A 55,062-nucleotide genomic window follows, 5' to 3' on the forward strand; every position below is an offset into this window, starting at 1 on the left:
GCCCCTCGCCGTCGGGCCCGCGCGTCGACGCCCGCCGGGCGCTGCGGGACAGCCTCGCGACCGGCGGGGCGCCGGTGGAGCTGCCGGCGACGGCGCCGACCGAGAGCGAACTCCGGTGTTGCCTGCTCGTCGACGTGAGCGGGTCGGTGCTCGACACCGTCGACCGCGCGACGCTGCTGTCGGTCGCCGACGCGCTCTCGGGGGCGGCCCGGGACTCCCGCGTGTTCCTCTTCGACACGGAACTGGCCGACGTGACCGACGCGTTCGACCGGGCCGACGGCGACCCGGCGGCGGCGCTCCGGGCCGCGTCCGTCGAGTGGGGCGGCGGCACCCTCATCGGCGACGCCCTCGCGACGCTGCGGCGCGAGCACCCGCACGCGGTCGACCGCCGGACCGTCGTGGTGGTCGTCAGCGACGGGCTGGACGTGGGCGACCCGGACCTGCTCGACGACGGGATCACGTGGCTCGCGGACCGCGCGAGCGCCGTCGTCTGGCTCAACCCCCTCGCGGTGTCGCCGTCGTTCGAGCCCCGTTCTCGGGGGATGGCCGCCTGCGAGCCGTACGTCGACGCGCTGTTCGGGTTCGCCGGGCCAGCGGACCTCTCGGCGGCGGCCCGACAGCTCGAACGGCGGGGGCTCGACGGCGCCGTCGGCTACCGACACGACCCGCGACGACGGCCCGGCGACGCCGACCCCCCCCACTCGGGCGAGATGACGGGCGGGAGCACGGACACGGGCGGAGGTGGTTCAGCGTGAGCGACGCCGTGCTTCGCGCGGTCCGGGACGGCCTCCGCGAGCGCGACGCGTTCGCCGGCGTCTCCGTCGAGCGGATCACCCTCGGGGACGCGGCGGTTCTCGTCGAGCTGTCCGGGCCCGACGAGCGAACGGCCGATCGGACCGATGGCGACGGTGAAGGCGCCGACGCCGACGGGAGCGGACCGGTCCGTGCCGGACTGGCTCACCGCCCACCCGGCCCCGACCCGGACCTCGACGGGGTCGACGTGGAGGCGCTCGCGGCGTGGGCGCTCGGCGAGGGAGCCGCCGGCGGCGGCGACGATGCGGCCGCCGTCGCCCGCGCGGTCGGCGTGGCGACGCTCAACGCGCTGTCGGTGCCGCACGTCGACTGGCGCGCGGGCGACCCGATGGCGCTCCTCTCGCCGGACGTCGAGCGGGTGGCGACGGTCGGGCTGTTCCGGCCGGCGTTCCGGAAGTTCGACGACGTGGAGGTCCGAGTCGTCGAGCGCGACCCGGTCGACCCGGCCGCGGTGTCGACCCCGCCGGGCGTGACCGTCTCGACGTTCGGACCCGACGAGGCGGCGACGGCGATGGCCGACACGGACGTGGTGTTCGTCACGGGCTCGACGCTGGCGTACGGCGGGCTCGACGACTCGCTGGCGGCGGCGCCCCCGGCGGCGACGGTCGTCGTCATCGGGGCGTCGGCGTCGACGGTCCCCGGGCCGCTGTTCGAGGCGGGAGCCGACGTCGTCGCGGGCGCAGCCGTCGACGACGTCGACGCGGTCCGCGCGGCAGTGCGCGACGGCGCCTGCGGGACCGACCTCCACGACGCCGGGGTGATGAAGGGCTACGTTGCGGCCGCGGCGCCGACGGGGATCGACCTCGACGGCGAACGGGACACCGACGGACCGGGATCGACGCGAGCGGACAGCGCGACGCGCGACGACTCGACCGGAAGCGACGCGACGGAGACATCGAAGCCATGACACGGAGCAACTGGAGCGTGCCGGAGACGGAGGTCGTACAGTCGATCAGGGAGCGGCTCGACGAGCGCGCGGCCGGGGCCGACGGGCCGCCCGACGTCCTCGCGACGGTCGTCGGCGTCGAGGGGAACGCCTACCGCCGCCCCGGCGCGAAGATGGTGCTCTCTGCCGACGGCGAGGGGATCGGCGCGATCACGGCGGGCTGTCTGGAGGAGGACCTCGTGAGCGTCGCAGACCGCATCCGCGAGACCGGCCGGCCCGAGGTCGTCACCTACGACCTGATGGACGACGAGGAGGAGGACGTGTGGGGGCTGGGCGTCGGCTGCAACGGCGTCATCGACGTGCTGGTCGAGCCGCTGACGGAGACGTACCGCCCCGCGGTCGAGGCGTTCGGGGCGGGTCGCGACGTGGCGGTGTTGACCGTCCTCGACGGCGGGGACGGGGCGCTCGCGGACGGCGACCGGGCGTACTACCGCCCCGACGACGGGACGCTCCGGACGCCCGAGGGCGACCCCGCGACCGACTGGCCGGACTCGCTTTCCGACCCCGCGGGCGCGCTCGCCGACCGGGGTCGGGGGGACACGCTCGTCGTCGACGACCGGGCCGGCGGGACCGTCGAGGTGTTCGTCGACGGCATCGCGGCGCCGACGGAACTGGTCGTCTTCGGCACCGGCCACGACGTGGGCCCGGTGACCGAGCTCGCCGCGCGCAACGACTTCCGGGTGACCGTCGTCGGCTTCCGCGGGGCCGTCGACCTCGACGATCGCTTCCCGGAGGCCGACAGGACCGTGACCACGTCGCCGGCGAACGTCGACGAGGCGCTCGCGCCCGACGAGCGCACCCACGCGGTCGTGATGACGCACAACTTCGTCGACGACCGGCTCGTCGTGGAGTCCCTCCTCGACGCCGGCGTCGCCTACGTCGGCCTGATGGGGCCGCGCGAGCGCTTCGAGGAGATGCTCGAGGAGTTCGCCGCCGAGGGGCGGACCTTCGACGAGTCGGAGCTCGAGCCGCTGTACACGCCGGTCGGGCTCGACCTCGGCGGCGGGTCGCCGTACCAGATCGCTCACAGCATCGTCGCGGAGGTCCTCGCGGTCGCCAACGACAGGCGACCGGGCCACCTGAAGGCCCGCGAGGGACCGATCCACGAGCGGGTGGACGTGGGAGACGGCGACGACGAGGGCGACGGAGAGAGCGACGGGACGGCCGACGACGAGGGGAACAACGGGACCGCCGACGGGGCCGACGAGCCCGACGCTCGCGCTCGCTGACTCGGCGTCAGTCCAGCGGGGGACCGTCGGCGACGCTACGGAGCGATGTGTGCGGTGTCGCGTAAAATCGAAGTGACCGTTCGCCGTCGCCCGGAGGCGACGAGGAAACCGGCTTAGTTGCGGACGACGTTCGTCGCGCGCGGGCCCTTCGGGGCCTGTTCGATGTCGAACTCTATCTCCTCACCCTCCGTCAGATCCGGACCGCCAACGTCCTCCATGTGGAAGAACACGTCGTCGTCCTCGTCCTCGGTAGAAATGAAACCGTAGCCGCCAGTGTCGTTGAAGAAATCAACCTTTCCGTTTGCCATTGCAAACATACGTATGGGGGTTCGGGGGATAACCCTTCCGAGGGTCGTGGTACCACGGGGGTTCGACTCGTCTGGCGGCCTCACTTCGGCCGTTTGGCCCGAACCTCCGGGAAGTAGCGCCCGTGGAAGTCGAAGGGAACGGCGTGCGGGAGGCGCACCTTGGCCCGCTCCGTGAACGACTCGCCGTCGAGCACAACCAGCGACGACGCGTCGGCGCCCGCCTCCAGCGTCACCGCGAGCACGACGCCGTCGTCCTCGCGGTCGCCGTCGGGGTTCGGCACGAAGATCGGCTCGCCGAAGTAGCCGCCGTCGTCGAACTCCGTCGCCTCGCCGGTCTCGGTGTCCAGTTTCAGGATCCCTCTCGCCCACTCGTTGACGGGCCGGTCGGTGCGCATCGCGTAGACGTACCGGTGGCGCCGGCACCACCGCGCGGGCGACACCGTCGGCAGCGCCGTGCCGCCGTCGTACAGCGTCTCGCGCGTCACGCTCGCGTCGTCGACGCGGTAGCGCCCCGTCCCCGTCGCGTCCGCGAGGTCGACGACGAAGCGGTCCACCTGCGCGCCGAGGGCGCCGAAACTCCCCCCGCGGAGCCGGTCGAGGTACAGCGAGTCGATGGTCGTCGCGTCCGGGACCGTCTCGAGGTCGAACACGACCTCCCGGCCGCCGTCGCGCTCGAAGGCGTTCACGTGATGGAAGCCGAAGACGGCGTCCGTCACCGGGTCGGCGACCACCTCGCCGGTCGTGCGCTCCAGCACGATCACGCGCGTCCCGCGCTCGGGCTCCCACTCGAACTGCTCGATGAACGGCGCCTGCCTGCCGGGCTTGAACAGCCGGAGGGGATCGAGCCGGAGCGGAAACTCCGCGATCACGACGTACCACGGCGTGAGCGCGAAGCTGTGCAGGTACGCCGGCTTCTCCGTCTCGACGCTGCCGACGTGGCGACGCTCGCCGTCGGGCGTCAGTGCGTGGACGTGGTACCGGCTCGTACGCCCGAACGCCGTCTCGACGTTGAGGAGGGTTCCGGTGGCGGGGTCGCGCTTGAGGTGCGCGCAGGCCAGTTGGCCGGTCGGCGCGTCCCCCCCGTACTCGTCGTGTCCGAGGACGTCGAGCGTGTTCGGGTCGAACCGGACCCGCCGGGGCGACTCGGTGAGCGCGAGGTAGTCGTCGCCGACGCGCTCGGCCACGATGTTCGTGTTGTCGTACGGCTCCCGGAGGAAGGTGAGCAGGCGCGAGCGCAGGGTGGTCTCGCCGGTCGCGAAGCCGCCGTCGAACTCGCCCGCGCGGGCGGCCTCGTAGGCGTCGGTGCGGAGGAAGCGGTTGCGGTAGTGGACCGCGTCGCCGTCGACGCGCCCGGGTCCCGCGCCGCTCCCGCCGGCGTCCCCGTCGGCGACGCCTCCGGCCCGGTTGCCGGGATCGAACGTGAAGCGGTACAGCATCGCCAGCCCGTCGAACCAGTGGTCCACCGCGCTGCCGTCGGGGAACGAGAACGCGCCCGGGCCGTTCCGGATCAGGCTGCCCGCGAGCCAGTCGGGGAGCGAGCCCTCGACCGGGAGCGTCTCGGCGGTCTCCTCGTGGAGCGAGTGGAAACCGGGGTGAGCGGTCACGGTTCAGAGAGGCGCGCGAGCGGCTAATCGGTGTCGGCGATCGGGACCGACCGGGAGGGTCGACGGTCCGCGACCGACCGTTTCGCGGACGACTCTCGGCGGGTGACCCTCAGCGGACGACTCTCAACGGACGACGGTCACCGGAACCGGCGACCGGCGCGTCACCTTCTCGGCGACGCTGCCCATGAGCATGCGGGAGAGTCCTCTCCGGCCGTGGCTCCCCATCACCACCTGGTCGATATCGTCGCCATCCTCCTCGAGATACTCGAGGACGGACTGGGCGGGTCCGCCGATGAGTCGAACCGTCTCCACGTCGACGCCGCGGTCGCGGACGCGCTCGGCGGCCGACTCCAGCAGCTCGTCGCTCGCCTCCTTCGCCGACTTCTCCAGTTCCTTCGAGTAGTACGGGTCCATCCCGTCACCGTCGCCGGCGGACACCCACCGGTTGGGGTCGACGACGTTGAGGAGGACGAGCGTCGCCTCCCCGTGAACGTCCAGCGCGTGATCGAGCGCCTTCGTGGAGTGATCCGAACGATCGAGCGGAACGAGTACGCGTCGTGACACGGTCGCGACCACGCGGGGCGGGGACTCGGGCGTTTCGGTCAGCGGGGCTCGGCCGCCTCCGGACTCCTCGCACGGACCCGTCACGCGCCGCCGACGAGGGTGACGACGACGGCGGCGAGTCCGACGGCGCCGCCCGTGAGCAGGGTGTTGCCGGCGACGAACAGCGCGGCCCGGGTGCGGTCACCCCGCTCCCACAGCCGCACCGTCGACACCGAGAACGACGAGAAGGTGGTGAACGCGCCGCAGGCTCCGGTTCCAGCCAGCAACAGCGCGTCGCCGCCGACCGGCCAGAACACGAGCAGCCCGAGCAGGAAGCTCCCGAGAACGTTCACCGTCAGCGTTCCCAGCGGGAACTCCCCACGGCCGACCGCCGTCCCGAGCAGGTGGCGCGCGACGGCGCCGCCGGCGCCGCCGACAACGACGAGCGCGGGGTCCGGGACCGCGGCGAGCGTCGCGGCGGACACGAGCGCGACGGCGGCGGTCGCGGCGCTCACGCGCTCACCTCTCGGTCGTCTCGCGGATCGACGCGGGCGGCGAGGTCGCGCCCGAGGAGCGCGGCCGCGAAACCGAGCGCGTAACTGCCGAGGAGATACGAGACGCCGACCAACGGCTCCGCCCGAACCGTCTCGACGACGAAGGTGCTGTAGGTGGTGTACGACGAGAGCACCCCCGTCGCCAGCAACGTCCGCGTACGGTCGCCCAGCCGGTCGGCGCGAAGCGCCTCGTACAGCAGGAACCCGAGCAGCAGGCTCCCCGAGACGTTCGCCGCGAGCGTCCCCCACAGCCCGGGAAGCGCCGTCCCGAGCAGGTGACGCGCCGACGCGCCGACGGCGCCGCCGACCGCGACGAGCGCGACCGTCACGGCGAGCGCTCGGGGGTCCCGCGACATACACGGGGTCTCTCACGTGGGTCGTATCCGACTGTCGATCGCCGCGCGGCGTCCGTGTCAACTAATACCAAATAAGGGCTTCTCAGGGGGTAAAACCCGTTATAGAATATTATCATTATAGTTCGTTACATTTATTGTGTCTTCCCGGCTGGACACGGGTGAGGCGACACAGCATGGGTGTACATCACCGGAAATCCGCCGCAGGACACGCACAGACCACGCCGACCGACCGCGACCCGCCGACGCCACCCACACCGCCCGAACGACCCACACCATGACCTTCAACCCGAACCCCGAGACCGACCTCGACGAGATCGACGACCGCGAACTGAGCCTGTTCTCCGCGGAGGGCGACGACCGATGAGCCGTCGCGCCACCCGCCCCACCGACGACAGCCGACAGTCCACTGAGACGGACGCGCCGCTGGTTCCGGATCTGGGGACGCGAACGGGCCGCACTGACACGACGACCGACACCGCCGCCGCAGCCACCCGCCGCGACCGCGCCGAGCGCCGCCGTCGCCGCGACCCGTTCGAGATCGCGCTCATGGAGGACTCCGAATAATGCACCCCTCAGAACTCGATCAGGACGTCTTCACGAAGGACATCGACAACCCGCAGGGCGCGAAGCTGCGCCGGATGCTCGACGAGCAGGACTACGTGTTCGCTCCCGGGATGTACCACGCGCTCGACGCCCGCCTCGCGGAGATGGCCGGGATCGACGCCGCGTACATGTCCGGCTACTCCACCGTGCTCGGGCAGTTCGGCTTCCCGGACCTGGAGATGGTGACCATGACCGAGATGGTCGAGAACGCCAAGCGCATGGTCGAGGCGACGAACCTCCCGGTCATCGCCGACTGTGACACCGGCTACGGCGGCACACACAACGTCCGCCGCGCCGTCCGCGAGTACGAGAAGGCCGGCGTCGCCGCCGTCCACATCGAGGACCAGACGACGCCCAAGCGCTGCGGCCACATCGCGGGCAAGCAGATCGTCTCCCGCGAGCAGGCCCGCTCGCGCTTCGAGGCGGCCGTCGACGCGAAGCAGAGCGAGGACACGGTCGTCATCGCCCGCACCGACGCCTACGGCTCGGCCAACGGCGACTGGGAGGAGCACCTCGAGCGCGGCCGGATCTACGCCGACGCCGGCGTCGACCTCGTCTGGCCGGAGATGCCCGACCCGAGCCGCGAGGACGCCGTCGAGTACGCCGAGACGATCCACGAGACGCACCCCGACCTGGATCTGGCGTTCAACTACTCGTCCTCCTTCGAGTGGGGCGCCGAGGAGGACCCGCTCACGTTCGAGGAGCTGGGCGACCTGGGCTACAAGTACCAGTTCATCACGCTCTACGCGCTGCACTCCGGCGCACACGCGGTCTACGAGGACATGGAGAACATCGCCGAGAACGACGAGGAGGCCCAGTTCGACCTCGAGGAGCGCTACATCGGTCACGAGACCGAGAGCCACCACGCGCTCTCGTTCGTCGACCGCTATCAGGACATCGAGACGCAGTTCGACCCCGAGGCGAAGGAGCGCATCGAGCGCTCGGCCGGCTTCTCCGAGGACCAGGAGGACCCGATCTCGACGGCCGACCGGAGCGAGGACGAGGTCGAGACCACCAGCGACGACGACTGACGGCCGGACGCGACGCGCCCCGCCCCGTTCGAGGCACGTCGCCCGCCGTGCGCCGCGGCCACGCCGCCGGTTCTCTTTCCTTCGTTCCGTCTCGATCTGCCCCGGGTTCGCCGCCCGCGAGCGCACCGTCGGAACTACGTCCCGCCGCGTGCAGATGCGAGCGATGAGCGACAGCGACGACGGCGAACCGACCGTCGAGGACCTGATCGAGGAACTGGAGACGCTGGAGGAGGTCGTCGACGACACGGACGAGCGCCGGAAGGTGCGCGGGGCGATGCGGACCGCCCGCGAACTGGCGGCCCCGAAGCCGTCGGTGTTCGGGAAGGTCGTCCGCGGCTTCGACCGCGGCGACATCGCGGAGGCGTTCCTCGGCAGCGTGCTCTTCGGGATCCCGATGCTCGTCGAGGGCGGCACGACCGAGGTCGGTGCGTACCTGTCGAGTCACCCGGCCTACCTCGCCGGGACGGCCGTCGCCACGATCCTGCTGGTCGTCGGGATCGTCTACGTCGCGGACTTCCAGGACGTGCGGGTCCACCGACCGTTCCTCGGGGTCGTCCCCCGACGCCTCGTCGGCGTCCTCGGCGTCGCCGTGCTCACGGCCGTCGTCGGCCTGACCGCGTGGGGACGGATCGACTGGGCGGACCCGGCGGTCGCGCTCGGGAGCGCGCTCGTCGCGGCGGTCCCGATGGCGGTCGGAGCGGCGCTGGGGGACCTGCTTCCGGGATGATCATGGGGGAACCGGCCGCGCGGTCGCGACGAACAGCGGCGCCCACGGGACGCCACAGAAACGCCGGAGGACTCGGCTCCGTCAGGCCTCGATCGCGGCGCCGCTGTCGCCGTTGATCCGAGTGAGGCCGTAGTCGCACTCGTTGCACCGCCACTTCGTCTTCTCGCCGAGGTGCAGCGTCATCGCGGCGACGCGCCAGAAGTCACGCTCCTCGCCACACCGCGGACAGTAGAACTCCATCTCGAGGCTCATGACCGTCGTTGGGTGGCCGGAGGCTTTCAAAACACCGGTCCCCGTCGACCCGACGGGGCGCCCGGGGAACGATAGCCCGAAATCCCCGGCGGTCGACGAGCACGTATGACCTTCGAGACGACGGTTCCGGTCCGCTACCGCGACCTCGATCCGATGGGCCACGTGAACAACGCCGTCTACGCCACCTACCTCGAGGAGGTCCGCACCGCGTTCTTCCGCGAGGAGGTGGGCATCGATCTGGCGGACTCGCGGGCGGCGCTGGCGTCGATCGAGATCGAGTTCCGCGCGCCCGTCGAGGGGACCGGCGCGATCCGGGCGGTGCTCGACGTGGTCGACGTGGGGACCACCAGCCTCACCTTCGGCTACGAACTGTACCACGAGGGCCTGCTCGTCGCCGAGGGCGAGACCGTTCAGGTCGCGATCGGCGAGGACGGCCCCGAGCCGCTGCCGGACGCGGTCCGTACGGCCGCCGAACGACACGCGACCGAATGAGCGGCGGGCGCCGTCGACTCGCGCTCGCGGCGGTGAGCGCGGGGAACTTCAGCCAACTGGGCGCGCGGGTGCTGCTCGGCGCGGTCGTCCCGTTCGTCCTCGTCGACCTCGCGACGACCGAGGCCACCGTCGGGCTGGCGCTCACCGGGATGTGGGCGACGTACGCGCTGTTGCAGTTCCCCAGCGGCGTGCTCGCCGACCGCCTCGGCGAACGGCCGGTCGTCCTCGCCGGGATCGTCGGGGCCGGCGTCGGGACCGCGCTGGTGGCGCTGTCCTCGTCGATGCTCGCGTTCGGCGCGGCGACGCTGGTGTTGGGCGCCGGCGCCGGGCTGTTCTTCTCGCCCGGGACCTCGCTGCTGTCGCGACTGTACGACGAGCGCGGCGGCGCCCTGAGCGTGCTCACCGGCGCGGGCGCGGTCGCCGGCGCGGCGTTCCCCGCGGCCGGCGGGGCGCTCGCCGACCGCTACGGCTGGGAGGTCGCCGTCGGCGCGGGCGCCGCCGTCGCGGTCCCCGCGGCCGTCGCGACCCTGCTGTTCGTGCCGTCGCTCGCGCCGGCCAACCCCGAACGCGACCTGCGTGCGGCCGTCGACCCGGGACGCATCGTCGACGTGCTCTCCCGGCCGCCGCTGGCGTACACGACGGCGATCGCCGTGCTGTGCGGGTTCACGTTCCAGGCGGTGTCGTCGTTCCTGGCGACGTTTCTCGTCGCCCACCGCGGCCTCGCGCCGTCGACTGCGGCGACGGCGTTCGGTGTCGTGTTCGCGATCAGCGCGGTCGCCCAGCCGGTGAACGGCCGGGTGTCGGACGTGCTCTCCCGCGACGCCGCCGTCGCGATCAGCGTCACGCTCGCGGGCGCCGGCATCGCGACGCTGGTGCTCGCGCCCGGGACCGTCGGCACCGTCGCCGGCGTCGCGACGCTGGGCGCGGGGATCTCCTGGCCCGGCCCGATCCAGGCGCGGTTCATGGACCGGCTGACGGACGCCGAACGCGGTTACGGCTTCGGGCTGGTGCGAACGGTGTACATGTTCCTCGCGGCGTCCGGGTCGGTCGTCACCGGCGCCGTCGCGAGCGCCGCCGGCTGGCCCGCCGCCTACGGGCTCGTCATCGCGCTGCTGGCCGCGTGTCTCGCGCTGCTCGGGGCGAACCGGGCGCTCGGACTCGGCCTGTAGCTTCCGAACCCGCCGCCGGTGCGAGTCGACCCGTCGTCGGGCCGCAGAACTCCCCGATGCACGGCGAGTCCGCGGCCGTCGGGGATCACTTCGGGCCCGACGGGAGGAAGAACACCGTTGTGAGGACCGGCCGCTCGCTCCTGTCAGTCATCGCCGACCGCCTCCGGCTCGGCCGCGGTCGGCTCGCGGCCGGCCGCGTCCTCCTCCGGCGTCCGCGCCGCAAGTCGCACGGCACACTGTTTCAGGTTCGGCTCGTCGGACTTCGGGTCCGTCTCCGGCAGCGTCACCTCGTTCGTGCGCGGGTGGTGGATCGGCAGCCACACGAGCCCGCGCGGCACCGCCGGATCCGCCTCCGGACGGACGGGGATCGTCCCGCGGCGGGAGGCGAGCGTCGCGGTCGCGTCCTCCGGCTCCGCCCCCTCGGAGTCCGCTTCTCCCGAACCGGGGTCCAGCCCTGCGTCCGCGAGCGTCTCCGGATGGGCCCGGGCGAGCGGCGCGGGATCGGTCACGTCGCCGCGCGAGCGAACGCCGGTGTTGTAGCCGTCGGCCTCGCGGGCGGTGGTCAGCGTGAGCGGGTAGTCCGCGTCTGTCGGCTCCGCGAGCGCGCCGTCGACGGCCGACGAGAAGCGCGCCCGGCCGGAGGGCGTCTCGAACGACCAGCCGCCGAGGTCGGTCAGATAGCGGTAGCCGCCCTCGGAAACGGCGTCGGGCGCGGGCCACCGCACGGCCCCGGCCTCGTCGAGGCGGCCGTAGGAGATGCCCGAGCAGTCCGCGGGCGTGCCAGCCGTGAGCGCGGCGAACTCCTCGAAGACGGTCTCCGGCTCGCTCGCGGGGAACAGCCCAGGCGCGAGCCGCTCGCCGATCGTCGTGATCGCGTCGAGGTCGGTGCGTACGTCCGGCGGGAGGTCGGTCGCCGGCCGCACCCGGGACACCCGCCGCTCCATGTTCGTCGTCGTCCCGGACGACTCGCCCCACGTCGCCGCCGGCAACACCACGTCCGCGACCTCGGCCGTCTCGGTGCGGAAGGCGTCCTGCACGACGAGGAACGCCTCTGAGAGGCGCTCGCGAACCGCGCCGGCGTCGGGCATCCCCGCGACGGGGTTCGTCGCGACCGCGTACACTGCATCGACCGGGCCGTCGGCGATCGCCTCGACGGTACCGACCGGGCCGGGACCGGGGTCGTCCGGCAGGCGTTCGACGGGCACGTCCCACGCCTCGGCTATCAACCGGCGCTCCACGGGATCGTCGAACGGGCGCTGTCCGGGCCACGATCCCTTCGAGGAGCAGATCCGCGTCCCCATCGAGTTCGCCTGTCCCGTCAGCGAGAACGGCCCCGTTCCGGGGCCCATGTTCCCCGTCGCGAGACAGAGGTCGATCAGGGCGGCCGCGGTGTCGGTGCCCTGCACGCTCTGGTTCACGCCCATCCCCCAGTAGATGAGGGTCGGATCCCTCAGGGCGTCAGCGAGGTCGTCGACGACCGCCGGATCGACGCCGGCGGTCGCCGCCGCCGACTCGACCGACGGGAGCGACGCGACGAGGTCGTCGAAGCCCTCCGTCGCCTCCGCGACGAACGCCTCGTCCACCGCCTCGCGCTCGACGACGCGCGCGAGCACGGCCCGGGCGAGCGCGAGATCGGTCCCGGGCTCGGGGGCGACGTGATCGTCGGCGACGCCGGCGGTCCTCGTCTCCACCGGGTCGACGACGATCAGGCGACCGTCGTCGGCGCGGGCGCGCTCCTCGATCCACCGGAACATGACGGGGTGCGCGACCGCCGGGTTCGCCCCCCAGACGACGTGCGTCTCGGCCTCCTCGATGTCGTCGTAGGTGCACGGCGGCGCGTCGCTGCCGAAGGCGTCGTAGTAGGCGGTCACCGCGCTCGCCATGCACAGCGTCGTGTTCGCGTCGTAGTAGCGCGTGCCGAGGCCGCCCCGGGCGAGCTTCCCGAGGGCGTAGGCCGCCTCGTTGGTCTGCTGGCCGCTGCCGAGCACGGCGACCCCGTCGGGGTCGTCCGCGGCGGCGGAGCGAAGCCCCTCGACGACGCGGTCGAGCGCCACGTCCCACGTCGTCGGGTGGAGGTCGCCGTCCTCCCGCACGAGCGGCCGAGTGAGCCACTCGCCGGCGGGGTCGGCCGACTCGCTGATCCCCCGCTGACACGCCAGCCCGCGGTTCGCCGGGTGCGACACGTCGCCGCGGACGGAGTCGACGCCGTAGCCCGTGTCCACGCCGATCTGGAGGTGGCCACAGCCGACCGCACACCGCATGCACGTCGTCGGGACGGGGTCCGTCACCGCTCCCCCTCGGCAGTCACGTCGATCCTCCCGGCGTCGCCGCCGAACAGCTCCGGCGCCGCGTCCGCGGGCGCGTTCGTCGGCGCTCCGGCGTCGCTGCCGGTCGTCGGGTCGTCGTCCCCGGGCGCGTCCCTCTCAGTCATCGCTCGGAAGGGGTTCGCCGCTGGCGTCCGTGGGGGCCGGGCTCTCGCCGTCCGCGAAGGGATACCACGACTGCTTCGCGTCGGTGAGGCAGGGGTCCTCGTAGTCGGTCTCCTCCGGCTCGGCGAGCTCGACGAGCGTCTCGTGGCCGGTCGCCTCGACCCACTCGCGGAACGACTGGCCGTCCGAGCGGAGCGCGGCGAACGCCTCCACGAGGTTGCGGATCAGTCCCGGGACCTCGTCGGCGGGCACGCGCTGGCGGACCCACTCGATGAACGACGGCTCGGTCCCGATGCCGCCGCCGACGCCCACGTCCATCGCCTCGACCATCTCGCCGTCCTTGCGGGCGCGCATCCCCTGGAGCCCGATGTCCGCGGTCATCGCCTGTCCGCAGTCGGCGGTACAGCCGGAGAAGTGGACCTTCAGCTGAGTCACGTCGTCGGGAACGTCGACGTTGCGCCGGAGCCACCGGAGCATCACCGCCATCCGGGCCTTCGTCTCCGTGAGCGCCAGCGAGCAGAACTCCGTGCCCGTGCACGCGATGGCGCCGCGGTCGAACAGCGTCGGCTCGGGGGTGTGCGTCTCCAGCAGCGGCTCCCCGAGGAGATCGTCGAGCGCGTCGTCCGGAACGTCCAGTATCAGGGGGTTCTGTCGCCGGGTGAGCCGCACCTCGCCGGAGCCGTACTCGTCGGCGAGATCCGCCAGCTCGATCGCCTCCTCGGCACCCATCCGCCCCACGGGGACGCTGAGGCCGACGTAGTTGCGGCCGTCGGCCTGCCCGTGCACGCCCACATGGTCGTGTTTCCCGTGGGCGGCGCTCCGCCCGGCGTTGTAGGTGTACTCGTCGCGGAGGTTGGTGCCCGCGTGGGCCGGCTCGAAGTCGACGCGCTCGACGAGCGCCTCGCGGATCGCGTCGGTGCCGAGGTCGTCGACGAAGAACCGGCCGCGATTCCTGTTGCGGTTGTCGCGGTCGCCCTCCTCGTGGTAGAACTCGACGAACGCCCGGACGACCTCGTAGGCGTTCTCGGGGCGCACGAACAGGTCGAGCGAGCGCGCCCGCCGCGGCTCGCGCCCGCCGAGGCCGCCGCCGGCGCGGACGTTGAAGCCGCGCACCTCCTCTCCATCCACTAGCTTCCGCGCCGGCTCCAGCGCCACGTCGTTGATCGAGTCCTGCGCGCAGCCCTCACGACAGCCCGTCACCGAGATGTTGAACTTCCGGGGCATGTTCGCGAGCGCGTCGTCGCCGCGCAGGTCCGACTGGATGCGGTCGAGCAGGGGCCGCGTCTCGACGTACTCGCGGGCGTCCGTTCCGGCGACCGGACACCCCGAGATGTTGCGCATGGTGTCGCCGCCGGCCGACCGCGAGGAGACGCCGACCGCCTCCAGCTTCTCCCAGATCTCCGGGACGTCCTCCAGCTTCAGCCAGTGGAGCTGGATCGACTGCCGGGTGGTGAAGTCGATCCACGCGTCGCCGAACTCGGGGTTCTCCACGGGGCCGGACGCGTACTCGCGGGCGACCTCGCCGATGGCGCGGAGCTGCCCCGGTTCCAGCACCCCGCCGCAGTTGGTCAGCCGCATCATGAAGTAGCTCTCCTGGCCGCTCCGGTGGTGGAACACCCCCCAGAACTTGAACCGGGAGAACCACTCCTCGCGCTCGTCCTCGGGGATGGACTCCCATCCCTCCGCCGCAAACTCCTCGATCTTCTCGCGCACCGCGTCGCCGTACAACTCGCCCTTCCACTGTTCTTTTTCGTTTACCATTATTGAGTACCAGTATTGTCTTGGAATCGGGCGCGAACACGCCCGAACGTATTCCTCGTCCTGTTGATTCGGGCACGATCGTCGGTAAAAAGCGATCTCCTGTACCGTCCTTAATGTCTCCAGAAGACTTGTGTTACGGCGCCGAACGGACGATCAGCGGGACGTATTACCATGACTAGTCGATGATGAACAAGGATCGTACAGTTCTGTCGGAACACGGAACCCGCTCGTGACCGAGCGTTGGATCCGGTCGCCGCCGACGACGTGGACGATATCGTGTGAGGCCGAGCCACGTCGCTCCGTGACGTACGGAACCGCGTGACGGAAGGGTTATGAGTGCTCCTCGCCTCGAACGGGTATGGCGAAAGGGAAGGTCGACTTCTTCAACGACACTGGCGGCTACGGTTTCATCGAGACTGAGGACGCGGACGACGACGTGTTCTTCCACATGGAGGACGTCGGCGGTCCCGACCTCGAGGAGGGGCAGGAGGTCGAGTTCGACATCGAGGAGGCCGAGAAGGGCCCCCGCGCGACGAACCTGCAGCGCCTGTAAGGCACTCTCAGCGAACCACCGCACCCATCGGGTGCGATTTTCCGTTCTTTCACACCGGCGAGCCGCAGGGTTGTGCGCCGCTCCCGTGACCAGTTGCTCCGCTCGTTCACTCGGTGCGTTCGCGTCGGCAATCCCCTTCGTGGGCGGGGCGGCACGAGGACCGCCCCGCCGTGGTCCGTTGCCTCAGTCGCTCACTTCGTTCGCTCCTTCGGCAACGCGCGGTTCGTGGGCGGGGCGGCACGAGGACCGCCCCGCCGTGGTCCGTTGCCTCAGTCGCTCACTTCGTTCGCTCCTTCGGCAACGCGCGGTTCGTGGGCGGGGCGGCACGAGGACCGCCCCGCCGTGGTCCGTTGCCTCAGTCGCTCNCTNCGNTCGCTCCTTCGGCAACGCGCGGTTCGTGGGCGGGGCGGCACGAGGACCGCCCCGCCGTGGTCCGTTGCCTCAGTCGCTCGCTCCGCTCGCTCCTTCGGCAACGCCCGGATCGTGCGTCTCGAACCACTCCGTCAACTCCTCGATCCGATGCGTCGCCCGCTCGGGGGTCCCGATGTTGTGGTGCTCGTCCGGGTAGATCACGAGCTTCGCGTCGATCCCCTGCTTGCGGACGCTGACGTACAACTGCTCGGCCTGGGTCGGCGGACACCGCCAGTCCTCCTCGCCCGCGGTGATGAGCAGCGGGGTGTCGATGTCACCGACGCGGGTGATCGAGGAGATATCGCGGTACAGCGCCTCGTTCTCCCACGGCATCCCGAACTCCCATTGGTGCCAGTTGTGGTTGTCGTCGGTCCCGAAGTTGCTGTAGAAGTCGTAGACGCCGTGCTCGGGCGCCGCGGCCGCGAACATGTCCGTCCGCGTGACGACGTGCGCGGTCGTGATCCCGCCGTAGCTGAACCCGGTGCAGAACAGGCGGTCGGGATCGGCGACCCCCTCGTCGACGAGGTGCTCCATCGCCGAGATCACGTCGTCGGACTCCAGCTCCCCGCGTGTCCCCTTCAGCGACTCCGAGAACGCGCGGCCGTAGGAGGTCGACCCGCGGTAGTTCGGCTTCGCGACGACGTACCCCCTGCTCGTCCAGTAGGCCACGTCGAACCGGAACCCGGGCGCGTCGTAGCTCATCGGCCCGCCGTGGATCGAACAGATCGTCGGCGCCGGTTCGTCGGCGTCGACGTCGAAGTCGCTCGGGTAGTAGACGACCGCCTCGATCTCCTCGCCGTCGCCGTTCTCGTAGGCGACGACCCCGCAGTCGGGCAGCCCCTCGGCGCGCTCGTCGAGCCACTCGTCGTTGAGCGTCGAGAGGCGCCGCGTCGGGCCGCCGGCGTCGTCCTCGCGAAGCTCGGCGCCGGGGACGGCGTACACGTCCGGCGGCTGGTCGGCGCCCGTGAGGCCGAGCGCGACCGTGTCGCCCGCGAGATCGAACGCCGCGATGGTTCGGTCGCGACCCTGTCGGGTGAACGCCCGCCGCGGCTCGCCGTCGACCGGACACACCGCGAGGCGCGTCCATGCCTCGTCGGCGATCGGGACGACGACCGTCTCGCCGTCCAGCCAGCGCGGCGCCCCCGAGCGAGCGAGCGTGCGGTCCAGTTCGGCGGAGACCGACTCGAACGCCGCGCCGGCCTCGTCGGGCGCGACGTACGCCTCGTTGGGTTCGTACCAGTTGTCGTAGTTGCTGCCGTCGAACGCGAGGCGGTCGCCGTCGGGCGACCACGTCGGCGACCCGCACCGGAGGCTCCCGTCGGTGACGACCCGACGGTCCGAACCGTCGGGCGCGATCGTGCACACGTCGTAGGCGCCGCTGTCGTCGGGGTCGTCGTCGACGCAGGTCGTGAACGCGATCCGGCCGGTCGGCCCCCACGCGGGCTGGAGCCCCGCGAGCGGCTCGGACGAGCCCGCGCCGTAGGCGTCGTCGAGCCGGTCGAACGACTCGGCGTCGGCGTCCTCCGCGTCCAGCCCGCCGACGAACAGGTACGTCGTCACGTCGTCGAGCCAGCCGGCGCCGTCGCGCTTGTGCTGGAGTCGCGTCACCTCGATGGGGCCCCCGTCCTCGCGCTGTTCGAGGTACCCCTCCTCCTCCTCGGTCGGGTCGCGGGCGGCGACGACGAGGCGGTCTCCGTCGGGCGCGAGGTCGAACTCCTTGATCCCGTGCTCGAAGGCGGTGAGCTGACGCGCGTCGCCGCCGCGGGCGAGGTCGAACGCCCACACCTGCGGCTTCCCGTCGCTGTTCTCGCCGTTGCTGCCGTTCCCACCGTTCCCGTCTCGCTCGGCGTCCTCGTCCGCGTCCGTCTCGTCCGGTTCCCCGTCGGCCTCGTCGGCGCGCCCGCGCCTGCGATCGAGGTCGGTGTCGCGAGCGGCCAGAAACGCGAGCGTGACGCCGTCGGGGCCCCACGTCGGCGACGACGCCGTGGACGCGCGGGTGAGGCGGTGCGGATCGCGGCTCCCGTCCGTCGGCGCCACGTACAGTCCCGTCCGGTGTTCGTCGGCCGCGGGATCGGACTCCTCCGCGGTGAACGCGACGCGCTCGCCGTCGGGCGACACCGACACCTCCGCGAGCAGTCGCAGGTCGTAGTAGGACTCGATATCGACTCCGTGCTGCATACCCGCCGGTGTGGTGACGGGCACTTGACCGTTCGGGAACCAGCGGGCTCGGGGGCGGTCCTTCGGTTCGACGACCGTGCCGGGAAGCGCGGCCGCCGTCGTGGCAAGCTACTTGCCGCAGGCGACCCTCGGTTCGAGCATGTCCGTAACGCTGTACGCGCTGGACGGCTGTCCCTGGTGTGAGAAGGTTCACGACGCGCTCGAGGAGGCGGGCGTCGAGTACGAGACCGTCTGGACGGAGGCCCTCCACTCGAAGCGCGACGAGGTCGCCCGCGTCAGCGGGCAGCGGGGCGTTCCCGTGCTCGTCGACGAGGAGCACGGCGTGACGATGAACGAGTCGGCGAACATCCTCGAGTACGTCGAGCGAACGCTCGCCTGAGCCTCGATCCGATGCCAATCTACACCGGCCGCGGCGACGAGGGGAAGACCGACCTCCGCGACATGTCGCGGGTCTCGAAGACCTCCCGTCGCATCGAGGCGTACGGCACCGTCGACGAGGCGAACGCGCTGATCGGCACGATCCGGCCGACGGGGTACGACGACGTGGACGAGATGCTCCGCGCCGTGCAGGACCACCTCCACGTCCTGCAGGCGGACTTCGCCAACCCCGACCCCGAGGAGGGCGATCCCGTCGTCCGCGAGGACCACACCGAGCAGCTGGAGGACTGGATCGACGAACTGGACGAGGAGCTGGAGCCGCTCACGAGCTTCGTGCTCCCCTCGGGAAGCGAGGCGGGCGCGAAGCTCCATCACGCGCGGACGGTCGTCCGCCGCGCCGAGCGTCGCGCGGTCGAGCTCGCGGACGACGAGCCCGTCAACGCCGAGGCGGTGGCGTATCTCAACCGCCTGTCGGACGCCCTGTTCACCTTCGCGCGCGCCGTCAACGCTCGCGACGGCGTCCCCGAGGACGCCCCGGACTACGAGTAGCCGGCATCCGGGCGAGGCGACTCAGTCCTCCCCCGGCACGTCGTCCGGCCGTCCACGCTTCCCGGTGACCGCCGTGATCCTGTCCTCGTCGAACACGACGTGGATGAAGTTCTGCTCGCCGTACTCGGTCGAGACCGGATCGAAGGTCGGGCTGCCGTCGTCGTCGAGCTTCACGGGCGGCAAGAACAGGTCGGTCTGGTGGTCGCGTCCCAGGTACGCGTCGGCTTCCGACAGTGGGAGGTCGGGCGTGATCGCGAGTTCGTAGTCCTCGTTGCGCACGATCTGACTGGTCTTGATTCGGACCAGCCGGTCCTCGTCCTCTACGTCGCCGTCGATCAGTAGGTCACAGACTCCCCACACCGCGCCGAGGGCGAGCTGGCGCGGTTCGAGGGGCGTCCCCGTTCCGGTTATCCCGTTGATGTAGTTGCCGAGCAGGACGCCGCCTCCGGTCTCGTAGTTGGGGTACGGTGGCTCATAGACCGAGTCGAAGTCGATCTCGTACTCGGTGTCGTTCGGGTCCTCGAACTCGACGGCGATATCGGACTCGTCGTCCGAATCGCCCGGATCCTGCTCCAGATCGTACGGCTGGCGGTCCTGATACACGACCCGTAGTCGGCCGTCGACCTCCTCGGCGTCGTCGCTGAACGGCGTCTCGAAGTCCGTCTCGACGAACTCGCCTCCGTCTTCGTCACGGCTCTCCAGGGGGACACCCGCGACGGGGAGCTCCTCCTGGTTGTCCTCGAGCAGGTCCGCGATATCTCCGTCGGCGATATCGATCCAGTGATCGGGCACCATGTAGGGGTCGTCCGGCGTCCCGAACGTGTACTCGCTGAGCCGACGCTTCCCCGGTCGGATCCAGTGGACGCTCCGGTTCGGCGTCTGCTGGACCCGCAGGGTGAGATCCGGGAAGTAGAACGAGTCTCTCCGTCCACTACCCTCGCCGCTCTCGTGGGGCGTCGCGGCGGCCGTTTCGGAGAGTCCGGCCACGCCGCCTCCCGCGGCCAGTGCGCCGGCGCTCTTCCGCATGAACGACCGTCGAGTGTCCTCATCAACGAATGACAATATCTTGTCCAACCCGGTTGTCATACCTGGTAACACGCGCCGGTGGCGGTAGAGTTGATCCTTGAATACGAAAGCCGTATATTCGGATCGGCCGGCGACATCGCCCGCTTGGTCGTCTATACCGGGTATGTGCCCGCGGGCGACGAACGGTTCGTCCCCCGGAACAACTGGGCCGGCGACGAACGAACGACGGATCCTCCCGATCACTTCGAAGGTTCGCCGGTCTCGTCCGCCTGCGCCGCTCCGTCCGTTCTCCTTGTCGGTGAGAACGCCCGTGACACGACGATCTCCGACAACGGACCGGAGTTGAGCAGTCGCCTGGGGTCCCACTCACGTGGGCTACACCGAGCGCGAGGACCTCGGTTCCCCGGGATCCCTCGTTCCCTTCGACGTCGATCTCCCCACAAACGGTTTATTCGTCCTTCGACAAGGGACAGGTATGTCCAAGCACTTCGAGGACGCGCGATACTACCTCGGTCGCGCGGCGGACCACGCGAAGGCCGGGGTCAAGGAGGAGCTCGAGCCGGTCGAGGAGCGGGTTCGCGAGATCGTCGGACTCGAGACGGAGCCGGAGCCCTCGCGGCTCGACCGCCTCGAGGCCGACCTGACGGAGCTGTCGAAGCGCGCGGAGGGGGAAGCGAAGGAGGCCGTCCAGCAGGCCCGCGAGAAGGTCGACGAGTATCGGGCGGGGCGGAGCGAGGAGTAGCGTCGGTCGTCGACGGTCGGACGCGGACGGAGGGCGGCCGGACCGGGCGTGGGCCGGTCGTCGACTCACGGCGACCGCCTCGTGAGAATCGTCCGGATCAGAACGTGGGCTCGTCGCCCATGTCGTCGTCGAGCGCGGCGGGATCCTGTTGCTCGTCGATAGCGTCGGTGAAGAGGTCGCCGTCGGCCTCCCCCTCGGTCGTCGTGTCGCTCTCCACGTCGTACGCCTGCAGGCCGCGCGTGAGGAAGTCCTCGACGGCCTCGTTGCGGTTGAGGAACTCCCCCTGCTCGGCGAGGCGAGAGATCTCGCTGTCGATTCGGTCGGGCAGGTCGACTTCGATCTTCGTCACGCTCGCTCGTCGGTCGTCGGACGGGATTAATCCTCGGGTCGACCTCGGAGGGACCGTCACGGACGGTAAGCCTTAAGCGTGCGACCGGGGTACGGTCTGGTGCGGGTTGGTGGTCTAGTCCGGTTATGACGGCTCCTTCACACGGAGCAGGCCGGCGGTTCGAATCCGCCCCAACCCATTCCGTCGACACACCGACCACGAGCGACAGCGAGGAGTTCGGCTCGGCGGAACCGTCCTCGGGCGCGATTCGAAGCAGGGAACGAAGCGAGTGTCAGCGAGCGAAGCGACCGAGGTTCGAGTCCCCTTCAACCCACGCCTCCGCGACCCAGCGCCGGCGAGCGGCGTGTGGAGCGAACGCAACGGGCGTCTCGATGTGAACGGGCCGGTTCCCGGGGTCAGGACGCGAGCGCGCTCTCGACTTCCGACCGCAGGGTGTCCTCCTCGACCGGCTTGGTGACGTAGCCGTCGGCGCCGGCCTTCACCGCCTTCCGCATCTGGTCGCGCTGTTCGACGCTGGTGCACATCACGACCCGCGTCCCGGGGTCGCGCTCCTTGATGTCGTTGGTCGCCTCGATACCGTTCACCTCCGGCATCATGATGTCCATCGTGACCAGGTCCGGCCGCGTCTCCTCGAACAGGTCGACCGCCTCCGAGCCGTTCTCGGCCTCGCCGACGACCTCGAAGTCGTCCTCGAGGATCCCGCGAATGAGCGTGCGCTGGAACCCTGAGTCGTCCACGATGAGGATCCGTCTCGTCATGGCTGAGACTCCGTCGTCCCGCAAATAAGCGTTCACCCGCCGGATCCGGACGTGATAATCACGGCACGAGGAGCCCCGCCGCCTCGCGGACTGCTCGGCGACCGCTCGCAGCCGTCGCGACCGAGCCACCTCCGTCGAGCGTGTCCGCTTCGACCGCCTCAGCGAGTCCGTCGATCGACTCGCCGACGAGTTCGCCAGCTGATACGGAAGGCTTAGTAATTTCTGCCGTCTGTGTTAATACATGGGCGTCGTCAGCGTCTCCATGCCGGACAGCCTCGTCGAGCGGATCGACGAGTTCACCGAGGAACACGGCTACACCGGCCGCAGCGAGTTCCTCCGGGAGGCCGCCCGGGACCTCCTCGGGGAGTTCGAGGACCGCAAGCTGGAGGACCGCGAGCTGATGGGCATCGTCACCGTCGTGTTCGACTACGAGGGGACCACGGTCGAGGAGCGCATGATGCAACTGCGCCACGAGCACGAGGACATCGTCGCCTCGAACTTCCACAGCCACGTCGGCGACCACAACTGCATGGAGCTGTTCATCCTCGAGGGGAACCTGGAGCAGATCTCGACGTTCGTCGGGAAGATCCGCGCGACGACCGACACCAAGACGGTCGACTACTCGGTCACCCCGATCGGCGACGGCGAGGGCATCGTCTGAGCGCCGACCGCGCCGTCGATACCGGAGCGGAACTCTCGGCGGATCGACACCTCTGAACCCCCCGAAACGGCGTTCGGATCGAATCGATCGCCGCGCCGTCCTGCGATAATTTCGTGTGGATTGCTGACAATCGTCATGGACTCAGTGCGTGGGATCCGAACCAAGCTTCAATACACGGGGGATCGTACCCCCGTATTGGAGTTATGGACATCTCAGATATCGCCGTGCCGGAGTTCGTAGAGGTGGACGCGGGCGAACGACTCGGAAAGATCCGCTCCATCTTCGATCGCGAGAACCCGAAGGGCATCATCGTGATGGAGGACGGCGAGTACGCGGGCGTCATCGGCGAGCGCGAGCTGATCAACTCGCGCGTCGACGACGACACCCGCGCGGCAGCGCTGATGACGGCCGCCCCGGAGGTCGACCGGACGGAGGACGTGCGGGAGGTGGCGCGCCTGCTGGTCGAGGGCAACGTGAAGGTGGCGCCCGTCTACCAGGGCGAGAAGCTGTACGGGATCGTCACCGTCGACGACATCCTCGCCGCGGTCCTCGACAACCTCGACGCGCTGACGGTCGAGGACATCTACACCGAGGACGTGGTCACCGTCGTCGAGGACGCCCACGTCGGAAAGGCGATCAACCGCCTGCGCGAGAACGGCATCTCGCGGCTCCCGGTCGTCAACGAGAACGGTCGCCTGGGGGGTATCCTCACGACCCACGACATCGTGGACTTCGTCGTCCGGGACGACGACCGGCAGACGCGCGGCGACCGCAGCGGCGATATCGATCGCATGCTCGACCTGCCGGTGTACGACATGATGTCGTCGCCGGTGCTCACCGTCACCGCCGGAGAGTCGGTCCACGATGCGGTCGAGCTGATGATGGACAACGACATCAGCGGGCTCGTGGTCACCCCCGAGGAGCGCGACGACCTCGTCGCGGGCGTGCTCACCAAGACCGACGTGCTCCGCGCGCTCACCTTCACCGAGGAGGACGCGATGGACGTCCAGGTGACGAACGTCGCCCTGCTCGACACGCTCTCGCGCGAGGACATCCGCGAGGCGATCGGACAGGTGTCGGACAAGTACCAGGAGATGCGCGTGCTCCACGCGCACGTCCGGTTCCACGAGCACAAGGAGAAGCTCCGCGGCACGCCGCTCATCCAGGCGCAGATCCGCCTGCGCACCACCCACGGACAGGTCGGGGGCTCGGGCGAAGGGTACGGCGCCGAGCACGCCTTCCACGTCGCGCTCGACAAGCTGGAGCGCAACGTCCTCGAAGTGAAGGGCGTCACCGCCGACGAGCGCTACCGCGGCCAGCTCCTCCGGAAGCTCGGCGAGCTGTGAGCCGGTAGCGCTCCCGTCACGCCGAAACCAGCACGGCGAACCCACGGCGCCGCGGTCTCTCGTTTTCGACGGATTTCGTTCCCGTCGTCTCCCCGTCATCCACGGCTCGCGTCCATGGCGGCCTCGAGTGTTCCCGCTCTACCGACCGAGCAGCCGCCGCAGCGTCCCGCTCGCGGGTTCGTCGTCGACGCCGACCTCCGTGCGGAACCGGTCCACCGCGTCGTCGTCGACGCCGCCGGCGGAGAGCCGGAGCGTGTCGGCCTCGCCCTCGGTCTCGACGACGATCTCGCGGCCGCGAGTGGCCGCGTAGACGCCCAAAAGCGCCGCTCCAAGCAGCAGCGAGAGCGCGCCGGCGACCCGGAGGACGTCGTCGACGAGCGAGAGCACCGAGAGCACGCCGCCGATCATCGAGAGGAGCCCGCCGAGGCCCGTCGCCCCGGCCGAGTCGGGCATCGACGCGCTCATCGAGTCGAACGACACGACCGAGCCGCCGAGGACCATCGCCAAGCCGCCGATGACCGTGTACGCGATGGGCCGAACGAGCCAGTCGGTCGCGGTCGACGACGAGGACACGTCCGTCACGTTGACGCGGTGGACCGAGCGCATCGTCGCCCGCTCGTCGGCCGTCGGGGTGTGCGCGAGCACGCGGTGGCTCGTCGCGACGAGGCGACCGTCCGCGACGGGGAGGCTCGCGCGGACCTCCTCGCCGGCGTACAGCAGCGACTCGATCCCGGCGGTGTCCGTGACCGCGTCGGCGTCCGCCGTGGTTCCGGCGACCGCGCTGTCGTCCGCCGCGGTGGCTGTGACGGCGTCCGTGTCCGCCGCTGTGTCGGCAACCGAGCCGTCGTCCGCTACGCCGTCCGTGACCGCGCCGTCCCCGGGACGGTCACCGGGGGCGGTGCGGCCGCTCGCGGTATCGTCGGTCGAACCGAGAGAACCGGGGTCCTCGAGCGGCGACGGCTCGGCGGGCGAGACGACCGTGTCGGCGTCGTCGACGCCGTCGGCGCCGAAGGAGACGCCGTCGTCCGCCGGCGAGTCGCGGTCGTCGTCCGCGTCGCCCTCGAAGTCGAAGCCGCCCATCGGCCCCTTACTGACCCGCGAGCTTCTCGGCGATGCGCCGAGCGCCCTCGGCGGCCGCGAGATCGGGCTCGTCGGGCACGACCACGTTCACGTCGCGGTCGAGTTCCTCGCACAGTCGGCGCTCGAACTCCTCGGCGAGGCCGGGGATGCACGCCATGCCGCCGGTGACGGCGATGTCGTTGTTCAGCGAGAGCTGGTACACCTTCATGTAGTCGTTGGCGAGCTCCGGCAGGAACTCGTTGGCGACCTCGTTCACGGCGGCGTCGAGGTACCAGTCGAGCGCGTCGACGACGCTGTCCTCGATGGTGTACTCGTGGGAGCCGCCGCCGGGCTGCTGGATCACGTCCGAGAACGGCTCGAAGTTCCCGACGTTTCCGTGCTCCTCCTTGTACTCGCGTGCGGTCGTCAGGTCGACGTGGACGCGCCCCTGCGTCTCCTCCTCGACGTTGGCGACGATGCGCCGGTCCACGTCGTTGCCCGTCACCGATCCGGTGGAGAACGGGACGAGCTGGTCGCCGCGGCGGTACGCGCACGCCTCGAGGTTCGTCGACCCCATGTTCACGGAGATGAACACGTCGTCGACGGCCTCGACGCCGTCGCCCATCGCGGGGATGGCGCCACACAGCGACTCGGGGTACGCCCGCATCGTGTGTGCGCCGATGTTCGAGGACTCGATGACCTCGGTGAGGTTCTCCAGCCCGGCGTCGTTGTCCATCGTCGGGATGGCGTACACGACCGCCGAGTCGGAGGGAACGCCGTTGGCCGAGAGCAGTTCTCGGAAGAACCGTCCGGCGAGCTCCGCGCGCTCGTCGTCCTCCGGGAGCCCGGAGCGGAGCATGTACTGGACCCGGTCGGGGTACTCGGCGGCGGCCTGCTCCCCGAACAGGGCCTTCTCCTCCCCCGTGATCGCGTCCTCGTACAGCGCGAGACACGTGAGCGTTCGCACCGTCGTGAGCTCGTCGCTGTCGGCGTTCTCGAAGTATCGAAGCACGGTCCGGGTGGAGCCGAGCTTCACGCCGATCGGGGTCGGGTTACTGGACTCGAAGCTGTCGTCGTCTGCGGATTCGGATTCTGCTGCCATGGTTATCGGAGCGCGGCGAGGCGGGCGACGAACAACAGGCTCGTCCGGTGGTGGCCGACGGAGAGCCGCGATCCCTCGGTGTCGTCGAAGGCCTCGAGGTACGCCGCGAGGGCGTCCTCGACGGACTCGTCGAGCCACTCCACGTCCCGATAGAAGGCGAGCGCCTCGCGGGCGCGTTCGCGCCCGCCGACGCCGACGAGGTAGCGTAACCAGTCGAGCACGAGGTGGGTCCCGACCGCCGAGTCCGGAAGACTCGGGAGGTAGGGCCTGCTCGCGCCGCCGGCCGCCGCCTGAAGGAGGAAGGCGTCTTCCACCTGCGCCGCCCGCACGCGCGCATCCGCTCGACCGAGGAAATCGTCCGGTTCCGTCCACCGGTCGGGCTCCTCGTCGGCGTGCGTCGGCGCCGCCGCTCCCGTCAACGCTCGCAACTCCTTCGGGTCGTAATCGCTCGGTCTGAGCATGTCCTGGTTCGTCCGCACTCCCTGTGCCGCTACGCTCACCTTCCCCGAACCGTCGTAAATATGTACCCTCCCGAATATCACGGCTGAAACCGGGGCCTCGGTGCCGGTCGCCGCGTCCGCCGACACAACGACTGGCGGGGGCGCTATCCTCAGGTGTCCGCGAGGGTGAACTCGACGCGCTCCTTCTCGCCGCCCTGCGTCGTCCGACCCTCGACGGTCACCTCGCCGATCGCGTCGGTGTTCCCGACGTGGGTGCCGGCGCAGGCGGTGCGGTCGAACGGGTCGTCCGCGTCACCCGCTCGCGGGTCGGTCCCCTCCGCGCTCGCGTTCCCGGGGGCGCTTCGCGCCCCGCCGATCTCCACGATCCGAAGTTCCGTGATCGAGCTCGGGAGCAGGTCGATCCGCGTGCGCTCGGTGTCCAGTTCCGCCTCGGCGACCTCCCGGTCCATCGTGTAGTGGCGTACGGGGAGCGCGTCGTCGACGAGGGCGTTCATGTGCGCCTCGACGTCGGCGAGGTCGGTCTCGGAGAACTTCGAGTGCTCGGCGTCGAGGCGCGCGCGGTCGGCGTACAGTTGGTTCCCGACCGTTCGGGCGTCGAACTCGTCGAGGAGGACCGCCGAGAGGAGGTGCTGGGCGGTGTGATACCGCATGTGGGCGTGTCGACGGTCCCAGTCGAGGACGCCGCGGACGCGCGCGCCCTCGGGCGGCGCCGCGCCGTCGAGGTGGTGGTACACGGTGTCCGTCTTCTCCACGTCGGTGACGGCGAGCTCGGCGTCGACCGCGTCGCTCGCGGCGTCACCGCCCCCGTCCGCGTCGACAGTACCGTTGCCGCCGGCGTCAACGACGTGAAGGGTTCCCGTGTCGTTGGGCTGACCGCCGCCGGTCGGGTAGAAGTGCGTCCGGTCGAGGACGACGCGCTCGTCGAGCGACCGCTCGACGGTCGCCTCGAACTCGCCGACAGTGCTGTCCGCGAGGTACAGCTGATCGGTCACGCCCGACCGTGGGCGGCGGGCGCACTTAGCGGTTCGCGACGCGGCGGTCCGGACCGGCCGACCCCCGATCTCGGTGGTCCGGGGCGACCGCTCCGATTCGTCTCGCCCGCCCCGACCTGTCGTAACGACTAAGGACGGAACAGGCCGTATCGTTCCGTAATGAGAACGACATTCGTCTCCTTCGGACTCGATCGGCACAGGGGGTGGCCGCTGTGGGCGTCGAAATAAAGGGCTCGCGCGTCGCCGCCGAGGAGTTCACCGACATGGAGCACTTCGTCCGCGAGTACCTCGTCGCGTCAGTCGAGAGCGAGGACGACGGGGGCCGGATGCGGTGGTACCCGTGGCACTCCGCGGAGTACCGCTTCAACCACATCCTGAACGTCGTCGACATCGCCGAGACGATCGCTGCCAAGGAGGGTGCCGACACCGACGTGGTGCGGGTGGCCGCGCTGTTTCACGACGTGTCGAAGCTGGAGGCCGAACAGGACGTCCACGCCGAGGAGGGCGCCCGCGTCGCCCGGCAGTACCTCGAGACGCACGGCGACTACCCGGAGTCGTTCGTCGCGGAGGTGTGTTCGGCCGTCGAGGACCACTCCTATCAGGGGCCGCTGTCGGACCTCGCGCTGGAGACCCGGTGTCTCATCGAGGGTGACCTGCTCGACAAGGTCGGCGCCAACGGCACCGCGCTCATGATCCTCCGAATGGGCTACGAGGCGCGCACCCACATGGACGCCGCCGAGATGGTCCAGCGCGTGCTGGAGCGCGGCCGCGAGCACGCCTCGCGCGTCGAGAGCGACGCCGCCGAGTCCATCGCCCACGAGCGCATCAAGCGCGTGAAGTGGTTCCGCGAGTGGCTCGAGGACGAGGTGAGCGAGATGAGCCACGAGCGGGACTTCGACGGCGAGTAACCCGCTGGGGCGCCGAGCCGAAGCCGACCCCGTCCCACCGACGGCGGGAGCGCCGATTCCCTACAGCGTGTCGAGCACGCCGAGCACGCGCTCCTCCGCCTCGCGGCCGGGGTCGTGTTCGCTCCCGTCGCGGTCGCTCTCGCGGTGTTCGGCGACGGTGCGCTCCATCGCCTCGGCCAGCGGCGTCGACTCCCATCCGAGCGCGGCCAGCTTGTTCGTGTCGAGGACGTGCGGGTAGTCGCGGTAGAGAATGAAGTCGTCCGCCGCGAGGTCGGCGGCCCCGAGCTCCCGGTCGCCCGCATGGACGACCTCCACGTCGGTGTCGGCCGCCTCGGCGATCAGGTCGACCATCTCCTCCATCGTGACCAGCGTGCGGTCGCCGACGTTGTACGCCTCGCCGGGCTCGCCCTCCTCGGCGACGATCCGCAGCGCGCTCGCCACGTCCTCGGCGTACGCGCGGTGCCAGAGGTTCTGGCCGTCGCCGGGGACGACCACGCGGTCGTGGTTCAGCACGCGGTCGATCCAGTAGTCGAGGCGTTCGGTGTAGTCGTGGGGCCCGTAGACGATGCACGGGCGGACGCTCATCGCGTTGACGCCGTCCTCGGCTGCCGCGGCGATCGCGCGGTCCCCCTCGGCCTTGCGCGGGCCGTACGAGTCGTGTGAGTCGTCGGTCGCCTGCTCGTCGGTGCACGCACACAGCTCGGTCTCACCCTCGCGCTTGGGGATCTCCTCGACGCCGTAGGCCGCCCCCGAGGAGATGTACACGTACCCGTCCACGTCGGCGAACACGTCGGTGGCGACGCGCACGTCCTCGGGGTAGTAGGCGACGCAGTCGATCACGACGTCGGGCTTCACGGAGAGGGCTGCCGCCTTCAGGTCGGTGTCGTCCCGGCGGTCGCCCTCGATGTGGCTCACCTCCTCGACGTCCGCGAAGGGGTTCTCGTGGTTCCCGCGGTTGAATATCGTGACCTCGTAGCCGTTGGCGAGCAGGTCGTCGACGACGTGTCGCCCGATGAATCGGGTGCCGCCGACGACGAGCGCGGTGTCTGCCATACGCGGGGTCTCGTGTGCGGCGGCCGAAAACCTCGCGGTCCGCGGCGGGATCACCGGTTCCTCGCGGTCGGTGGGTGCAGGCGAACGCGAGACGCTATTCGTCGCCCCCGCCGCGCTCGTCGTGTAGGGCCGCGATCACCGCCTCCGTCGCCTCGCGGTCCGGCGCCTCCTTGGGACCGGTGACGCCCGCGTCGACGTGCACCCGCGCCGTCTCGGCGACGTACTCCGCCGGCGGTGTCGATTCCCACCCCAGCGCCGCGAGCTTCCCGGTCGAGGCGAGCATCGGCGACGGGGTGTACAGCGGGAACGCGCCCGGCTCGACGCCGTGGGCGGCGAGCTCCCGTTCGCTCGCGTGGACCGGCGTCACGTCCGTGTCGAGCCCGTCGGCGATCAGCTCCAGCGAGCGATCGAGGGAGTACGCCGACCGGTCGGCGGCGTTGTACGCCTCGCCGGGCTCGCCCTCCTCGGCGACGAGCAGGAGCGCCCGGGCGAGGTCTTCCACGTACACGCGGTGGAGCAGCGATCCCCCGTCGCCGGGGACGAGCACCTCGTCGTGTTCGGCGACGCGGTTCACCCAGTACCCGAAGCGCTCGGTGTAGTCGTGGGGACCCTGAACGAGCATCGGCCGGACCGCCATCGCCTCGATCCCCCGCTCGGCGGCCGCGAAGACGGCACGGTCGCACTCGGCCTTGCGCGGCCCGTACGTCTCGGCGCCGTCGTCGTCCTCCTGCTCGGGCTCGCAGGGGTGCAGGTCCGTCGCGCCCTCGCGCATCGGCACGTCCTCCGGGACGTACGCCGACCCGGAGGAGACGAACACGTACCGGGCGTCGGCGAACACGTCGGTCGCCTCGCGGACCTCCCCGGGATGGAGCCCGACGAAGTCGACGACGACGTCCGGTTCGACCGCGTCGCGGGCGGCCTCAAGGTCCTCGCCGAGGGTCCGGTCGCCGGTCCGGTTGGTCACGCCCTCCCGATCCGCGAAGGGGTCGGCGTGTTGGCCACGCGTGACGGTCGTGACCTCGTAGCCGGCCTCGAGGAACGCCTCGACGGTGTGGCGGCCGATGAACCGGGTGCCGCCGACGAACAGCGCGGTGTCGTAGCTGGCCATGGGAACTCGTGCGCGAGAACGGTGAAAGCGGTTCGCCTCCCGGCGGTTCGGGAGCGACCGGACGGGGACGGGGGTGGCCGCAGGGCCGTTGCGGGGCCCCGTGCGGGGACCTCAGACGATCGAGCTCCAGAGCGGCTCGATGACGAAGAACAGCGCCTGGTAGCCGGCGTACGCGATCACCAGCACCGAGGCGACGATGGCGCTGTTGGGCTTGTCCATCTCCAGGTTGTTCCGGGCCTCGACCCGGCGGGACTCGTACTCGAAGAAGTCCGAGATGACCATCCCGATGACGAGCACGGACAGCACCATCCCCCCGTGAGGTTCGACGACCATGAACGCGAACGACAGCAGGACGAGCAGGACGTTCACGATCTCGTGGGGGAGATACCGGCTCAGGGCGTCGTCGTCGTCCCCTTCGGCGGCCGCGCGCTCGAAGCTCCGCTGTGCGAGCAGCCGAGTGACCACGTTCACGAGCACGACAACGAGGATGACGTACGGCAACACCCCCGCCACGGACTCCAGCGCCCCGAGCGGGACGAGGAACTCCAGCGGTGACGCTAACATAGTGGCAGATCGGTCCACGACTCATTAGAAGCTTTCCAATCCCGTGCGGGGGGACGGCTGGACGGGGCGGACCGGGCTGTGGAGGACGAGATGCGGGCAGGTCGACCCGAGAACCGCCGAGCGAACGGCGGGCGCGGTTCGGGTCAGCGTCGCCGTCGCGACGACACGGCCGACGGCGACACCCGGAGGAACGGAACGTGGCCGTCGACGGCGACCCGGACGTCCGCCTTCGGCGGGACGACGCCGGCGGTCTCGCCGTCGACGATCAACTGTACGTCGCAGTCGTCGCGCTCGACGCGCACCACCGCCTCGTCGTCGACCACCCACGTGTCGACGGTGGTCGCGAACGGCGAGACGGGGACCACGGACAGTCCGGTCCCCGGCGCGAGCACGGAGCCGCCGGCGGCGCGCGCGTAGCCGCTCGACCCGGCGGGCGTCGCGACGACGACGCCGTCGGATCGGACCCGGGCGATCGGCTCGCCGTCGCCCTCGCTGACGGCGTACTCGGAGATCCGCGCCGGTTCGACCGTCATCAGGGTGGCGTCCAGCGCCGCCCGCGCACGACGGTCGCCGTCGACCGTCACCGAGAGCGTCGCCCGCGACTCCGTCCGCCCGCGCCCGTCCGCCAGCGCGGCCAGCGCGGCCTCCGCGTCGACCCGGCGAACGGCGTGCCGTCCGTCGCCGGCGTCGATCGGGAGGACCGGCGCGGACGGGTTCCCGAGGGCGGTCTCGACGAGCGCGCGCTCGCCCAGAGTGACGACCGCGTCCGGGTCGGCGTCGCCGGCGACGACCCTCCCGCCGGCGGCCTCGACCGCCCCGCGGAGGGTGCCGTCGTCGCCCGCCAGCGCCGCGCGGAACTCGGTCATGGTGCCGGAGGTTGACCCGGCCCGGACTTAACGAACGGGGTATCGAGTGCCGGGAACCGGGGGCCGGAGACCGGGCGGTCGGTGCCCACGGCGACGCGCGCCGCTACTCGATGACGGTGCCGTCCTCGTCGTACGGCCAGTCGCCGATCACCTTCATGCCGGTCGCCTTGTCCTCCGCCTCCAGCGCGGCGGCGATCTCGCTCGGCTCGCGGCGTGCCACGTCGGTGTCGGCGTCGGCCAGGTCCGCGACCAGCGCGGTCAGGAGGATCGCCTGCTCGCGGAGGTTGCGCGGCTCCAGTTTCTCCAGGGTGTCGGCCTCGGTGTGCCCCCAGCCGCGACCGCGACCCTCCGTCTCGCCGGAGACCATGTAGCCCGGAACGCCGTGGATCACGAACGGCCAGTGGTCGCTGTGGGGGACCTGCTCCTCGCTGGTCGACACGGGGTGATCGAAGCGGTCCGCCAGTCGCTCGGCCGCGGCGGTCAGGTCGTCGAAGCCGTGCGTCGACAGCGACAGCGTCCGGCCGAAGACGTTGGAGTCGACGTTGACGATCGCCTCGATCGCGTCGCGGTCGGCGCGCTCGGCCTCGACGCCGGAGCCGACGAGGCCGACCTCCTCGGCGCCGTAGGCGACGAACCGGACCCGGGTGTCGAGTTCGTCCTCCATCCCCGCGAGCGCGGTCGCGACCTCGACGATCGTGGCGGTGCCGGCGCCGTTGTCCATCGCGCCCTCCGCGATGTCGTGGGCGTCGACGTGCGAGGAGACGAGGACTTCCTCGTCCGTGTCCGGCCCCAACTCGGCCATCGCGTTCCCGCTCGTGGCCTCCGGCGTCTCGCAGTCGACGTCGACGGTGACGGAGTCGCCCTCCGCCCGGCGGGCGAGGCGGGCGCCGACCTCCGCGCTCACGCCGACGGCGGGGATGTCGCCGATGGGGTCGTCGTCGGTGCCGACCGAGCCGGTCGGCGGGAGACACCCCTCGACGTGGTTGCGGAAGACGAACGCGGCGGCGCCGTGGTCGACGGCGTAGTAGTACTTCTCCGTGCGGTGGATGAACCGGTCGAAGTCGTCGGGCGTGTCGGAGGACACCATCACGACCTTCCCCTCCACGTCGGCCTCCTCGAAGTCCGAGGGGACGCCGTAGCCGAGGTCGACGAGGTCGGCGGTCGCCGTCCCGCTCGGCGAGCGCGGCAGCGCGATGCACGGCTCGCGGCGGCGCCCGTCGGCGATCCCGGCGTCCCCTCGCTCCCAGCCCTGTAGCTCGAACTCGTCGATGCGCGCGTTCCGACAGCCGGCGTCGGCGAGGGCGTCGCGGACGAGCTCGAGCCCCTCGCGCTCGCCGGGCTGACCCGCCATGCGGTTGCCCACGTCCACGAGGTCCTCGAGGAGGCTCCACCCCGCGTCGCTCGTGAACGCGTCGCCGATCCAGTCGGTCCGCTCGGAGAGATCCGTCACGCCCGCCCGGTCCGCGGGTTCGACCAAAGAGGTTCGGGAGGCGGCCGCGGGGGCCGGAAGTCGGCGGTGCGGGCCGGAAGTCGGCGACCCGGATCGGGAGTCGTCGGATGCGGGGCGCCCTCGATCGCCCGTGCTATCGGGCGACGCGGACGAACTCGTAGGCGTACACCCAGTTGAGCAGTACGTAGGTGACGACGCCGAGCGAGAGCGAGACGATCCACGTGCCCGCGGCGATCCGCCCGACGCGCCTGTGGGGGGTTTCGGTGCGGAGTTCCTCGGGCGTGTGGGTCGCCCCGAGGACGAGCGCGTACAGGACGACCGGCACCGTCACCACCGACAGCAGGACGTGGATCGCGAGCATCGCGAGGTAGGTGATCTCGACGGCGCCGGCGTACGCGCCGAGGAACGCGGTCTCGCGGACGACGATGTGCTTCTCGCCGGGGCCGCCGCCGACCCTGATGAGGTACATGACGAGGAACACCATGATCAGGCCGAACGACGCGCTCATCGCGGCGGCGTGCTTGCGCACCTCGCCGGCGCGGATCCAGCGCCACCCCACCACGAGCAGCACCGTCGTCACGGTGTTGACCGCGGCGATGGCGTGGCTCAGGAGGTTCACCTGTCCCTCCGTGAGCGACGGGAACACCGACTCCGGGACGACGCCCGCGAACGTCCCGATGACGAGCGCGTAGCCGACGACCGACACTACGGCGACCGTGGCGCGCGGGTACTCCCTCACGGTGCCAAGCGGCCCGCTCGCGTCCGCTGTTGCCATTGGGCGCGATTGGGGCGGCGCCGACTTGCGTCTTCGGGTTCGGGCGCCGGCGTCGACCACGTCGACCGACACGGGCGGGCTTTTGTGGCCCCGACCGCCACCGGCGCCCATGGTCACTGACGCCTCCCGCGCCGTCGTCGACGACGCGATCGCTCGCCTGCGCGAGGAGTGGGGCGACTGCCCGCTCGCGGAGCCCCACTGGGAGGTGACGCCCGCCGAGTGGGAGCGGGACCGGGAACGCTTCGCCGCCGACACCCTCGGCGGAGCCGGTGCATGGGTCCGCCGCGACGACGGCGCCGCGCTGATGGTCAGGCACGAGGGCGAGTCGGCGTGGTCGGAACCCGGCGGAAAGGACGAACCGGGGGAGTCGATCGCGGAGGCGGCCGTTCGGGAGACGCGCGAGGAGGCCGGCGTCGAGGTCGACCTCCGCGGGCTGGTGATGCTCCACCGCGTCGCGGTCGACGCCCCCGACAGGCCGACCCTGTTCCGGCTGATCGCCACCTTCGACGCCGACTACGTCGCCGGCGATCCAGAACCCCGGGAGGGCGAGATCGCGGCGGTCCGCTGGGTCCACGACCATCCGAACGACCTCATGTACCCGGAGGTGGCGGAGTACCCGCTGTGATCCGATCCCGGGGAAAAGCCTACACTCGCGGACGCGGACTCGACTGGTGTGGTTTCCCTCCCACCGGTGCCGTCGCCGGCGTTCCCCTCCGTGCTGTCGACCGCCCTCGCGTGGGCGGGCGACTGGTGGGAACTGTGGGCGCTCATCGCGGCCGGCTTCCTCGGGGTTCGACTCGCCCCGGCGCTCGTCGCCCGCACCGAGCGTCCGGCCGCGCTCCCCGACGATGTCGCCCGCGCGGTCGAGCGCGCCGGCGTCCCCGCCGACCGCGTCGGCGTTCTCCGACGTGACGGGCGGGTGGTCGCCTACGCGGCCGGACTGACGGCCGTTCACGGTCGGGTGTTCGTCTCGACCGGGCTGTTGCGCGAACTCGATCCCGCGGGGGTCGCGGCGGTCGTCCGCCACGAGCACGCCCACCTCGCACGGGGTCACGTTCCGCTCCGGGTGGGGATCCCCTGCGCGTACGCCGTCGCGTGGGCCGTCGACGCGACGCTGTTCGGGCGGGCGGGGCTCGTCGCCGGCGCGGTGCTGGCGGTCCCGCTGGCGTACCTCTCGGTTCGCGTCGCGCGCTGGAGCGAGTACGACGCCGACGCGGTCGCCGCCCGCGGAACGGGCGAGGACTACCGCGACGCGCTCGCCCGGCTCGCCGCCGGGGGTCACCTCGGCCGGACGGTCCCGACAGGGGGCCGGCTCCGTCGACTGCTCGCGTCGCTGTCGATGCACCCGCCGCTCGGAGCGCGGCTCGGGCGGCTCGACGAACGACCGGACGACGGGACGAACGCTCGACCGTCCGACGGACCGTCGACGCGCGCGGCTCGCGGAGACGATTGAATCGCGAGACGCACCGGGCCCCCGAGATCGCCGTCGACCTCAGATGACGCCGGTGAACGTGGCGACCTCGACGGCCGCGTCCTCGTTGACGCCGTCGCCGAGGATGGTGTATCGGTCGCGGATGGTGTGTGCGGTCGTGAGCGCCTCGATCACGGTCTCGTCGTCGATGCCGAGTTCGGCCGCGGTCGTGGGGGCGCCGATCGCCTCCAGCGCGTCGCGGATGGCGCGCCACTGGCCGTTCTCGCCCGTGTGGAGGAACTCCGTGAGGATGGACCCGACGCCGACCTGGTGGCCGTGGAGCCCGGGGGAGTCCGCGATCCGGTCGAGCTGGTGGGAGAACAGGTGCTCGGCGCCGGAGGCCGGCCGCGAGGAGCCGGCGATCGACATGGCGACGCCGGAGGAGACGAGCGCCTTCGAGACGATCCACGAGGACTCCTCGAGGCCCTGTTTGATCGAGTCGGCGCTGTCGACGAGCATCTCGGCGGTCATCTCCGAGAGCGCGCCCGCGTACTCGCTGTACTCGACGTTCTTCAGCCGGCGCGCCAGCCGCCAGTCCTTGACGGCGGTGTAGTTCGAGATGATGTCGGCGCAGCCGGCGGTGGTGAGCTCCCACGGCGCGTTCGCCATGATCTCCGTGTCCGCGATGACCGCGAGCGGCGGGTCGGCGGCGACGGAGTGGCGCGTGTCCCCCTCCGGGATCGACGACCGGCCGGAGACGATCCCGTCGTGGCTCGCGGCCGTCGGCACCGAGACGAACCCGACGCCGAGCTCGTCGGCGGCCATCTTCGCGAGGTCGATCGGCTTGCCGCCGCCGAGCGCGACGAGGAACGTCGCGTCGGCGGCCTCGGCGGCCTCGACGATCTCCGCGACGGCGCCGAAGCTGGCCGAGCCGACCGTGACGGTCTCGACGTCGTCGAACTGCGCGCGCAGGCGGTCGCCGGCGAGGTCGTTCGGCGTCGGCGAGGTGACGAGCAGGGGTGTGCCGGCGAGCGACAGCTCCGAGACGGCCGTCCCCACGTCGTCGAGCACGCCGTGCCCGACGAGGACGTTCCGCGGGAGCTTGATCCACGTCGACTTCTCGAACATGGCGGCTGGTTCCGGGTCGGGATGTAAAGGGGTTGCCGTGTCGCCGGGACCCTCAGCGACGGTGTGGGCGGCCGGCGCCCACGACCGCGGAGGCGAGCGTTCACATAGGGAGACGGAACCATTGTCGCCGATGCGTTGACGACGAACCCGGCGCGTCGGCGGGTGCGCGACCACGCGCGTCGGGGAGGAACCGGTCGCCTGTCCGCCCCGAACTCCCCTAGCGACTGCGCCGGAATCGGTCCGGGAGCCGACGCCAACGGCTCACACTAACGGGCCGAGCGTCCGCGCGGCATCGAACAGGAAGGCGACGCCGAAGCCACCCAACAGCAGCGCCGACAGCGCGGCGACGACCGGCGCGAGCGCCTCGACCCGACGCTTGGCGGCGATGAGCGCCCCGGGGAAGCCGGTTATCCACAGGCCGATGCCGGCGAAGAAGCCGATCACCAGCGCGGGGCTTCCGGTTTCGACGACGAGCGTTCCCGCGAGCTCCGTCACGTCGGCCGCGTCGAACACGTCGATCTCCCCCGGTTCGAGCAGCCCGACGCCGACAGTGAGCCAGAACAGCACCTGATAGGGGTTCGTCAGCGCGAGCACCAGCGCCTTCCGGAACCCCGCGGACTCCTCGTCTATCAGGTCGGCGTCGACCGCGAGGAAGGAGCCCCGGACCTCCCGTGCAGCGCCGTACGCGTAGTACAGCATGAGCACGCCGCCGACGCCGACCATGAGGCCCTTGACGAGCGGCGCGTCGTTCAGGAAGCCGACGACGCCCACGAGCGAGAGCACGAGGAAGATCCCGTCGGCGGTCGCGGCGCCGAGCCCGGCGCGGAAGCCGGCCGTCCACCCGCGGAGCACGCTCTCCTCGGCGATGACGGCGTTCATCGGTCCCGGCGGCGCGGCCAGCGCGAGACCGAAGGCGACACCGGCGACCAACGAGGCGACGACTGACACTGTCCGTACGGAGGCGCGCTGCCGTGAATAACGCCGCGGTTCACGCTGGGTCCGTACGCCGTCGCGGGTCGCACCGCCGTGGCCGACGGCGCTACACCAGCGACAGCACGGCCGTCGAGACCGTGTCGACGACCGTCTCCCAGACCGAGAAGCCGGTCGCCAGCGCCAACACCGTGTCGAGCCCGAAGAACGCGAACAGCGCCGCGCCGGCGAGGTGCGCCTTCCGGAGGTCGAAGCGATGGCTGAAGCGGTGGAAGAGGTACGCGTTCGCGAGACTCACCGGGAGGATCACCGCCATCTCCCCGAACCAGATGGCCGAGGTCGCCCCGTACTGCGCGGCGAGACTGATCGTCACCAGCTGGGTCTTGTCGCCGAACTCGCCGGCGGCCATCATCGAGAAGATGGAGAGGAAACTGCCGGCCCGTCCGGAGACCTCGTGGCCGAACAGGCTCACCGAGCCGTCGATGCCGGGCATCACCTCCCCGCCGTCGGGCTCCGCGGAGGGCAGACCCCCGCCGCCGTCGGGCGCCGACCGGAGGAGCAGCACGGCGAACGTGAGGAACATCACGGCGGTGAACGCGTCCAGCATCGCTCCCGACAGCACGGACTGGATCGCGGCGCCGAACCAGATCTCGAGCGCCGTCCAGCCGGCGAACGCCGTCCCCGCGGCGCCGACGACGATCGCCGGCCGATACCGCGTCGACAGCCCAGCGATGATGAACTGGACCTTCTCGCCGGGAAGCACCGCGAGCTGTGCGACCGCCGCGACGACGACGATCTCCCAGAAACTCACGCACCTCCCACCCCGGCGTCAGTCGCGACGGTGTCGGTCGCGCCGTCGACTGGCCGGACCCGGACGGACGCGGCGATCGCCTCGGGAAGGCTCTGTTCGCGGCCGGCGTCGGAGTCGGTAGCGGTGCCGTCGACGTCGCCGGCGTCGGTGTCGGTGTCGGTGTCGCCTCCGTCGGCTTCCGGATTCACTTCGACGGTCACCATCCCGAACGGCGCGATGTCCAGCACCTCGATGGCCGTCCCGGGCGTGATGCCCGCGCGGTCGAGATACTCCAGTTCCTCGTCGTCGCGGTCGCTGACGCGCGCGATGACGGCCCGGTCGCCGACCGCGACCTCCGTGAGCGGACGGACGTCGTCGTCGACCGGCGGTTCGAGGTCCTCCCCCGGGATGGGATCGCCGTGCGGATCGACGGCGGGATCGCCCAGCACCGCGGCGACGCGGCGCTCGAACTCCTCGCTGATGTGGTGTTCGAGCGCGTCGGCCTCGTCGTGGACCTCGCTCCACGAGTAGTCGAGGTGTTCGGCGAGGTACGCCTCCAGCAGGCGGTGATGGCGGAGCACCTCCAGCGCGACCGTTCGACCCTCCGCCGTCAGCTCGGTTCCCTTGTACTTCTCGCGTTCGACGAGCCCGTGCTCCTCGAGCGTCTCGAGCATGCTCGTCACCGTCGGCGGCGTCTTCCCGACGCGCTCGGCGATCGACGAGGTCGACACCGGCGGTCCGTCCTCGGTTTGGAGCACGTAGATCGCCTTCAGATAGTCCTCCATCACGTCGCTCAGCATCGGTTTGAGAGAATTAGACGAGTCTAACGGAAGTACTTCACGGCTCGAACGCCGGCGGGAAACCGACGACCGGCGTCGGCACGGCGCCGGTCGGGCATCCGTCCCGTCAGATGCCCTTCCCCATCAGGTGGCTCCGGAGCACGTCGGGCGCCTTGACTCCGGCGTCCGGGTTCACCACGACGACCTCGTCGTCGCCGCCGAGGGCGCCGGACTCGGCGAGGCGCCACGCTCCCGCCAGCGCGACGCCGCCGGCGGCGCCGAGCTCGATGACCTCGGACTGTGCGACGGTGACGGCGCTCTCCAGCGCGTCGTCGTCCTCGACGGTGAGCGCGTCGCCGTCCGCCTCGCGCAGCGCCGCGAGCGCGCGGTCGCCGCCGGCCGGATCCTCGATCTCCAACTCGCCCACGATGGTGTCGGGACCGCTCCAGGGTTCGACCGCGTCGGCGCCGGACTCGAACGCGGTCGCGATCGGCGCACAGCCGGCGGGCTGTACGGCGTACACGTCCGGGACCGCCTCGGCGAGTCCGAGGTCGACGAGGTCCTCGAACCCCCGTACGGTCCCGACGACGAGCTCGCCGGTGCTCGCGGGGAGGACGACCGCGTCGGGGAGGGAGGCGGCGGCGTCCTCGCCGTCGAGCGCGTCGAGCAGCTCGTAGGCGATCGTCTTCGCCCCGTCGTGGCGGTACGGCGTCGTGAACTCCTGCAGCGAGTGGTACTCCGCGGCCAGTTGCTCGTCGACCGCGGCGGCGGCGTCGCCGTAGCGCCCGCCGACCACGCGCATCTCGCCGCCGTGGACGTTCACCATCGCCTTGTTCGAGAACGCCGTCCGGGAGGGGACGAACGCGTACGAGCGCAGGTCGGTTCGCCCGGCGTAGGCGGCGGCCGACTGCCCGGCGTTGCCGGCGGCCGCGAGCGCGAGCGGTTCCAGTCCCCGCTCGGCGGCCGCGGTCATCGCGAGGCTCATTCCGCGGTCGATGAAGGTCCCCGTGGGGTTGCGACCCTCGTCTTTCACGTACGCGGCGGCGACGCCGAGCTCGTCGGCGAGGCGGTCCGTCCGCACGAGGGGCGTGTCGCCCTCGCCGGCGGTGATCGCGGTCTCCGCCGGGAACGGCAGGAGGTCGCCGAAGCGGTACTGTCCCGCCCCCCGACCGTCGCGGTCGCCGAGGGCGTCGGCGTCGACCGCCTCGAGGTCGTACGTCGGCGACAGCGGCGCCCCGCAGTCGGGACAGCGGCCGTGCTCGTCGACGCCGAACGACTCCCCGCAGTCGGTACACGACAGGCCGTCGAACGCGTCCGTCGTCTGCATTCGTCCACGATTGGGACCGCCGCCGCATGGATGTGCTGGTTCGAGATCGGATCCGGACGCGGTCGGCGATGCTTTGTGTCGCGCGGTCCAAGCGCGGGTATGTCGGATTCGCCGAACGTCGTCGTCGCGGGCGCGGGACTGGCGGGGCTGGTCGCCGCGCGCCACCTCGCCGACACGGGCGCGGACGTCACCGTCTACGAGCGCCGCCCGGAGGTCGGCGGACGCGTTCGCACGCGTCACGAGGACGGGTTCACGCTGGACCGCGGCTTTCAGGTGTTGTTCACCGGCTATCCCGCGGTGCGTCGGGAACTCGACGTGGGGGCGCTCGACCTGCGAGGGTTCCGGCCCGGGGCCGTCATCTGTTCGACGGAGGAGGGCACCCGCAGCGTGCTCTCGGATCCGCTTCGCGACCCGCGGTCGCTGGTCGAGTCGGCGTTCAACCGCCGGGTGACGACGACCGACAAGCTGCGGACGCTCGCGCTCCGGCAGGACCTCTCGAAGCGCGACGAGTCGTGGTTCTTCTCCGGTCCGGACGCGAGCATCCGCGAGTACCTTCGCGACTGGGGCTTCTCAGAGAAGTACGTCGAGAACTTCGTCGCGCCCTTCTACGGGGGCATCACGCTCGATCGCTCGTTGTCGACCTCGAAGCACGTGTTCGCGTACACCTTCCGCGCGCTCTCGAACGGCCGGATCGGCGTCCCCGCGGCGGGAATGGGCGCCATCGCGGAGCAACTCCGCGCGTCCGCGGAGGCGGCCGGCGCGACGGTCGTCACCGGGGAAGGCGTCGAGGGGATCGACCGCGCCGGGACGACCCGAGCGGACGACGGCGCCGGCAGCGCGAACGGTGGCGTCACCGTCGAGACGACCGACCGTGCCGTCGACGCCGACGCGGTCGTCGTCGCCACTGATCCGAAGACGGCGCGCGACCTGACCGACGTGGCGGCGATCCCGACGGAGGGCGTCCCGTCGACGACGCAGTACTACCGGCTGTCGGACTCGACGCCGGTCTCGACGGGGAGGAAGATCCTCCTCAACAGCGACGAGTCCTCGCCGAACGTGGTGGTCCCGCTGACGGAAGTGGCCCCCGAGTACGCGCCCGACGGCGAGCAGTTGCTGTGTGCGACGTTCCTCGGCGACGACGCGCGCTTCCGCGACGCCGACGACCTCGCGTCAGACACGCGTGCGGCGCTGTCCGCGTGGTACCCCGAGCGCAGTTTCGACGGGCTGGAGGCGATCCACACCGACCGGATCGAGTTCGCACAGTTCGCCCAACCGCCGGGCGTCCACGGGGAGTTGCCGGACGCGGGCGACCCCGAGGGGCCGGTGTACCTCGCCGGCGACTACACCGAGTGGTCGTCGATCCAGGGCGCGATGGAGAGCGGGCGCGTCGCCGCCGACGCCGTCTCCGCGGACCTGCGATAAGCGAGCGCCCGCGGTCGACCGGGACTACTCTTCGAGCGGCTTCGGCGACACGTCGAACGTCGTGAGGAAACGCTGGACCGACTCGTCGCTCCCGACGATCACCAGCCGGTCCCCGGCCGCGATCGTTCGCTCCGGGTCGAGGCTGGTGGTGAGTTCGCCCTCGTGCTCGATGGCGATGACGCGACAGCCGGTTCGCGCGGAGATCCCGCTCTCGGCCAGCGTCTTCCCCGCGAACGGATCGGCGGACACCCGGTCGATCCGGATCTGGCTGCCGGCGCCGAGCACCTCCTCGCCGCGGAGCTCCCGAGCGACCATCCGGGCGCTGATTCGGGGGACCGAGAGCACGTAGTCGGCGCCGGCACGCAACGCTTTCGTCGTCGCCTTCGCGTCGCTCATCCGCACGAGGATCTCGATGTCGGGGTTCAGCGACCGCGCGAGCACCGTCGTCAGCAGCGCCGTCGAGTCGTCCGGGACGCACACGAGGATCACCCCGGCGTCCTCGACGCCCGCCTCGCGGAGCGTCTCCCGGGAGCTCACGTCGCCGACAACGTCGACGTCCGGGCTGTCAACCACGTCGACGGTCGTCGTCGGCACGTCGGCCTCCTCCTCAACGACCGACAGCGCCGCGTGCCCGACTTCCCCGAGTCCCGCGACGACGACGCCCTCCTCCCGGCGGCGCCGCCTGACCGGCCGTGCCGTCTCCCCGAGCTCCTCCAGCGCGTCGTGGTCGCCGGACACGAGCAGGACCGTGTTCGCGCCGATGACGGCGTCGGGGTCCGGTGGAAGCTGGAGCTCGCCGTCGATCCACGCGCCCGCGACGTTGGCGCCGGTCCGCTCGCGGATGCGCGAGTTCCGGATGCTGACGCCCTCGAGGGGACTGCCGTGGCTGACGGATATCTCCGTCACTTCCAGCCCCTCGGCGATACCGACCGTGTCGTGGAGCTCCGAGGTGTACAGCGACATCGCCTTTCGGGCGAGACGCTCGCCGAGGACGGCACGCGGAGACAGCACGCTGTCGGCGCCGGTGGCGAGCAGCACGTCCCGCAGGGAGCTGTCGTCCGTCAGCGTGATGATCTCCACATCGGGCCGGAGCGACCGGACCGTGAGAACGGTGTCCACGTTCGCCTCCCCCGCGTCCGTGATGACCGCCCGGGCGTTCCCGATGCTCGCTCGCTCGAACGCGCTCGTCTCCTGCGGGGAGCCGTGGATCGCCGAGTACCCCTCGTCCGAGAGGTCGATCGCCTCCTCCTCGTCCGAGGAGATGAGGACGTAGTCGATCTCGAGGTGTTCGAGCTCCTCGAGCAGAACGGCGGAGTCGCGGTCGTACTCACAGATGACGACGTGGTCGCTCTTCCGCGACAGTCGGCTGTCGAGGTCGACCTCCGCGCCGGTGAACAGCGGGATGACGATCACCCGAAGGGTGAAGAAGCCGACGCCGATGCCGCTCAACTGCATGAACACCATGAAGAGGTTCATCCACGGGGACTCCCACGGCGAGTCGGCGCCGTAGCCGGTGGTCGTCATCGTCTCCGTGACGGTCTGGAACGAGCGGAATATCGACTGTGGACGCCCCTCCAACGCCCGCATCCCGGTGTTGTAGAGGACGGTGTACAGCAACACGAGCGCGGCCAGGCCGGCCACGTAGTAGATGATGAGCCGGCTTCGGCGCGAGAGATCGTCGGTCCGCGACGACCACGGGATCCTGGACATGAGGACTGTGCCCCGCTTGCGGGGCCTCCTACGAATCAGTTTCTGCCGAACTCACCGAGGGATCGGAGGCCGGACCGCCGACGGCGGGCGCGTCGAGCGGGGAGTCGCGAGCGCCGACAGCCCTCACCGGCTCCAGAACGCCGGCGTGAACACGACCAACACCGAGAGGACCTCCAGCCGGCCGACCCACATCAGGAACACCATGTAGAGCTTCGCCGGCACCGAGAACGGAAGGAAACTGTTCATCGGCCCGACGGGACCGAAGCCCGGTCCGACGTTCCCCAGCGTCGCGATCGCGACGCTCATCGCCTCCAGCCCGGTCAGCGAGACGCCGGGCGTCCGGAGGCTGTCGAGGTACAGCAGGACCGTCGAGAGCGCGAACAGCAGGAGGAACAGTACGATGAACACGAACACGTCCCGGATGGTGTCGTCGTCGACGACCTCCCTCCCGAGCCGGATCGGCCTGACGGCCTCGGGGTGAACGGAGGTGAACAGCGCCCGTCCGATGTCCTTCCGAACCAGCACCCAGCGGACGATCTTGATCGAGCCCGCGGCCGACCCCGCCGAGCCGCCGAGGAAGTACGCGAACAGCAGGACCGTCTGTGCGGAGGCGTCCCACGTGTTGAAGTCCATGCTCGCGTACCCGGTCGTGGTCACGATGGCGATCACCTGAAACAGGCCCTGTCGGAGGGCGTCTTCGAGGTTCCCCGGGATAGCGCCGATGCTGGCCGGCACCTCGGCGAGGCCGACGCCGAGATACAGCAGCGCCGAGACGACCGCCCCGACGGCGACCATCGCGAGCAGGTACCCACGGAACTCCGCGTTGTCGACCAGCCGGCGGGGCTCCCCCCGAAGGACGTACCAGAACAGCGCGAAGTTCGTCCCCGCGACGATCATGAACGGCATCATCGCCCACTGGATCGCCGGAACGAACGCCTCGGCGCTCCGTGCCTCCGGCGAGAAGCCGCCGGTGGGCAGGGTCGTGAGTGCGTGGGCGACCGCGTTGTAGAGACCCATGTTCGGCGCCACGCCGGTCAGGTGGAGGACGTAGTAGACGAGGGCCGCGAGGAGCGTGAAGCCGACGTAGATGCCCCACAGCGCGCGCGCCGTCTCCTGGATACGCGGCGTCAGCTTCTCCAGCGACGGCCCCGGCGCCTCCTGCCGCATGACCTGAGCCCCGCCGACCGACAGCTGCGGCAGGATGGCGATCATCAACACGAGGATCCCCATCCCGCCGAGCCACTGGGTGAGCTGGCGCCACATGAGCATCGCGCGCCCGTGGCGCTCGACTGAGATCTCCCCGAGCACGGTCGCGCCCGTCGTCGTGAACCCGCTCATGCTCTCGAACAGGGCGTTGACCGGACTCGCGACGGTTCCCGTCCCGGCGACGAGGTACGGCACGGTCCCGGCGACAGGCACGAGCAGCCACGCGAGGCTGACGAGGAGGAAGCCCTCCCGATTCCCCAGCTCGCCGTCGTCGCGAACTCGTTCCATGAGGGTGCCCGCCCCGACCATGACGACGGTCGTCGCCACGAACGGGAGGGGGTCCTCGCCGTAATAGAGGGCGAGGACGAGCGGGAACAGCGGGGTGACGCCGATGTACTTGAGGACTGTCCCGACGTAGGCGACGCTTACCCGGTAGTCGACGTGCGTGGTCGGCAGGTTGACCATCGAGTTGCCGTATCAATCCACGGGCGAGTGATGGTCGTTTCGGGTCGGCCCGGCCGACGGCGACGGCGTCTCCCGCTTCGTTCTACCGGATTCCGCTTACTCCTCGCGAAGGAACGCGTCCTCGCCGTGGCGCTCGATCGCCGCCAGCAACCCCTCCCTCTGACGCTCCAGTTCGGGGGTCGTCTCCGCGTACACGTCGTCGAACATGCTCGCCGGGTCCGCCTCGAAGCGTTCCGCGGCGTCGATGACCTCGGCGACCCGGTCGTCCGCCTCCTCGCGCACCGACTCGATCAGGTCGTCATCGGCGATGCCCTCGCGCCGGAGGAACCCCTCCATGCGGGGGATCGGGTCCCACGCGCGCCAGGGCTCGGCCTCCTCGTCGTCGCGGTAGACGCTCGGGTCGTCGGCGGTCGTGTGGGCGCCGAAGCGGTACTCGACCGTCTCGATCAGCGTGGGGCGGTGGTCGTAGCCCGAGCCGTCGTCCGCGTCCCCCGCGGCTCCCTCGTCGGCGCCGTCCTCTCCGTCCCCGGCGGTCCGTGCCTTCCGGGCCGCCTCCGCGACGACCGCGTACACGGCGAGGGGATCCATCCCGTCGACGCGGACCCCCTCGAAGCCGTACGCCTCGGCCTTCGTCGCCAGCGTCGGGCTCGCGGTCTGGTCCTCTCGGGGGATCGAGATGGCCCACTGGTTGTTGTGACAGACGAACACGCCCGGCGCGTCGAACACGCCCGCGAAGTTCATCGCCTCGTGGAAGTCGCCCTCCGAGGTCGCGCCGTCGCCGAAGTGGGCGCACGCGACGCGGTCGTCGCCGCGGTAGTCGGACGCCATCGCCGCGCCGACGGCGTGCGGGAGGTGCGCCCCGATGCCGATGTTGAGCGGGAACACGTCGATGTCCGCCAGTCCGGCGGTGCCCGACTCGTGACCCATCCAGTAGGCGAGGTACTCGGCGGGGAACCCGCGGGCGATCACCGCGCCGTGCTCGCGGTACTGATAGAAGATCGGGTCGTCGTCGTGCAGCGCGTGCGTGGCGGCGACGGAACTCGCCTCCTGCCCCTCGATGGCGGCGTAGGTCCCGATCCGTCCCTGTCGCTGGAGGCTGATCGCCCGCTCGTCGAAGCGGCGGGCGGTCACCATGTCGCGGTAGATGTCGACCAGCGTCTCGTCGGGGAGGTCCGGGACCTGTCCGACGACCTCCCCGTCGGGGCCGAGCACGCGATACACGTCGCCCATCGGGTCCGCCGGCGGGTCGCCGTCCGTCGCCTCCCCCGCCCCGGATCCGGCGTCGGCGTCGCTCATAGGGGCGTGTCAGGGTGCAACATGGTAGCCGTTTCGGCAGCGGCAGCGCCATCGGTCGTGGGAGAAACGCGGCGGTGACGAGTACCGTGGTGCGGCGAGACGGCGGCGACGACGGAACCGCGGCGCGACTGGACGGCGGCCGCGGGTGTCGTGGAGGACGGGAGGGTCCGACCCTCGCCTCAGGGAGTGATCACCGCCCGTCCGTCGATCTCGCCGTGTTCGAGGCGTTCGGCGACGGTGTTGATCTCCGAAAGCGGGTAGCGACTCGTGTGCAGGTCGACCTCGCCGCGGTCGACGAGCGCGACCAACTCCTGCAGTTCGGTGTATCGGCCGACCAGCGTCCCCTTGTAGCTGAACTCGCCGTCGACCAGCGACTGTGCCGGTTCGTGAACGTGGCCGCCGTAGCCGATCACGTGGTGGTCGCCGCCGGCGGCGACGATGTCGGGCGCGAGCGCCGTCGTCTCGTCGGCGCCGACGAAGTCGAGCACCTGCTGTGCGCCCACGTCGTCGGTGAGGTCGGCGATCACGCTCGCCACGTCCTCGGTTCCCGGGTCGATGGTGTGGCGGGCGCCCAGATCGGCGGCCATGTCGCGCGCCGACTCCTTCAGGTCGAGCGCGACGATGTCGGCGGCGCTCATCGCGTCGAGACACTGGAGGCCGATGTGACCGAGCCCGCCGACGCCGATGACGACCGCGGTGTCGCCGGGGTTCAGCTCCCGGACCGCCTTCTTGGTCGCGTGGTACGCCGTGATCCCGGCGTCGGCGTGGGGAGCGATGTCCGTGGTGTCCACGTCGCCCGGCAGCGGGACGACCGCGCGCTCGTTCGTGTGGAGGAACTCCGCGAACCCGCCGTCGTGTGTGAGTCCCGGGAATCGGACGTTCTCGCAGTACATGTCCTCGCCCTGGCGGCACGGGCGACACGTCCCGCAGGTCATCACCGGGTGACAGATCACGCTGTCGCCCGGTTCGACGGTGTTCACCTCCGAACCGACCTCGACGACGGTGCCGGCGTTCTCGTGGCCGAGTGTGAGCGGCAGCTCCTGTGGGACGTACTCCTGCCACATGCCCTCGATCACGTGGTTGTCGGTCTGACACCAGCCGGCGCCCTCGACCTCGACGATCACGTCGTCGGACGCCTCGGCGGTCGGGCGGTCGACCTCGTCGATGCTGAGGGCGTTCGCCATGTCGTCGGTGTACTCGTGGAGTCTGGCTGCGCGCATCGTCCGTGATATTACGGCATGCGACCAAAAAGTCACGACCGTTCGACGGGAACGCGATCATTCGACGGGAACGGGGAGGACGCGCTCCGATCCCGAGAGAACCCGGCCCGCGACGGTCCGGATCGGACCCTCACAGCAGTCGGCGGAACTCGCCGAGCGGGGGGAACTCCACGGCGTCGCCGTCCTCGCGGGCCACGATCGGGCGGAGCGCGTCGGCGTCGGTGACGAACGGCGACTGGAACTCGCGGGCGGTCATGTCGTTCACCGCGACGCCGGCGGCGAGCCGAGTGAACGCCGGCAGCATGAGCACGTCGGCCCCGCGGAACGCGCGCTCGGCGTACAGCCAACAGGGTCTGCGCTTCCCCTCGATCTCGATCGCCGGGTGGTCGTGACCGACGACGTACAGGCCGGCCGACTCGTGCTCCGGCGGCGCCTCGTGCCCGTGTCGGACGACGACCGGCGCGTTCCGAACGCTCGCGTCGAGCTCGTACCCGTCGTGGACGCGACCATCCCACGCCCCGGACGGCGCCGTCTCGCCGGGAGCGGTGTCGCCGAGAGTCGTCTCGTCGAGCGCCGTGTCGTGGTTGCCGCGGACGAACACGGGGCGGGCACCGGCGTCGAGACAGGCGTCGACGAGTTCCGAGAGCGCCCGCTCGTCGGCGACCGCGACCCGATCGAACCGATGGACTGCGTCCCCCGCGATCACGACTTCCCCCGGATCGAAGCGGTCGATCAGGGACCGGAGCCGGTCGGACAGGTCCGCGGCCTCGCCCAGCGGGTACGCCACGTCCGAGGCTTCCGCCCGGCCGACGTGGAGGTCCGCGACGACGAGCGCGTCCGCCTCCGGAAGGTAGACGCCGCGGTCGCGGAACTCGGCGTTCAACACGGCCGTCCCTCCGGCGCGCTCGGGTGTAGCGTTGACGGCTTCCGGCGTCGGCGTCGGTGCCCGCTCACCCGCTCTCGTTCGGTCCCCCGACGGACTCCCGTTCGGGGGCCGGCGCATCCTTCCCGTCGGCGAACGGGTCCGGGACGGCCTCCCCGGTCTTCACCCGGCGGACGACGAAGTACGCGGCGACCAGCACCGCGAGCAGGAGGGAGAACGCGGTCGCCGCGACGAACGCGTCGTCGATGCTGGCGTACTCGCCGGGCCGGAAGGAGATGACCTTCCGGGTGATCGCGATCAGCGCCGCGCTGATGACGATCCGGACGACCGGCTCGTTGCGGGAGAACGCGACCACCGTCTGGTGGATCTCGACGATGATCAGCAACACGAGCACGGTGTCGATGATGTCGATCACCTGGTTCGGGTCCGTGAACTCGCCGCTCAGTAGCAACTCCACCAGAACGAGCAGGAGGTCGATGAACCCGATGGCGAACAGGACCATCAGGAAGTACGCCGTACCGACCTCCAGCAGCTTCATCCCCTGTTCGGACGGTTCGACGGCGTCCTCGATTCGCACACCGACGCATGGGCGTCCGCCCGCGTAAACGCTTGGACGGTCCACGAAGCGACACGGGCTTGGCCCTCGGGCCGGTTCCCACGACCATGACCGAGCGCGACGACGAACGCGACGCCGTCGACCCGTGGGCCGGCGACGGCGACGACGACTGGGTCGAGTCCGCGGACGACGCGCCCGACCCTCCGGCATCGAACTCCGGCGAGGCGACGGACGACGCGGCCGGCGACGGCGCGAGTGTCGACGCCGAACCCGACACCGACGGACGCTCCACGACCTCCGACGCCGACGGCCTCGGCCCCCGTCGCTACCGCGTGCTCGACCGCGGCGACGACTCGCTGGTGTTCGTCGACCTCGACACCCCCGAGCCCGGGCCCGGACCGAAGCCCGACGAGGGGTTCGAGCCGGTCCGGGTCGCGGCCGACGGCTACGACGACGAGGACGTCGCCGACGCCGTCGCGGCGCTGGAGCCGGGGTACGTGCTCACGGGGACGCTGCGGTGGCCCGACATCGCAGCCGGGGAGGATGGGGACGGCGACGGCGACAGCCCGCTCGCGCGCGTCGAGTCGCTGACGGTCGAGCGCGAGAGCCGATACCGGTTCATCGACGACGCCGAGCCGATGTTCGAGGCCGCCCGGGACGCGTGGCGCGACGCCAGCGCCGCCGGCGACGGGATGGGCTCGCGCGTCACGCGCGACACCGACGGCGAGCCGAACGGCGCGCTGTACGTGTTCAGCGAGGCCGGCGCGCGCGACCTGCTCGGTGAGTTCCGGTCGGGGACGACGCCGCTGGAGCCGCTGGTCGAGCGCGTGAACGACGACCTGGACGACGGCGCCCCCCGGGAGGTGTTCGTCCTCCGTCCGCCCGACGGGGCGTTCGTCGCCGTCTACATCGCCTTCGAGAAGGACGGCCTGCTCGCGAGAACCGTCCGCGACACCTATCTCTGAGGGGACGCGGGCGTCGCCGTCACAGCCAGTCGGCCTCGGGGTCGACCAGTCCGTCCGGTTCCTCGCCCCGGAACGCCCGCCGAATGTCCCGCGCCAACGACTCGTTCAGGTCGCGTCTCGCGTCCGCCGAGTACCAGCCGACGTGCGGGGTGACGACGACGTCCTCGCGGCCGAACAGCGGGTGGTCATCCTCCGGCGGTTCCGTCTCCAGAACGTCGAGGCCGGCGGCGGCGATATCGCCGTCGTCGAGGGCGGTCGCCAGGGCGGCCTCGTCGACGACGCCCCCGCGGCCGGTGTTGACGACAACCGCGTGTGGGGGGAGAGTCGCGAACGCGTCCGCGCCGACCATCCCCCGCGTCTCGTCGGTCAGCGGCGCGTGCACGGAGAGGTGGTCGGCGCGCCGGCACAGCGCCTCGAACGACGCCGCCGGTTCGACGCCCCGCTCGCGCATCTCCTCCGGGTCGACGTACGGGTCCGCCGCGATCACCTCGTCGACGAGCGGATCGATCCGCGCGGCGAACCGCCGGGCGATGGGACCGAAGGAGACGAGTCCGACGGTGCAGTCGGCGAGGCGCGCGACCGGATACGGCGGATCCCAGTCCCACGCGCCCGCCGCCGCACGGTCGGCGTACGCCGAGACGCCGCGCGCGAGCGACGTGAGCAGGCCGACCGCGTGGTCGGCGACCTCGTCGAGGCAGTAGTCGGGCACGTGGATCACCCGCACGCCGTGGTCGGCGGCCGCTTGCACGTCGATGCCGTCGAGGCCGACCGCGCCGCGGGCGAGCACGCGCAGGTCCAGATCCGCCAGCACGTCCGCGCCGACGGAGACGCCGACGTTCACGACTGCGGCGTCCGCGTCGGCGGCGTGTTCGCGCAGCGCCGCCGGCGTCGAGAGGTCGGCAGTCTCCACGCGGCAGCCCACCACGTCGCGCAGGCGGTCCGGGTCGTACCTCGGGTCGTCGTCGACGACGATCAGCTCGTCGGCGGCGCTCACGGTCGTTCCTCCGTCATGAGTGACTCCATGGACGACGGCGGGAAAAGCCGCCGGCCCGATTCCCAGTCGAGCGGGAACCGGACCGACCGCACGTCCCCCGTCGCGCCGCGAGAACTGGGCCCAGAGGGATTCGAACCACGGTCGTTTCGCTCGCTTCACTCCCTGATTCGAATCCCTCGATGCCGGACACGCGGCACGGACTCGCCGCTTCCCTCGCGGCTCGTACCACTCTCCGTTCGCATCGCGGCCTCGCGGCCGTGCGTTCCTCGTCGTTGTGCCGCGAGAACTGGGCCCAGAGGGATTCGAACCCTCGACCGCCCGGTGTCCCATCCGGCGGCCGAAACCGGCCGGAGTATGAGCCGGGTGCTATACCAGACTAAGCTATGGGCCCTCGTCGGCGTGATTTTCGGGCCGCGGTCAAGTAGTTTCCTTTCCGATGACGTGAGTGTTCCGAACAGGGGCGAAGCTAGGGAGCGAAACGGAACGAAGAAGCGCCGAAGCCAGGACTCGAACCTGGGACCACCTCGTTTCTGCGGGAGACAGGGGACCTGAATCCCGTAACAGCGAGGCGCTCTACCAGCTGAGCTACTTCGGCTCGCAACTGCATGTACTGGAGTGAATTTGAAAGTGCTTTCGTTTCGCCCCGGAGCAAGCGGGTGATTCGCACACCCGGCAGTCCTTCCAGATCCGTCCGCCGTCGCCGTCACCGTTCGGGACCGACACGCTCGTTACCCGCCCGACGGAACCCCGTCGTATGACCGACCCGGACGCCGACATCGACGGCGACGCCGACGACCGCGATGACACGGCCGTCGCCGGCGACGACCTCGACGCGGTGCTCGCGACGGTGCGCGAACGGGTCACCCCCGACGCCGACGAGCGCGAGCGACTGGACGCGGCCGCCGCCGACCTCACCGAGCGCGCCCGCGACGCCGTCGCGGAACTCCCGTCGCCCGCCGACGGGGCCGACGTGCTCACCGTCGGGTCGACGGCCCGCGGCACGTGGCTCGCGGGCGACCGAGACATCGACCTCTTCGTCCGGTTCCCGACGGATCTGCCCCGCGAGGAGTTGGAGCGGTTCGGCCTGCGCGTCGGCCACGCCGTGCTCCCCGACGGCGAGGAGGAGTACGCCGAACACCCGTACGTCGTCGGCACGGCCGACGGCTTCGACGTGGATCTGGTCCCCTGCTACGGCGTCGAGGCCGCGACCGAGATCCGAACGGCCGTCGACCGCACCCCGTTCCACAACGAGTACCTCCTCGACCGGCTGACCGACGACCTCGCGGGCGACGTTCGCGTCCTCAAGGCGCTCCTGAAGGGCGTCGGGGTCTACGGCAGCGACCTCCGCACGCGGGGGTTCTCTGGGTATCTCGTCGAGCTGCTCGTGCTCGAACACGGCGGCGCCCGCGAGACGCTCGAGGCCGTCGCCGACTGGCACCCGCCGGTGGAGTTCGACCCCGAAGCCCACGGGACCGCGGAGTTCGACGACCCGCTCGTCGTCGTCGACCCCACCGACCCCGAGCGCAACGTCGCGGCCGTGCTCTCGGGCGACAACCTCGCGCGGCTCCAGCACCACGCACGCGACCTGCTCGCGGACCCGAGCACGGACCCGTTCTTCCCGACGGATTCGGCGCCGCTCGACGCGGCGGCGGTCCGCAGGCACGTCGACCGCCGCGGGACCGACCCGCTCGCGGTCGTCCTCGACGCGCCCGACATCGTCGACGACCAACTGTACCCGCAGCTTCGTCGGTCGCTGTCGGGGGTCGAACGCGAACTCGACGGGATGGGGTTCGACGTGCTCCGCACCGCGACGTTCGCGGCCGAACGAGACGAGAGGAAGGATGGAGACGACGGCGACGATGGAGACGGGGGTGAACGCCGCCGGCGTGCGGTGCTACTCGTCGAACTGGCCGACCGCGAACTCCCGGCGATCGAACGCCACGAGGGACCGCCGGTCCACGTCCGCGATCACGCCGCCGGCTTCCACGGGAAGTACGCCGACGACCCCGACGCGTACGGCCCGTTCGTCGCCGACGGCCGCTACGTCGTCGAGCGCTCCCGTCCCCCAGCCGAACGCGACGCCGTCGCCGTCCTCGAGTCCGATCGGATCCTCGACGCGGCCCTCGGCGCGCGCGTCGAGTCCGCGCTCGAACGCGGCTACGACGTTCTCGCGGGGGAGGAACTCGCGACGCTGACGGACGAGTTCGGCGCGGACCTGCGCGAGTACTTCGAGCCGTCGGTGTGACTCCGATCTACGTGGAACGCGGGTCGCCTACTCCAGATCGAACCGCCCGCGGAGCTTCTCGACCAGCGGGACGCTCTTGTCCTCGGGCTCCTTGTCCGGGTCGATCGGCGGCCGACCGTCGAACGTCTCGTGGACCATCGCGACGCCCTCCGCGAGCGTGTCGAGTCCGTAGCCGCCCTCCAGCACGAACCCGAGCCCCGAGTCGACGTCCTCCGCGAGCGTGCGAACGCGGTCGGCCATCAGCGCGTACCCCTCCGAGGAGACCCGCATCCGCGAGATGGGGTCGTGACGGTGCGCGTCGAAGCCGGCCGAGACGAGCAGGAGGTCGGGGTCGAAGCGGTCGAGCACGGGTGCGAGCAGGTCGTCGATGGCGAGGAGGAAGTCGGCGTCGCCCGCGCCCGCCGGCAGCGGAACGTTCAGCGTCGTCCCCTCGCCGTCGCCCTCGCCGACCTCGGTCTCGTCGCCGGTGCCGGGATAGAGGCCGTCCTCGTGGATCGACGAGTAGAGCACGTCGCCACGGTCGTAGAAGATGTCCTGCGTCCCGTTCCCGTGGTGGACGTCCCAGTCGAAGATCGCGACCCGGTCGGCGCCGCCGTCGTCGAGCGCCGACTGGGCGGCGACCGCGGCGTTGTTGACGAAACAGAAGCCCATCGCGTCGTCGTAAACGGCGTGGTGGCCCGGGGGGCGACCGAGCGCGAACGGGGTGTCGCGACCGGGAGACCCCGCGAGCGCCTCCTCGGCGGCCCACTGGGCCTGTCCGGCGGCCGCGCGTGCGGCGTCCCAGGTTCCGCCCGAGGCGACCGTGTCGGGGTCCCAGTTGCCGCCGCCGGACGCACAGAAGTCGACGACCTCGTCGACGTAGCCGGACTCGTGAACCGCGTCGATCGCGGCGCGCGGGGCCGGGTCAGCCTCGACGTACTCGACGCCGTGTTTGCGCTTGAGTCCCTCCTTGATCGCGCGGAGCCGATCGGGGTTCTCGGGGTGTCGGTCGCCGGTGTCGTGGTCGAGACACGCCTCGCTGTAGCCGAACCGCATCGCTATCCCTCGAAGAGCGCGAAGTACGTCTCGATGTCGTCGGCCTGAACGGTTCGCCGGTCGGCGTGGCGCGCGAGCAGGGCGGCCGCCCGCGCCACGTTGTCGGCGTAGTCCTCGAGGACGTCCGCGAGCGCGACGCGGGCGTCCATCGAGACGCGGTAGGAGTCGTCGATGTCGAGGCGCGCGATCCGGTCGACGGGCGCGATGGGGAGCGTCAGGGTCGAGCGGTCGACCACCTGCTCGACGCCGAAGTCGGCCGGCATCAGGGTCTTTCGCCCGTCCGCGGCCGCCCGCTCGGCCGCTTCGGCCGCCAGCGACGCCCCGTGCCGCTGGACGCGCCCGGCCAACTCCTCGGCCGCGCCGGCGCTGACGCGGAGGTCGCCCGCGTTCCGTCGGATGACGTCGTCGACGGGCGCGAACGGCAACTCGACAGTCATACACATACGCCGGTGTGTGGCGTGTATAACGCTTTCCGTTGCCGTGGTTCGTGCCCACGTGTGGTCCGCGGTGGGGAGTCGGGCGGGGAGCGATGGACGCCCGTCAGAACACGTCGTCCGCGTCGATGGTGCCGTCGCGGTCGACGCCGCGGACGGT

58 protein-coding genes and 3 tRNA genes (1 of these 61 only partly in view) are annotated in these 55,062 nt (G+C 70.9%); 21 read left to right on the top strand and 40 right to left on the bottom strand.

The window, feature by feature from the left end; genetic code table 11:
* The 3 genes from GRX01_RS06785 to GRX01_RS06795 all read left to right on the top strand — a co-directional run.
* Positions 1-755: VWA domain-containing protein (locus GRX01_RS06785; RefSeq protein WP_159664820.1), on the top strand; the 755-nt coding region annotated here is incomplete at its 5' end.
* Complete coding sequence (locus GRX01_RS19485) at positions 752-1,720, top strand: Rossmann-like domain-containing protein (RefSeq protein WP_159664823.1); 969 nt, start codon at positions 752-754, stop codon at positions 1,718-1,720. The genes GRX01_RS06785 and GRX01_RS19485, both read left to right, overlap by 4 nt.
* A complete protein-coding gene (locus GRX01_RS06795) occupies positions 1,717-2,988 on the top strand; it encodes an XdhC family protein (protein ID WP_159664826.1) in 1,272 nt (423 codons plus the stop codon). The genes GRX01_RS19485 and GRX01_RS06795 overlap by 4 nt, the downstream gene beginning before the upstream one ends.
* 113 nt (positions 2,989-3,101) lie before the next feature.
* Here the strand turns inward: GRX01_RS06795 and GRX01_RS06800 are convergent, their stop codons facing one another.
* From GRX01_RS06800 to GRX01_RS06820, 5 genes are all read right to left on the bottom strand, one after another.
* Positions 3,102-3,296, bottom strand: coding sequence for a cold-shock protein (locus GRX01_RS06800; RefSeq protein WP_073306691.1), 195 nt, complete (start codon positions 3,294-3,296; stop codon positions 3,102-3,104).
* Positions 3,297-3,376: 80 nt separating this feature from the next.
* The gene (locus GRX01_RS06805; RefSeq protein ID WP_321167940.1) at positions 3,377-4,900 is read right to left on the bottom strand and encodes a carotenoid oxygenase family protein; all 1,524 of its coding nucleotides are present in this window, start codon (positions 4,898-4,900) and stop codon (positions 3,377-3,379) included.
* Between the two features lie 123 nt (positions 4,901-5,023).
* Positions 5,024-5,464, bottom strand: coding sequence for a universal stress protein (locus GRX01_RS06810; RefSeq protein ID WP_201289533.1), 441 nt, complete (start codon positions 5,462-5,464; stop codon positions 5,024-5,026).
* Positions 5,465-5,544: 80 nt separating this feature from the next.
* On the bottom strand, positions 5,545-5,958 hold the full coding sequence (locus tag GRX01_RS06815) for a fluoride efflux transporter FluC (protein ID WP_394351373.1): 414 nt from the start codon (positions 5,956-5,958) through the stop codon (positions 5,545-5,547).
* Positions 5,955-6,353: a fluoride efflux transporter FluC gene (locus GRX01_RS06820; RefSeq protein ID WP_159664829.1), complete on the bottom strand. Its 399-nt coding sequence runs from the start codon at positions 6,351-6,353 to the stop codon at positions 5,955-5,957. The genes GRX01_RS06815 and GRX01_RS06820 overlap by 4 nt, the downstream gene beginning before the upstream one ends.
* Before the next feature lie 360 nt (positions 6,354-6,713).
* On the opposite strand from GRX01_RS06820, the gene GRX01_RS06825 reads away from it, so the two are divergent.
* The 3 genes from GRX01_RS06825 to GRX01_RS06835 all read left to right on the top strand — a co-directional run bounded on the left by GRX01_RS06825 (position 6,714) and on the right by GRX01_RS06835 (position 8,714).
* On the top strand, positions 6,714-6,917 hold the full coding sequence (locus GRX01_RS06825; protein WP_159664832.1) for a hypothetical protein: 204 nt from the start codon (positions 6,714-6,716) through the stop codon (positions 6,915-6,917).
* Positions 6,917-7,987: an isocitrate lyase gene (gene aceA, locus GRX01_RS06830; protein ID WP_159664835.1), complete on the top strand. Its 1,071-nt coding sequence runs from the start codon at positions 6,917-6,919 to the stop codon at positions 7,985-7,987. The genes GRX01_RS06825 and aceA overlap by 1 nt, the downstream gene beginning before the upstream one ends.
* 163 nt (positions 7,988-8,150) lie before the next feature.
* On the top strand, positions 8,151-8,714 hold the full coding sequence (locus GRX01_RS06835) for a DUF2391 family protein (RefSeq protein WP_201289534.1): 564 nt from the start codon (positions 8,151-8,153) through the stop codon (positions 8,712-8,714).
* An 81-nt stretch (positions 8,715-8,795) separates the two neighbouring features.
* On the opposite strand, the gene GRX01_RS18775 is transcribed toward GRX01_RS06835, so the two are convergent.
* The gene (locus tag GRX01_RS18775; protein ID WP_201289535.1) at positions 8,796-8,966 is read right to left on the bottom strand and encodes a DUF7838 family putative zinc beta-ribbon protein; all 171 of its coding nucleotides are present in this window, start codon (positions 8,964-8,966) and stop codon (positions 8,796-8,798) included.
* Between the two features lie 105 nt (positions 8,967-9,071).
* On the opposite strand from GRX01_RS18775, the gene GRX01_RS06840 reads away from it, so the two are divergent.
* Positions 9,072-9,458, top strand: coding sequence for an acyl-CoA thioesterase (locus GRX01_RS06840; protein WP_159664842.1), 387 nt, complete (start codon positions 9,072-9,074; stop codon positions 9,456-9,458).
* Positions 9,455-10,627, top strand: a complete 1,173-nt coding sequence (locus GRX01_RS06845; protein ID WP_159664844.1) for an MFS transporter — start codon at positions 9,455-9,457, stop codon at positions 10,625-10,627. The genes GRX01_RS06840 and GRX01_RS06845 overlap by 4 nt, the downstream gene beginning before the upstream one ends.
* 143 nt (positions 10,628-10,770) lie before the next feature.
* Here GRX01_RS06845 and nasA read toward each other — a convergent pair whose 3' ends face one another.
* From nasA to GRX01_RS06860, 3 genes are read right to left on the bottom strand one after another with little or no spacing between them, the layout of a single operon-like run.
* Positions 10,771-12,888, bottom strand: coding sequence for an assimilatory nitrate reductase NasA (gene nasA, locus GRX01_RS06850; RefSeq protein ID WP_159665681.1), 2,118 nt, complete (start codon positions 12,886-12,888; stop codon positions 10,771-10,773).
* Between the two features lie 23 nt (positions 12,889-12,911).
* Positions 12,912-13,058, bottom strand: a complete 147-nt coding sequence (locus GRX01_RS06855) for a hypothetical protein (protein ID WP_159664847.1) — start codon at positions 13,056-13,058, stop codon at positions 12,912-12,914.
* Complete coding sequence (locus tag GRX01_RS06860) at positions 13,051-14,817, bottom strand: nitrite/sulfite reductase (protein ID WP_159664850.1); 1,767 nt, start codon at positions 14,815-14,817, stop codon at positions 13,051-13,053. The genes GRX01_RS06855 and GRX01_RS06860 overlap by 8 nt, the downstream gene beginning before the upstream one ends.
* Before the next feature lie 358 nt (positions 14,818-15,175).
* Here GRX01_RS06860 and GRX01_RS06865 point away from each other — a divergent pair, with 358 nt between their 5' ends.
* Positions 15,176-15,370 carry a cold-shock protein gene (locus GRX01_RS06865; RefSeq protein WP_159664853.1) on the top strand — a complete coding sequence of 65 codons (195 nt, stop codon included), beginning with the start codon at positions 15,176-15,178 and terminating at the stop codon, positions 15,368-15,370.
* Positions 15,371-15,811: 441 nt separating this feature from the next.
* Here the strand turns inward: GRX01_RS06865 and GRX01_RS06870 are convergent, their stop codons facing one another.
* Positions 15,812-17,959, bottom strand: a complete 2,148-nt coding sequence (locus GRX01_RS06870) for an alpha/beta hydrolase family protein (RefSeq protein ID WP_159664856.1) — start codon at positions 17,957-17,959, stop codon at positions 15,812-15,814.
* A 139-nt stretch (positions 17,960-18,098) separates the two neighbouring features.
* Between GRX01_RS06870 and GRX01_RS06875 the strand changes: the two genes are divergently transcribed.
* Positions 18,099-18,338, top strand: coding sequence for a glutaredoxin family protein (locus GRX01_RS06875; RefSeq protein WP_159664859.1), 240 nt, complete (start codon positions 18,099-18,101; stop codon positions 18,336-18,338).
* An 11-nt stretch (positions 18,339-18,349) separates the two neighbouring features.
* A complete protein-coding gene (locus GRX01_RS06880; RefSeq protein WP_159664862.1) occupies positions 18,350-18,886 on the top strand; it encodes a cob(I)yrinic acid a,c-diamide adenosyltransferase in 537 nt (178 codons plus the stop codon).
* Positions 18,887-18,907: 21 nt separating this feature from the next.
* On the opposite strand, the gene GRX01_RS06885 is transcribed toward GRX01_RS06880, so the two are convergent.
* Entirely contained in the window at positions 18,908-19,912 is a 1,005-nt protein-coding gene (locus GRX01_RS06885) for a hypothetical protein (RefSeq protein ID WP_159664865.1), read from the bottom strand.
* 475 nt (positions 19,913-20,387) lie between these two features.
* Between GRX01_RS06885 and GRX01_RS06890 the strand changes: the two genes are divergently transcribed.
* Positions 20,388-20,654 (top strand): DUF7553 family protein, encoded by a 267-nt coding sequence (locus GRX01_RS06890; RefSeq protein ID WP_159664868.1) that lies wholly within the window; start codon positions 20,388-20,390, stop codon positions 20,652-20,654.
* A 97-nt stretch (positions 20,655-20,751) separates the two neighbouring features.
* On the opposite strand, the gene GRX01_RS06895 is transcribed toward GRX01_RS06890, so the two are convergent.
* Positions 20,752-21,003, bottom strand: coding sequence for a DUF7120 family protein (locus GRX01_RS06895; RefSeq protein ID WP_321167942.1), 252 nt, complete (start codon positions 21,001-21,003; stop codon positions 20,752-20,754).
* A gap of 103 nt (positions 21,004-21,106) precedes the next feature.
* On the opposite strand from GRX01_RS06895, the gene GRX01_RS06900 reads away from it, so the two are divergent.
* Positions 21,107-21,181 (top strand) — tRNA-Val (locus tag GRX01_RS06900).
* 217 nt (positions 21,182-21,398) lie between these two features.
* Here GRX01_RS06900 and GRX01_RS06905 read toward each other — a convergent pair.
* Positions 21,399-21,761, bottom strand: a complete 363-nt coding sequence (locus GRX01_RS06905; RefSeq protein WP_159664871.1) for a response regulator — start codon at positions 21,759-21,761, stop codon at positions 21,399-21,401.
* 241 nt (positions 21,762-22,002) lie between these two features.
* Between GRX01_RS06905 and nikR the strand changes: the two genes are divergently transcribed.
* Positions 22,003-22,422, top strand: a complete 420-nt coding sequence (gene nikR / locus GRX01_RS06910) for a nickel-responsive transcriptional regulator NikR (protein WP_159664874.1) — start codon at positions 22,003-22,005, stop codon at positions 22,420-22,422.
* 203 nt (positions 22,423-22,625) lie between these two features.
* Positions 22,626-23,768 carry a CBS domain-containing protein gene (locus GRX01_RS06915; protein WP_159664897.1) on the top strand — a complete coding sequence of 381 codons (1,143 nt, stop codon included), beginning with the start codon at positions 22,626-22,628 and terminating at the stop codon, positions 23,766-23,768.
* A gap of 138 nt (positions 23,769-23,906) precedes the next feature.
* Here GRX01_RS06915 and GRX01_RS06920 read toward each other — a convergent pair whose 3' ends face one another.
* The 4 genes from GRX01_RS06920 to GRX01_RS06935 form a co-directional block, all read right to left on the bottom strand.
* The gene (locus tag GRX01_RS06920; RefSeq protein ID WP_159664900.1) at positions 23,907-24,848 is read right to left on the bottom strand and encodes a hypothetical protein; all 942 of its coding nucleotides are present in this window, start codon (positions 24,846-24,848) and stop codon (positions 23,907-23,909) included.
* Positions 24,849-24,855: 7 nt separating this feature from the next.
* Positions 24,856-25,929, bottom strand: coding sequence for a rod shape-determining protein (locus GRX01_RS06925; protein ID WP_159664903.1), 1,074 nt, complete (start codon positions 25,927-25,929; stop codon positions 24,856-24,858).
* Between the two features lie 2 nt (positions 25,930-25,931).
* Positions 25,932-26,390, bottom strand: coding sequence for a FlaD/FlaE family flagellar protein (locus tag GRX01_RS06930; protein WP_159664906.1), 459 nt, complete (start codon positions 26,388-26,390; stop codon positions 25,932-25,934).
* Between the two features lie 149 nt (positions 26,391-26,539).
* A complete protein-coding gene (locus GRX01_RS06935) occupies positions 26,540-27,382 on the bottom strand; it encodes an alanyl-tRNA editing protein (protein WP_321167943.1) in 843 nt (280 codons plus the stop codon).
* 212 nt (positions 27,383-27,594) lie between these two features.
* Here GRX01_RS06935 and GRX01_RS06940 point away from each other — a divergent pair, with 212 nt between their 5' ends.
* Positions 27,595-28,290, top strand: a complete 696-nt coding sequence (locus tag GRX01_RS06940) for an HD domain-containing protein (RefSeq protein ID WP_321167944.1) — start codon at positions 27,595-27,597, stop codon at positions 28,288-28,290.
* A 60-nt stretch (positions 28,291-28,350) separates the two neighbouring features.
* On the opposite strand, the gene GRX01_RS06945 is transcribed toward GRX01_RS06940, so the two are convergent.
* The 6 genes from GRX01_RS06945 to GRX01_RS06970 form a co-directional block, all read right to left on the bottom strand.
* On the bottom strand, positions 28,351-29,343 hold the full coding sequence (locus GRX01_RS06945) for an NAD-dependent epimerase/dehydratase family protein (protein WP_159664909.1): 993 nt from the start codon (positions 29,341-29,343) through the stop codon (positions 28,351-28,353).
* A gap of 94 nt (positions 29,344-29,437) precedes the next feature.
* Entirely contained in the window at positions 29,438-30,451 is a 1,014-nt protein-coding gene (locus GRX01_RS06950) for an NAD-dependent epimerase/dehydratase family protein (protein ID WP_159664912.1), read from the bottom strand.
* A gap of 111 nt (positions 30,452-30,562) precedes the next feature.
* Positions 30,563-31,015, bottom strand: coding sequence for a DUF7313 family protein (locus tag GRX01_RS06955; protein WP_159664915.1), 453 nt, complete (start codon positions 31,013-31,015; stop codon positions 30,563-30,565).
* Positions 31,016-31,158: 143 nt separating this feature from the next.
* Complete coding sequence (locus GRX01_RS06960) at positions 31,159-31,881, bottom strand: NAD(+)/NADH kinase (RefSeq protein ID WP_159664918.1); 723 nt, start codon at positions 31,879-31,881, stop codon at positions 31,159-31,161.
* Between the two features lie 103 nt (positions 31,882-31,984).
* Complete coding sequence (locus GRX01_RS06965; RefSeq protein ID WP_321167945.1) at positions 31,985-33,331, bottom strand: M28 family peptidase; 1,347 nt, start codon at positions 33,329-33,331, stop codon at positions 31,985-31,987.
* Between the two features lie 133 nt (positions 33,332-33,464).
* Positions 33,465-34,106, bottom strand: a complete 642-nt coding sequence (locus GRX01_RS06970) for a DUF420 domain-containing protein (protein ID WP_159664921.1) — start codon at positions 34,104-34,106, stop codon at positions 33,465-33,467.
* A gap of 109 nt (positions 34,107-34,215) precedes the next feature.
* Between GRX01_RS06970 and GRX01_RS06975 the strand changes: the two genes are divergently transcribed.
* Together GRX01_RS06975 and GRX01_RS06980 are read left to right on the top strand one after the other, a co-directional pair.
* Positions 34,216-34,731, top strand: a complete 516-nt coding sequence (locus GRX01_RS06975; RefSeq protein ID WP_159664924.1) for an NUDIX domain-containing protein — start codon at positions 34,216-34,218, stop codon at positions 34,729-34,731.
* A gap of 48 nt (positions 34,732-34,779) precedes the next feature.
* Complete coding sequence (locus GRX01_RS06980) at positions 34,780-35,559, top strand: M48 family metalloprotease (protein WP_159664927.1); 780 nt, start codon at positions 34,780-34,782, stop codon at positions 35,557-35,559.
* A 39-nt stretch (positions 35,560-35,598) separates the two neighbouring features.
* Here GRX01_RS06980 and GRX01_RS06985 read toward each other — a convergent pair whose 3' ends face one another.
* From GRX01_RS06985 to GRX01_RS07005, 5 genes are all read right to left on the bottom strand, one after another.
* Positions 35,599-36,645, bottom strand: a complete 1,047-nt coding sequence (locus GRX01_RS06985; protein ID WP_159664930.1) for an NAD(P)-dependent glycerol-1-phosphate dehydrogenase — start codon at positions 36,643-36,645, stop codon at positions 35,599-35,601.
* Between the two features lie 261 nt (positions 36,646-36,906).
* Positions 36,907-37,593 carry a LysE family transporter gene (locus GRX01_RS06990; protein WP_321167946.1) on the bottom strand — a complete coding sequence of 229 codons (687 nt, stop codon included), beginning with the start codon at positions 37,591-37,593 and terminating at the stop codon, positions 36,907-36,909.
* Between the two features lie 91 nt (positions 37,594-37,684).
* Positions 37,685-38,386 (bottom strand): TMEM165/GDT1 family protein, encoded by a 702-nt coding sequence (locus tag GRX01_RS06995; protein ID WP_321167947.1) that lies wholly within the window; start codon positions 38,384-38,386, stop codon positions 37,685-37,687.
* Positions 38,383-39,165, bottom strand: coding sequence for a metal-dependent transcriptional regulator (locus GRX01_RS07000; RefSeq protein WP_159664932.1), 783 nt, complete (start codon positions 39,163-39,165; stop codon positions 38,383-38,385). Before GRX01_RS07000 ends, GRX01_RS06995 begins: the two co-directional genes overlap by 4 nt.
* 106 nt (positions 39,166-39,271) lie before the next feature.
* Positions 39,272-40,471 carry a threonine synthase gene (locus GRX01_RS07005; RefSeq protein ID WP_159664934.1) on the bottom strand — a complete coding sequence of 400 codons (1,200 nt, stop codon included), beginning with the start codon at positions 40,469-40,471 and terminating at the stop codon, positions 39,272-39,274.
* A 99-nt stretch (positions 40,472-40,570) separates the two neighbouring features.
* Between GRX01_RS07005 and GRX01_RS07010 the strand changes: the two genes are divergently transcribed.
* Complete coding sequence (locus tag GRX01_RS07010) at positions 40,571-41,893, top strand: NAD(P)/FAD-dependent oxidoreductase (RefSeq protein WP_159664937.1); 1,323 nt, start codon at positions 40,571-40,573, stop codon at positions 41,891-41,893.
* 24 nt (positions 41,894-41,917) lie between these two features.
* Here the strand turns inward: GRX01_RS07010 and GRX01_RS07015 are convergent, their stop codons facing one another.
* The 6 genes from GRX01_RS07015 to GRX01_RS07040 all read right to left on the bottom strand — a co-directional run bounded on the left by GRX01_RS07015 (position 41,918) and on the right by GRX01_RS07040 (position 49,250).
* Positions 41,918-43,603: a potassium channel family protein gene (locus GRX01_RS07015; protein WP_159664939.1), complete on the bottom strand. Its 1,686-nt coding sequence runs from the start codon at positions 43,601-43,603 to the stop codon at positions 41,918-41,920.
* Positions 43,604-43,726: 123 nt separating this feature from the next.
* The gene (locus GRX01_RS07020; RefSeq protein WP_159664942.1) at positions 43,727-45,274 is read right to left on the bottom strand and encodes a TrkH family potassium uptake protein; all 1,548 of its coding nucleotides are present in this window, start codon (positions 45,272-45,274) and stop codon (positions 43,727-43,729) included.
* Positions 45,275-45,370: 96 nt separating this feature from the next.
* Entirely contained in the window at positions 45,371-46,570 is a 1,200-nt protein-coding gene (locus tag GRX01_RS07025) for a thiamine pyrophosphate-dependent dehydrogenase E1 component subunit alpha (protein WP_159664944.1), read from the bottom strand.
* 179 nt (positions 46,571-46,749) lie between these two features.
* Entirely contained in the window at positions 46,750-47,790 is a 1,041-nt protein-coding gene (locus tag GRX01_RS07030; RefSeq protein ID WP_159664947.1) for an NAD(P)-dependent alcohol dehydrogenase, read from the bottom strand.
* Positions 47,791-47,920: 130 nt separating this feature from the next.
* Positions 47,921-48,676: a metallophosphoesterase gene (locus tag GRX01_RS07035; RefSeq protein ID WP_321167948.1), complete on the bottom strand. Its 756-nt coding sequence runs from the start codon at positions 48,674-48,676 to the stop codon at positions 47,921-47,923.
* A 64-nt stretch (positions 48,677-48,740) separates the two neighbouring features.
* A complete protein-coding gene (locus GRX01_RS07040; protein WP_321167949.1) occupies positions 48,741-49,250 on the bottom strand; it encodes a phosphate-starvation-inducible PsiE family protein in 510 nt (169 codons plus the stop codon).
* An 86-nt stretch (positions 49,251-49,336) separates the two neighbouring features.
* Here GRX01_RS07040 and GRX01_RS07045 point away from each other — a divergent pair, with 86 nt between their 5' ends.
* Positions 49,337-50,194 (top strand): DUF6663 family protein, encoded by an 858-nt coding sequence (locus tag GRX01_RS07045; protein ID WP_233740929.1) that lies wholly within the window; start codon positions 49,337-49,339, stop codon positions 50,192-50,194.
* 19 nt (positions 50,195-50,213) lie between these two features.
* On the opposite strand, the gene GRX01_RS07050 is transcribed toward GRX01_RS07045, so the two are convergent.
* The 3 genes from GRX01_RS07050 to GRX01_RS07060 all read right to left on the bottom strand — a co-directional run bounded on the left by GRX01_RS07050 (position 50,214) and on the right by GRX01_RS07060 (position 51,783).
* Positions 50,214-51,188, bottom strand: coding sequence for a C-terminal binding protein (locus tag GRX01_RS07050; RefSeq protein ID WP_321167950.1), 975 nt, complete (start codon positions 51,186-51,188; stop codon positions 50,214-50,216).
* A 287-nt stretch (positions 51,189-51,475) separates the two neighbouring features.
* Positions 51,476-51,579 (bottom strand) — tRNA-Ile (locus GRX01_RS07055).
* Positions 51,580-51,680: 101 nt separating this feature from the next.
* Positions 51,681-51,783: transfer RNA gene (locus tag GRX01_RS07060), tRNA-Asn, on the bottom strand.
* 159 nt (positions 51,784-51,942) lie between these two features.
* Here GRX01_RS07060 and cca point away from each other — a divergent pair.
* The gene (gene cca, locus GRX01_RS07065) at positions 51,943-53,433 is read left to right on the top strand and encodes a CCA tRNA nucleotidyltransferase (protein WP_159664952.1); all 1,491 of its coding nucleotides are present in this window, start codon (positions 51,943-51,945) and stop codon (positions 53,431-53,433) included.
* A 27-nt stretch (positions 53,434-53,460) separates the two neighbouring features.
* Here cca and GRX01_RS07070 read toward each other — a convergent pair whose 3' ends face one another.
* The 3 genes from GRX01_RS07070 to GRX01_RS07080 form a co-directional block, all read right to left on the bottom strand.
* Positions 53,461-54,468, bottom strand: coding sequence for a histone deacetylase family protein (locus tag GRX01_RS07070; RefSeq protein ID WP_159664954.1), 1,008 nt, complete (start codon positions 54,466-54,468; stop codon positions 53,461-53,463).
* 2 nt (positions 54,469-54,470) lie between these two features.
* Positions 54,471-54,905 carry a histone family protein gene (locus tag GRX01_RS19405; protein WP_159664956.1) on the bottom strand — a complete coding sequence of 145 codons (435 nt, stop codon included), beginning with the start codon at positions 54,903-54,905 and terminating at the stop codon, positions 54,471-54,473.
* Positions 54,906-55,008: 103 nt separating this feature from the next.
* A protein-coding gene (locus GRX01_RS07080) for a single-stranded DNA binding protein (protein WP_159664959.1) crosses the window boundary here: on the bottom strand, positions 55,009-55,062 show its 3' portion. It continues 1,407 nt past the right edge of the window; only the last 54 of its 1,461 coding nucleotides appear in the window; its start codon lies beyond the right edge, outside the window; it ends in the stop codon at positions 55,009-55,011.

The sequence above is a fragment of the Halobaculum saliterrae genome (assembly GCF_009831625.1).
Lineage (GTDB): Archaea > Halobacteriota > Halobacteria > Halobacteriales > Haloferacaceae > Halobaculum > Halobaculum saliterrae.

Coding starts and splice junctions, on each gene's coding strand:
- GRX01_RS06795 (WP_159664826.1), top strand. CDS start 1,717: ATGACACGGAGCAACTGGAGCGTGCCGGAGACGGAGGTCGTACAGTCG.
- GRX01_RS06800 (WP_073306691.1), bottom strand. CDS start 3,296: ATGGCAAACGGAAAGGTTGATTTCTTCAACGACACTGGCGGCTACGGT.
- GRX01_RS06820 (WP_159664829.1), bottom strand. CDS start 6,353: ATGTCGCGGGACCCCCGAGCGCTCGCCGTGACGGTCGCGCTCGTCGCG.
- GRX01_RS06825 (WP_159664832.1), top strand. CDS start 6,714: ATGAGCCGTCGCGCCACCCGCCCCACCGACGACAGCCGACAGTCCACT.
- aceA (WP_159664835.1), top strand. CDS start 6,917: ATGCACCCCTCAGAACTCGATCAGGACGTCTTCACGAAGGACATCGAC.
- GRX01_RS06835 (WP_201289534.1), top strand. CDS start 8,151: ATGAGCGACAGCGACGACGGCGAACCGACCGTCGAGGACCTGATCGAG.
- GRX01_RS18775 (WP_201289535.1), bottom strand. CDS start 8,966: ATGAGCCTCGAGATGGAGTTCTACTGTCCGCGGTGTGGCGAGGAGCGT.
- GRX01_RS06840 (WP_159664842.1), top strand. CDS start 9,072: ATGACCTTCGAGACGACGGTTCCGGTCCGCTACCGCGACCTCGATCCG.
- GRX01_RS06845 (WP_159664844.1), top strand. CDS start 9,455: ATGAGCGGCGGGCGCCGTCGACTCGCGCTCGCGGCGGTGAGCGCGGGG.
- nasA (WP_159665681.1), bottom strand. CDS start 12,888: ATGCGGTGTGCGGTCGGCTGTGGCCACCTCCAGATCGGCGTGGACACG.
- GRX01_RS06855 (WP_159664847.1), bottom strand. CDS start 13,058: ATGACTGAGAGGGACGCGCCCGGGGACGACGACCCGACGACCGGCAGC.
- GRX01_RS06860 (WP_159664850.1), bottom strand. CDS start 14,817: ATGGTAAACGAAAAAGAACAGTGGAAGGGCGAGTTGTACGGCGACGCG.
- GRX01_RS06865 (WP_159664853.1), top strand. CDS start 15,176: ATGGCGAAAGGGAAGGTCGACTTCTTCAACGACACTGGCGGCTACGGT.
- GRX01_RS06870 (WP_159664856.1), bottom strand. CDS start 17,959: ATGCAGCACGGAGTCGATATCGAGTCCTACTACGACCTGCGACTGCTC.
- GRX01_RS06875 (WP_159664859.1), top strand. CDS start 18,099: ATGTCCGTAACGCTGTACGCGCTGGACGGCTGTCCCTGGTGTGAGAAG.
- GRX01_RS06880 (WP_159664862.1), top strand. CDS start 18,350: ATGCCAATCTACACCGGCCGCGGCGACGAGGGGAAGACCGACCTCCGC.
- GRX01_RS06885 (WP_159664865.1), bottom strand. CDS start 19,912: ATGCGGAAGAGCGCCGGCGCACTGGCCGCGGGAGGCGGCGTGGCCGGA.
- GRX01_RS06890 (WP_159664868.1), top strand. CDS start 20,388: ATGTCCAAGCACTTCGAGGACGCGCGATACTACCTCGGTCGCGCGGCG.
- GRX01_RS06905 (WP_159664871.1), bottom strand. CDS start 21,761: ATGACGAGACGGATCCTCATCGTGGACGACTCAGGGTTCCAGCGCACG.
- nikR (WP_159664874.1), top strand. CDS start 22,003: ATGGGCGTCGTCAGCGTCTCCATGCCGGACAGCCTCGTCGAGCGGATC.
- GRX01_RS06915 (WP_159664897.1), top strand. CDS start 22,626: ATGGACATCTCAGATATCGCCGTGCCGGAGTTCGTAGAGGTGGACGCG.
- GRX01_RS06920 (WP_159664900.1), bottom strand. CDS start 24,848: ATGGGCGGCTTCGACTTCGAGGGCGACGCGGACGACGACCGCGACTCG.
- GRX01_RS06925 (WP_159664903.1), bottom strand. CDS start 25,929: ATGGCAGCAGAATCCGAATCCGCAGACGACGACAGCTTCGAGTCCAGT.
- GRX01_RS06930 (WP_159664906.1), bottom strand. CDS start 26,390: ATGCTCAGACCGAGCGATTACGACCCGAAGGAGTTGCGAGCGTTGACG.
- GRX01_RS06945 (WP_159664909.1), bottom strand. CDS start 29,343: ATGGCAGACACCGCGCTCGTCGTCGGCGGCACCCGATTCATCGGGCGA.
- GRX01_RS06950 (WP_159664912.1), bottom strand. CDS start 30,451: ATGGCCAGCTACGACACCGCGCTGTTCGTCGGCGGCACCCGGTTCATC.
- GRX01_RS06955 (WP_159664915.1), bottom strand. CDS start 31,015: ATGTTAGCGTCACCGCTGGAGTTCCTCGTCCCGCTCGGGGCGCTGGAG.
- GRX01_RS06960 (WP_159664918.1), bottom strand. CDS start 31,881: ATGACCGAGTTCCGCGCGGCGCTGGCGGGCGACGACGGCACCCTCCGC.
- GRX01_RS06970 (WP_159664921.1), bottom strand. CDS start 34,106: ATGGCAACAGCGGACGCGAGCGGGCCGCTTGGCACCGTGAGGGAGTAC.
- GRX01_RS06975 (WP_159664924.1), top strand. CDS start 34,216: ATGGTCACTGACGCCTCCCGCGCCGTCGTCGACGACGCGATCGCTCGC.
- GRX01_RS06985 (WP_159664930.1), bottom strand. CDS start 36,645: ATGTTCGAGAAGTCGACGTGGATCAAGCTCCCGCGGAACGTCCTCGTC.
- GRX01_RS07000 (WP_159664932.1), bottom strand. CDS start 39,165: ATGCTGAGCGACGTGATGGAGGACTATCTGAAGGCGATCTACGTGCTC.
- GRX01_RS07005 (WP_159664934.1), bottom strand. CDS start 40,471: ATGCAGACGACGGACGCGTTCGACGGCCTGTCGTGTACCGACTGCGGG.
- GRX01_RS07010 (WP_159664937.1), top strand. CDS start 40,571: ATGTCGGATTCGCCGAACGTCGTCGTCGCGGGCGCGGGACTGGCGGGG.
- GRX01_RS07015 (WP_159664939.1), bottom strand. CDS start 43,603: ATGTCCAGGATCCCGTGGTCGTCGCGGACCGACGATCTCTCGCGCCGA.
- GRX01_RS07020 (WP_159664942.1), bottom strand. CDS start 45,274: ATGGTCAACCTGCCGACCACGCACGTCGACTACCGGGTAAGCGTCGCC.
- GRX01_RS07025 (WP_159664944.1), bottom strand. CDS start 46,570: ATGAGCGACGCCGACGCCGGATCCGGGGCGGGGGAGGCGACGGACGGC.
- GRX01_RS07030 (WP_159664947.1), bottom strand. CDS start 47,790: ATGCGCGCAGCCAGACTCCACGAGTACACCGACGACATGGCGAACGCC.
- GRX01_RS07045 (WP_233740929.1), top strand. CDS start 49,337: ATGACCGAGCGCGACGACGAACGCGACGCCGTCGACCCGTGGGCCGGC.
- cca (WP_159664952.1), top strand. CDS start 51,943: ATGACCGACCCGGACGCCGACATCGACGGCGACGCCGACGACCGCGAT.
- GRX01_RS07070 (WP_159664954.1), bottom strand. CDS start 54,468: ATGCGGTTCGGCTACAGCGAGGCGTGTCTCGACCACGACACCGGCGAC.
- GRX01_RS19405 (WP_159664956.1), bottom strand. CDS start 54,905: ATGACTGTCGAGTTGCCGTTCGCGCCCGTCGACGACGTCATCCGACGG.